General features: G+C 63.9%; 62 protein-coding genes, 1 tRNA gene and 2 pseudogenes (1 of these 65 only partly in view). 34 read left to right on the forward strand and 31 right to left on the reverse strand.

Annotated elements, in window-relative coordinates; genetic code table 11:
* Positions 1-103 precede the first annotated feature (103 nt).
* Positions 104-616 (forward strand): hypothetical protein, encoded by a 513-nt coding sequence (locus AGI3411_RS09440; protein WP_129527118.1) that lies wholly within the window; start codon positions 104-106, stop codon positions 614-616.
* A 93-nt stretch (positions 617-709) separates the two neighbouring features.
* Positions 710-1156, forward strand: coding sequence for a universal stress protein (locus AGI3411_RS09445; RefSeq protein ID WP_129527119.1), 447 nt, complete (start codon positions 710-712; stop codon positions 1154-1156).
* 34 nt (positions 1157-1190) lie between these two features.
* Here the strand turns inward: AGI3411_RS09445 and AGI3411_RS09450 are convergent, their stop codons facing one another.
* Both AGI3411_RS09450 and AGI3411_RS09455 read right to left on the reverse strand, forming a co-directional pair.
* Positions 1191-2987 carry an adenosylcobalamin-dependent ribonucleoside-diphosphate reductase gene (locus AGI3411_RS09450; RefSeq protein ID WP_341867907.1) on the reverse strand — a complete coding sequence of 599 codons (1797 nt, stop codon included), beginning with the start codon at positions 2985-2987 and terminating at the stop codon, positions 1191-1193.
* A gap of 15 nt (positions 2988-3002) precedes the next feature.
* Positions 3003-3461: a universal stress protein gene (locus AGI3411_RS09455; protein WP_129527121.1), complete on the reverse strand. Its 459-nt coding sequence runs from the start codon at positions 3459-3461 to the stop codon at positions 3003-3005.
* A 293-nt stretch (positions 3462-3754) separates the two neighbouring features.
* Here AGI3411_RS09455 and AGI3411_RS09460 point away from each other — a divergent pair, with 293 nt between their 5' ends.
* On the forward strand, positions 3755-4402 hold the full coding sequence (locus AGI3411_RS09460; RefSeq protein WP_129527122.1) for a BON domain-containing protein: 648 nt from the start codon (positions 3755-3757) through the stop codon (positions 4400-4402).
* 31 nt (positions 4403-4433) lie between these two features.
* Entirely contained in the window at positions 4434-5417 is a 984-nt protein-coding gene (locus AGI3411_RS09465; RefSeq protein WP_129527123.1) for a zinc-binding alcohol dehydrogenase family protein, read from the forward strand.
* A 92-nt stretch (positions 5418-5509) separates the two neighbouring features.
* Here the strand turns inward: AGI3411_RS09465 and AGI3411_RS09470 are convergent, their stop codons facing one another.
* A complete protein-coding gene (locus AGI3411_RS09470) occupies positions 5510-6157 on the reverse strand; it encodes a BON domain-containing protein (protein WP_129527124.1) in 648 nt (215 codons plus the stop codon).
* Positions 6158-6521: 364 nt separating this feature from the next.
* Here AGI3411_RS09470 and AGI3411_RS30075 point away from each other — a divergent pair, with 364 nt between their 5' ends.
* Positions 6522-6677, forward strand: a complete 156-nt coding sequence (locus AGI3411_RS30075; protein ID WP_165359122.1) for a hypothetical protein — start codon at positions 6522-6524, stop codon at positions 6675-6677.
* 68 nt (positions 6678-6745) lie between these two features.
* Positions 6746-7360, forward strand: coding sequence for a lipid-binding SYLF domain-containing protein (locus AGI3411_RS09475; RefSeq protein ID WP_129527125.1), 615 nt, complete (start codon positions 6746-6748; stop codon positions 7358-7360).
* A gap of 37 nt (positions 7361-7397) precedes the next feature.
* On the opposite strand, the gene AGI3411_RS09480 is transcribed toward AGI3411_RS09475, so the two are convergent.
* The 13 genes and pseudogenes from AGI3411_RS09480 to AGI3411_RS09540 all read right to left on the reverse strand — a co-directional run bounded on the left by AGI3411_RS09480 (position 7398) and on the right by AGI3411_RS09540 (position 18867).
* Entirely contained in the window at positions 7398-9143 is a 1746-nt protein-coding gene (locus AGI3411_RS09480) for a PHA/PHB synthase family protein (protein WP_129527126.1), read from the reverse strand.
* Entirely contained in the window at positions 9136-9549 is a 414-nt protein-coding gene (locus tag AGI3411_RS09485; RefSeq protein WP_129527127.1) for a hypothetical protein, read from the reverse strand. The genes AGI3411_RS09480 and AGI3411_RS09485 overlap by 8 nt, the downstream gene beginning before the upstream one ends.
* Positions 9550-9698: 149 nt before the next feature.
* Positions 9699-10433 (reverse strand): helix-turn-helix domain-containing protein, encoded by a 735-nt coding sequence (locus AGI3411_RS09490; RefSeq protein ID WP_244240304.1) that lies wholly within the window; start codon positions 10431-10433, stop codon positions 9699-9701.
* Positions 10434-10629: 196 nt separating this feature from the next.
* Positions 10630-11283, reverse strand: coding sequence for a response regulator (locus tag AGI3411_RS09495; protein WP_129527128.1), 654 nt, complete (start codon positions 11281-11283; stop codon positions 10630-10632).
* Positions 11280-12368 (reverse strand): PAS domain-containing sensor histidine kinase, encoded by a 1089-nt coding sequence (locus AGI3411_RS09500; protein WP_129527129.1) that lies wholly within the window; start codon positions 12366-12368, stop codon positions 11280-11282. The genes AGI3411_RS09495 and AGI3411_RS09500 overlap by 4 nt, the downstream gene beginning before the upstream one ends.
* Positions 12369-12493: 125 nt before the next feature.
* Complete coding sequence (locus tag AGI3411_RS09505) at positions 12494-13012, reverse strand: flavodoxin family protein (protein WP_129527130.1); 519 nt, start codon at positions 13010-13012, stop codon at positions 12494-12496.
* A gap of 19 nt (positions 13013-13031) precedes the next feature.
* Positions 13032-13469, reverse strand: a complete 438-nt coding sequence (locus AGI3411_RS09510; RefSeq protein WP_240633388.1) for a CBS domain-containing protein — start codon at positions 13467-13469, stop codon at positions 13032-13034.
* A gap of 132 nt (positions 13470-13601) precedes the next feature.
* Positions 13602-14465 (reverse strand): annotated as a pseudogene (locus tag AGI3411_RS09515) (cation transporting ATPase C-terminal domain-containing protein); the annotation flags it as partial.
* Entirely contained in the window at positions 14420-14599 is a 180-nt protein-coding gene (locus AGI3411_RS09520; RefSeq protein ID WP_129527131.1) for a hypothetical protein, read from the reverse strand. The pseudogene AGI3411_RS09515 and the gene AGI3411_RS09520, both read right to left, overlap by 46 nt.
* Positions 14600-14614: 15 nt before the next feature.
* Entirely contained in the window at positions 14615-15073 is a 459-nt protein-coding gene (locus AGI3411_RS09525) for a universal stress protein (protein WP_129527132.1), read from the reverse strand.
* Between the two features lie 70 nt (positions 15074-15143).
* On the reverse strand, positions 15144-15992 hold the full coding sequence (locus AGI3411_RS09530; RefSeq protein WP_244240306.1) for a L,D-transpeptidase: 849 nt from the start codon (positions 15990-15992) through the stop codon (positions 15144-15146).
* Positions 15965-18430 (reverse strand): cation-translocating P-type ATPase, encoded by a 2466-nt coding sequence (locus tag AGI3411_RS09535; protein ID WP_129527133.1) that lies wholly within the window; start codon positions 18428-18430, stop codon positions 15965-15967. The genes AGI3411_RS09530 and AGI3411_RS09535 overlap by 28 nt, the downstream gene beginning before the upstream one ends.
* A gap of 11 nt (positions 18431-18441) precedes the next feature.
* On the reverse strand, positions 18442-18867 hold the full coding sequence (locus AGI3411_RS09540) for a universal stress protein (protein WP_165359123.1): 426 nt from the start codon (positions 18865-18867) through the stop codon (positions 18442-18444).
* 261 nt (positions 18868-19128) lie between these two features.
* Here AGI3411_RS09540 and AGI3411_RS09545 point away from each other — a divergent pair, with 261 nt between their 5' ends.
* Positions 19129-19554 carry an Hsp20/alpha crystallin family protein gene (locus AGI3411_RS09545; RefSeq protein WP_129527135.1) on the forward strand — a complete coding sequence of 142 codons (426 nt, stop codon included), beginning with the start codon at positions 19129-19131 and terminating at the stop codon, positions 19552-19554.
* A gap of 46 nt (positions 19555-19600) precedes the next feature.
* Entirely contained in the window at positions 19601-20434 is an 834-nt protein-coding gene (locus tag AGI3411_RS09550; protein WP_129527136.1) for a universal stress protein, read from the forward strand.
* A gap of 59 nt (positions 20435-20493) precedes the next feature.
* Here AGI3411_RS09550 and AGI3411_RS09555 read toward each other — a convergent pair whose 3' ends face one another.
* Positions 20494-20739 (reverse strand): hypothetical protein, encoded by a 246-nt coding sequence (locus AGI3411_RS09555; RefSeq protein WP_129527137.1) that lies wholly within the window; start codon positions 20737-20739, stop codon positions 20494-20496.
* Positions 20740-21031: 292 nt separating this feature from the next.
* On the opposite strand from AGI3411_RS09555, the gene AGI3411_RS09560 reads away from it, so the two are divergent.
* From AGI3411_RS09560 to AGI3411_RS30570, 3 genes are read left to right on the forward strand one after another with little or no spacing between them, the layout of a single operon-like run.
* Entirely contained in the window at positions 21032-21511 is a 480-nt protein-coding gene (locus AGI3411_RS09560; protein WP_129527138.1) for a universal stress protein, read from the forward strand.
* Between the two features lie 3 nt (positions 21512-21514).
* Complete coding sequence (locus AGI3411_RS09565) at positions 21515-22609, forward strand: zinc-binding dehydrogenase (protein ID WP_129527139.1); 1095 nt, start codon at positions 21515-21517, stop codon at positions 22607-22609.
* Positions 22610-22655: 46 nt separating this feature from the next.
* The gene (locus AGI3411_RS30570) at positions 22656-23183 is read left to right on the forward strand and encodes a hypothetical protein (RefSeq protein WP_129527140.1); all 528 of its coding nucleotides are present in this window, start codon (positions 22656-22658) and stop codon (positions 23181-23183) included.
* Here the strand turns inward: AGI3411_RS30570 and AGI3411_RS30610 are convergent.
* Positions 23157-23879 (reverse strand): DUF4238 domain-containing protein, encoded by a 723-nt coding sequence (locus AGI3411_RS30610; RefSeq protein ID WP_129527141.1) that lies wholly within the window; start codon positions 23877-23879, stop codon positions 23157-23159. The genes AGI3411_RS30570 and AGI3411_RS30610 overlap by 27 nt on opposite strands.
* Positions 23880-23950: 71 nt before the next feature.
* Here AGI3411_RS30610 and AGI3411_RS09580 point away from each other — a divergent pair, with 71 nt between their 5' ends.
* The 7 genes from AGI3411_RS09580 (at position 23951) to pdxK (ending at position 29204) form a co-directional block, all read left to right on the forward strand.
* A complete protein-coding gene (locus AGI3411_RS09580) occupies positions 23951-24448 on the forward strand; it encodes a DUF5677 domain-containing protein (RefSeq protein WP_129527142.1) in 498 nt (165 codons plus the stop codon).
* A gap of 337 nt (positions 24449-24785) precedes the next feature.
* Complete coding sequence (locus AGI3411_RS09585) at positions 24786-25751, forward strand: Bug family tripartite tricarboxylate transporter substrate binding protein (protein WP_129527143.1); 966 nt, start codon at positions 24786-24788, stop codon at positions 25749-25751.
* Between the two features lie 2 nt (positions 25752-25753).
* On the forward strand, positions 25754-26395 hold the full coding sequence (locus AGI3411_RS09590) for a glutathione S-transferase family protein (protein ID WP_129527144.1): 642 nt from the start codon (positions 25754-25756) through the stop codon (positions 26393-26395).
* Positions 26396-26419: 24 nt separating this feature from the next.
* Entirely contained in the window at positions 26420-27202 is a 783-nt protein-coding gene (locus AGI3411_RS09595) for an aldolase (protein WP_129527274.1), read from the forward strand.
* A gap of 117 nt (positions 27203-27319) precedes the next feature.
* Entirely contained in the window at positions 27320-27874 is a 555-nt protein-coding gene (locus AGI3411_RS09600; protein WP_129527145.1) for a helix-turn-helix domain-containing protein, read from the forward strand.
* A 57-nt stretch (positions 27875-27931) separates the two neighbouring features.
* Positions 27932-28297, forward strand: a complete 366-nt coding sequence (locus AGI3411_RS09605; protein ID WP_129527146.1) for a cupin domain-containing protein — start codon at positions 27932-27934, stop codon at positions 28295-28297.
* Positions 28298-28340: 43 nt separating this feature from the next.
* Positions 28341-29204, forward strand: coding sequence for a pyridoxine/pyridoxal/pyridoxamine kinase (gene pdxK, locus AGI3411_RS09610; protein WP_129527147.1), 864 nt, complete (start codon positions 28341-28343; stop codon positions 29202-29204).
* Between the two features lie 20 nt (positions 29205-29224).
* Here pdxK and AGI3411_RS09615 read toward each other — a convergent pair whose 3' ends face one another.
* Positions 29225-30517 carry a phospholipase A gene (locus AGI3411_RS09615; RefSeq protein ID WP_129527148.1) on the reverse strand — a complete coding sequence of 431 codons (1293 nt, stop codon included), beginning with the start codon at positions 30515-30517 and terminating at the stop codon, positions 29225-29227.
* A gap of 148 nt (positions 30518-30665) precedes the next feature.
* The gene (gene amaB, locus AGI3411_RS09620; protein ID WP_129527149.1) at positions 30666-32168 is read right to left on the reverse strand and encodes an L-piperidine-6-carboxylate dehydrogenase; all 1503 of its coding nucleotides are present in this window, start codon (positions 32166-32168) and stop codon (positions 30666-30668) included.
* A 205-nt stretch (positions 32169-32373) separates the two neighbouring features.
* On the opposite strand from amaB, the gene AGI3411_RS09625 reads away from it, so the two are divergent.
* The 7 genes from AGI3411_RS09625 (at position 32374) to AGI3411_RS09655 (ending at position 37536) form a co-directional block, all read left to right on the forward strand.
* Positions 32374-33123 carry an amino acid ABC transporter ATP-binding protein gene (locus AGI3411_RS09625; RefSeq protein ID WP_129527150.1) on the forward strand — a complete coding sequence of 250 codons (750 nt, stop codon included), beginning with the start codon at positions 32374-32376 and terminating at the stop codon, positions 33121-33123.
* 149 nt (positions 33124-33272) lie between these two features.
* Entirely contained in the window at positions 33273-34064 is a 792-nt protein-coding gene (locus tag AGI3411_RS09630) for an ABC transporter substrate-binding protein (RefSeq protein ID WP_129527151.1), read from the forward strand.
* Positions 34065-34068: 4 nt separating this feature from the next.
* On the forward strand, positions 34069-34761 hold the full coding sequence (locus tag AGI3411_RS09635; protein WP_129527152.1) for an amino acid ABC transporter permease: 693 nt from the start codon (positions 34069-34071) through the stop codon (positions 34759-34761).
* Between the two features lie 2 nt (positions 34762-34763).
* Positions 34764-35453 carry an amino acid ABC transporter permease gene (locus AGI3411_RS09640; protein ID WP_129527153.1) on the forward strand — a complete coding sequence of 230 codons (690 nt, stop codon included), beginning with the start codon at positions 34764-34766 and terminating at the stop codon, positions 35451-35453.
* 11 nt (positions 35454-35464) lie between these two features.
* Positions 35465-36757: an NAD(P)/FAD-dependent oxidoreductase gene (locus tag AGI3411_RS09645; RefSeq protein WP_129527154.1), complete on the forward strand. Its 1293-nt coding sequence runs from the start codon at positions 35465-35467 to the stop codon at positions 36755-36757.
* A 12-nt stretch (positions 36758-36769) separates the two neighbouring features.
* Positions 36770-37354 carry a helix-turn-helix domain-containing protein gene (locus AGI3411_RS09650; protein WP_129527155.1) on the forward strand — a complete coding sequence of 195 codons (585 nt, stop codon included), beginning with the start codon at positions 36770-36772 and terminating at the stop codon, positions 37352-37354.
* Positions 37355-37459: 105 nt separating this feature from the next.
* A tRNA-Arg gene (locus AGI3411_RS09655) sits at positions 37460-37536 on the forward strand.
* Between the two features lie 139 nt (positions 37537-37675).
* On the opposite strand, the pseudogene AGI3411_RS09660 reads toward AGI3411_RS09655, so the two are convergent.
* Positions 37676-38826 (reverse strand): annotated as a pseudogene (locus AGI3411_RS09660) (BCCT family transporter); the annotation flags it as partial.
* Positions 38827-39303: 477 nt separating this feature from the next.
* On the opposite strand from AGI3411_RS09660, the gene AGI3411_RS09665 reads away from it, so the two are divergent.
* The gene (locus AGI3411_RS09665) at positions 39304-40293 is read left to right on the forward strand and encodes a tripartite tricarboxylate transporter substrate binding protein (RefSeq protein WP_129527156.1); all 990 of its coding nucleotides are present in this window, start codon (positions 39304-39306) and stop codon (positions 40291-40293) included.
* A gap of 162 nt (positions 40294-40455) precedes the next feature.
* Here the strand turns inward: AGI3411_RS09665 and AGI3411_RS09670 are convergent, their stop codons facing one another.
* Positions 40456-40872: an NUDIX domain-containing protein gene (locus AGI3411_RS09670; protein ID WP_279638347.1), complete on the reverse strand. Its 417-nt coding sequence runs from the start codon at positions 40870-40872 to the stop codon at positions 40456-40458.
* A gap of 349 nt (positions 40873-41221) precedes the next feature.
* Here AGI3411_RS09670 and AGI3411_RS09675 point away from each other — a divergent pair, with 349 nt between their 5' ends.
* Positions 41222-41611 carry a YkvA family protein gene (locus AGI3411_RS09675; RefSeq protein ID WP_129527158.1) on the forward strand — a complete coding sequence of 130 codons (390 nt, stop codon included), beginning with the start codon at positions 41222-41224 and terminating at the stop codon, positions 41609-41611.
* A gap of 32 nt (positions 41612-41643) precedes the next feature.
* On the opposite strand, the gene AGI3411_RS09680 is transcribed toward AGI3411_RS09675, so the two are convergent.
* Both AGI3411_RS09680 and AGI3411_RS09685 read right to left on the reverse strand, forming a co-directional pair.
* On the reverse strand, positions 41644-41994 hold the full coding sequence (locus AGI3411_RS09680) for a hypothetical protein (protein ID WP_129527159.1): 351 nt from the start codon (positions 41992-41994) through the stop codon (positions 41644-41646).
* A 200-nt stretch (positions 41995-42194) separates the two neighbouring features.
* Positions 42195-42728 (reverse strand): DUF421 domain-containing protein, encoded by a 534-nt coding sequence (locus AGI3411_RS09685; RefSeq protein ID WP_129527160.1) that lies wholly within the window; start codon positions 42726-42728, stop codon positions 42195-42197.
* A gap of 116 nt (positions 42729-42844) precedes the next feature.
* Here AGI3411_RS09685 and AGI3411_RS09690 point away from each other — a divergent pair, with 116 nt between their 5' ends.
* The 4 genes from AGI3411_RS09690 (at position 42845) to AGI3411_RS09705 (ending at position 44177) form a co-directional block, all read left to right on the forward strand.
* Positions 42845-43024 carry a hypothetical protein gene (locus AGI3411_RS09690; RefSeq protein WP_165359124.1) on the forward strand — a complete coding sequence of 60 codons (180 nt, stop codon included), beginning with the start codon at positions 42845-42847 and terminating at the stop codon, positions 43022-43024.
* A gap of 116 nt (positions 43025-43140) precedes the next feature.
* Positions 43141-43470 (forward strand): four-helix bundle copper-binding protein, encoded by a 330-nt coding sequence (locus tag AGI3411_RS09695; protein WP_129527161.1) that lies wholly within the window; start codon positions 43141-43143, stop codon positions 43468-43470.
* Positions 43471-43526: 56 nt separating this feature from the next.
* Entirely contained in the window at positions 43527-43925 is a 399-nt protein-coding gene (locus AGI3411_RS09700) for a PRC-barrel domain-containing protein (RefSeq protein WP_129527162.1), read from the forward strand.
* Between the two features lie 60 nt (positions 43926-43985).
* A complete protein-coding gene (locus tag AGI3411_RS09705) occupies positions 43986-44177 on the forward strand; it encodes a hypothetical protein (protein ID WP_129527163.1) in 192 nt (63 codons plus the stop codon).
* A gap of 45 nt (positions 44178-44222) precedes the next feature.
* Here AGI3411_RS09705 and AGI3411_RS09710 read toward each other — a convergent pair whose 3' ends face one another.
* Together AGI3411_RS09710 and AGI3411_RS09715 are read right to left on the reverse strand one after the other, a co-directional pair.
* Positions 44223-44456 (reverse strand): DNA-3-methyladenine glycosylase, encoded by a 234-nt coding sequence (locus tag AGI3411_RS09710; protein WP_129527164.1) that lies wholly within the window; start codon positions 44454-44456, stop codon positions 44223-44225.
* Positions 44457-44544: 88 nt separating this feature from the next.
* Entirely contained in the window at positions 44545-45105 is a 561-nt protein-coding gene (locus AGI3411_RS09715; protein WP_129527165.1) for a DUF4142 domain-containing protein, read from the reverse strand.
* A 384-nt stretch (positions 45106-45489) separates the two neighbouring features.
* Between AGI3411_RS09715 and AGI3411_RS09720 the strand changes: the two genes are divergently transcribed.
* Complete coding sequence (locus tag AGI3411_RS09720) at positions 45490-46995, forward strand: tripartite tricarboxylate transporter permease (protein ID WP_129527166.1); 1506 nt, start codon at positions 45490-45492, stop codon at positions 46993-46995.
* A gap of 22 nt (positions 46996-47017) precedes the next feature.
* On the opposite strand, the gene AGI3411_RS09725 is transcribed toward AGI3411_RS09720, so the two are convergent.
* The 4 genes from AGI3411_RS09725 to AGI3411_RS09740 all read right to left on the reverse strand — a co-directional run bounded on the left by AGI3411_RS09725 (position 47018) and on the right by AGI3411_RS09740 (position 51283).
* Entirely contained in the window at positions 47018-47710 is a 693-nt protein-coding gene (locus AGI3411_RS09725; protein WP_129527276.1) for a 2OG-Fe(II) oxygenase, read from the reverse strand.
* 64 nt (positions 47711-47774) lie between these two features.
* On the reverse strand, positions 47775-48497 hold the full coding sequence (locus AGI3411_RS09730; protein ID WP_129527167.1) for a 2OG-Fe(II) oxygenase: 723 nt from the start codon (positions 48495-48497) through the stop codon (positions 47775-47777).
* 191 nt (positions 48498-48688) lie between these two features.
* On the reverse strand, positions 48689-50284 hold the full coding sequence (gene ggt, locus AGI3411_RS09735) for a gamma-glutamyltransferase (protein WP_129527168.1): 1596 nt from the start codon (positions 50282-50284) through the stop codon (positions 48689-48691).
* Positions 50285-50308: 24 nt separating this feature from the next.
* On the reverse strand, positions 50309-51283 hold the full coding sequence (locus AGI3411_RS09740) for a Bug family tripartite tricarboxylate transporter substrate binding protein (protein WP_129527169.1): 975 nt from the start codon (positions 51281-51283) through the stop codon (positions 50309-50311).
* A 172-nt stretch (positions 51284-51455) separates the two neighbouring features.
* Here AGI3411_RS09740 and AGI3411_RS09745 point away from each other — a divergent pair, with 172 nt between their 5' ends.
* Positions 51456-52112 (forward strand): GntR family transcriptional regulator, encoded by a 657-nt coding sequence (locus tag AGI3411_RS09745; RefSeq protein WP_129527170.1) that lies wholly within the window; start codon positions 51456-51458, stop codon positions 52110-52112.
* A gap of 52 nt (positions 52113-52164) precedes the next feature.
* Positions 52165-52656: a cupin domain-containing protein gene (locus AGI3411_RS09750; RefSeq protein ID WP_129527171.1), complete on the forward strand. Its 492-nt coding sequence runs from the start codon at positions 52165-52167 to the stop codon at positions 52654-52656.
* Here AGI3411_RS09750 and AGI3411_RS09755 read toward each other — a convergent pair whose 3' ends face one another.
* Positions 52657-53547, reverse strand: the 3' portion of a protein-coding gene (locus AGI3411_RS09755; RefSeq protein WP_129527277.1) for a DMT family transporter. Its footprint extends 9 nt past the window's final position; only the last 891 of its 900 coding nucleotides appear in the window; its start codon lies beyond the right edge, outside the window; the stop codon is at positions 52657-52659. It abuts the gene before it with no gap.

The following is a 53547-nucleotide window of genomic DNA, read 5'->3' on the forward strand; positions in this document are numbered from 1 at the left end:
TTGACGATTATCAATTTGAAGGATCTGGGTAGATCTATGCTGGCCCCACATTGCCGTTCAGCCCGTTTTGAGCATTGCGACTTGAAACTTGTGGAGATTGATCATGAAGATCCGAAAGATGGGCGTAGTCGCGTTACTTGCCTTGCTGATTCCGATTATGGCACCCGCTGCTTCGCCAACCGACAAACCAGCGCTGTCGCCTGAGGCAGCACCTCTTTCTGACGATGTTGAGAAATTCGATAAGAGGGCGGCGGATGTGAGGGAAAACTTGGAAAAAATGCAGAAACAAATGGACGAGCTACAGAAGGCTAGTGACCCAGCTGAGCGACAGAAGCTCTTGCTCGAGCATCGAGAATTAATGCAGAACACGATGGGTATGATGAGGCAAATGTGGATCGACGGGATGATTGGCTGTTGTGCGCAGGAAGACGGCGGGCATCACCATAGGGGAGGGCCAATGATGGGCTGGCACGCCATGCGAGGAAACTACTTCGACCTAAATCCCGAGCAACTACGGGAACGACAGTACATGCGCGACCAATATATGGGCATGCAACAGCGGATGATGGAGCAAATGCTGCAGCAACAAGTTAACAAAGCCGTCCCGCAAGAATGACCTGAAATATGCGATCGGCAGCGTGGCGGACGAGTGCACGCAGCTGGGTGCGGTCCTGGTTTTGAACAACACGCCAACCTTACGGAAGAAACCATGTACTCGCGCATAATTGTTGCGGTTGACAGCAGCCACGCTTCGAACCGTGCATTGGACGAAGGCGTAAAGATTGCAAAGGCATCAAACGCGACGTTGCGAATTATTCATGTGTTGGATGACTTATCAATCTCGCTCGCTGCCAACCCCTATGCCGGGTACTACACAGGTGAGCTGATCGAAACCATGCGACGGGGCGGCGAGAAGCTTCTGGACCAGGCGCGCGCGCAGGCGACAGCGGCTGGAGTACCCGTTGAAACGATCCTCGTTGATGATCTGGGATTGCCAGTGGAAGAGCGGATAATCGAGGCGGCGCGAGAGTGGTGCGCCGACCTGATCGTCATGGGTACACATGGGCGGCGCGGCGTCAAACGCGCAATGCTCGGCAGTAGCGCTGAAGGGGTGTTAAGAACTTCTCCAGTTCCGGTTTTGCTGGTTCGAGCGTGACCGAGCTCGTCGTCTACGGAGTCCCGTGGCTGCGCTAGCCGCAGGTATCGGGACGACGCGTTGGACATTCAGATGCTGATACGTTGGTCGAAGAGGTCATTACCGCGGCCAAATGCGCATCTGGCCGGAACAGTGTCAGGCCCTTTAACCCCATTTTCCAAGCCAGCATGAACAATTCTTGAGCATCCTCCGTGCGATAATTGCTGGGTACAGGGACGGATTTTGAGATGGCGGCATCTACGAACGGTTGCATGCCCGCCAACATGAGCAGGTGGTCTGTCGGCGCGATATCCGCGCTTTTTCTGAAGTACTCCGGAAGTGGGGAGCCGGGAGGCTGGGAGTGCTTCCAAAGCCGCCATGCATGGTTTTCCACGACCATTTCCGCTGTGTTGTCGTCTGGCAATTGAAGGGAACGGCGATATGTCCAGTCGAAGGCGGGTTCGATGCCGCTGGAACAGCAATCCGCGAAGGCAAGGCTGACGCTGCCGGTAGGTGCGAATGAAACCAGGTGGCTGTTTCGTAAGCCATGCGAAGCAATTGCTTGCCGGACCCCCACAGGGAGTGCGCTGCCGATCGCGTCGGGGGCCAGGTAATCGTTGGGGCGATAAAGGGGGAAAGGTCCTCGTCGCGCAGCCAGCGCGGCAGATGCCGCATAGGCATTGTCGCGAATACAGCGTGCAACGGCTCTTGCCGCCAATCGCCCGGGTTCTCCGTCATAACACAGTTGCATCATGGCGAGCATGTCCGCCAGGCCTGTCACTCCTATTCCGACCCGACGCTTGGAACGCGCTTCCGCGGCTTGGGCGGGAAGCGGCCACTCAGTTAAATCAATCACATTGTCCAGCATGCGTACCTGTGTCCGAACCAATTGACCCAATCGTGTCAAATCCAACGATGGCCTTCCTCCCAGGCCGAACGGGTGTTTGACCAGGCGAGTGAGATTGATCGGACCCAGCACGCAACACCCGTACGCTGGAAGAGGCTGTTCACCACATGGGTTGGTGGCCCGTATGGTTTCGACTGCACGCAGATTGTTCGCCCGATTTATGGTATCGATGTACAGGATACCGGGCTCCGAACTGTGTACTGCCTGCTCGATGATTGCCGTCCAAAGCGCTCGGGCCGACACTTGGCCATACTGCCATAGTCCGTTGGGCCGCCTCACAGCAAACCTGGCAGTACCGCGCGAATCAGGTTGTGCAGGGTGCAGCAAAGGCCATGCGCCGTCTTGCTGGACGGAGGTGAGGAACGCGCCGGTAACCGCGACCGAAATATTGAAAGTCGTCCAGCGCGTCCGGCCATGTTTCGCACGCACGAATTCGAAGATGTCGGGGTGGTTGCAGGCGAGCACGGCCATCTGCGCGCCTCGTCTACTTCCTTGAAACGCCAGGCGGGCGCAGGCCGAATCGTACCTGTCAATGGCTGGGCAGACCGCGGGCGTGGAACCATAGGCCATGGGGTCTGCCGACGATGGCGGCAGCGCCGAAAAGTCATAGCCGACTCCGCCGCCCATGGCGAGTGTCTTGCAGGCTTCATCCAGACCCGCCTCGAAGGACAGGCCGGGTGCGCCGACGCCTACCGGTTGCACAAAACAGTTGACCATGGTCGCGTGGATGTCCCGGCCGGCGTTGGCCATAATGCGGCCGGCGCCGATCGCGCCCAGCGTCATGTTCCGCAGAAAGGCTTGCGCGATGGCGGCGCGCTGCTCTGCAGGCTCGGCCTTGGACAAGGCGCGAGCGATCCGCCAGTAGATCTGCCTCGCCGAGACCTCGTCCGGCCCGGCATAACGGTCGGCCATCACTCGCGCACAGATTTCCTGCGGAAAGCGCACAGGAGCCCCTGGGGCCTACGCGCCGCCTTCGGGGGCGCGCACCAGCAGCACAGGTACGGCGGCGCCGCGCATGATGCCCTCGGCGCTGCTTCCCAGCACCAGGCGGCTCGGTCCCCGGCGTCCATGCGTGCCGATGACGATCAAGTCCGCCTTCCACGACAAGGCTTCGTCCAGCACCCTTTGTTTAACGGTCCTGTCGAGGTTTTCATATAGCACCGTGTCTGCTTCCACCTCCGCTGCCTTGGCTTTCTCCAGCGCGGCTTCGAGCACCTTTGCGCCGTTCTTTCGAACCAGGTCCAGCAGCTCGCCCGCGCGGTAGCTGTACGCGTCGGCCGTAAAGGCGAACGAGAGTTCATCGATGACATGAATCAAGCGTAGGCGGGCGCGCGTGGCCCGCGCGATTCGTATGGCTTCCTTCAGGCCCAGCTCGGACGTCGGACCGCCGTCTATGGGCACAAGAATTTTCTGATACATGCTGGAGCTCCGCGTAGTGGGGGGGACGATACTCAGTATCGGAGGGGGCGCGCCTGGGATATTGACCGTTGTCAAGAATGGCGCGAGGCGAGGCGTCTTAAGCCGGGACGGGCAGCCGCCGCGGTTTGGCCCCCATATTTGCATGACAAAAATCAACGAGAGCCCGCGGGCAAGGATCAATATGTCCTGGAGGCCCAGGCCAAGAATGGGGAATCATCATATGGCCGCAACCGGGCTCGGCGATTCCGAATTGGGCTGGACTTGGTTCAACCGCGAGCATTCAGGAGAGCATCATGATCGATGCGGAACTGCGGGACAGGGTGCAGAGGGCGCTGGAATTCGAGCCCAGCGTCAATAATCTGCATATAGGCGTGGTGGCGGAGAACGGCGTAGTGACGTTGACGGGGCATGTCAGCACTTTCGCGCAGAAACTGGCCGCCGAGGAAGCGGTTCAACGCGTCAAGGGGGTCCGCGGAATCGCTCAGGAGATCGAGGTGCGGATGGCTGCGGACAAGCAGCTTGCGGACGACCAGATCGCCGCGCGGGCGCTCAGCATCATTGCCTGGGATTCGACGATTCCCGATGGCAAGGTCCAGGTGTCCGTGCACAAGGGCTGGGTGACGTTGAATGGCTCCGTCGAGTGGTTCTATCAACGCGAAGCGGCGGCGCATGCGGTCCACAAGCTTTCAGGCGTGACTGGCGTATCGAACCTGATCGAAGTGGCGCCCTCCGTGCACGCGGGCGACATCAAGCGGAAGATCGAGGAAGTGCTGCTGAGCAGTGCGCTGGTCGAGGCCAACCGCGTGGAAGTCAGCGTGCATGACCATAAGGTCGTACTGAGCGGCCGGGTCAATAGCTGGGTTGAACGTGGCGCCGCGGAGCGGGCGGCCTGGGCGGTGCCCGGTGTGGTCGAAGTGCAGGACAAGCTGGCGGTCGGCTAGGCCGACGCCGCGGCCGACCAGGGCGCCCGCCATGAAAAGCATGGTGCAACGGGCCGCGGGCGAGCCCCTGACCCTGGAGCACGGCGCCACGCCCGAGCCGGGCGGCGGCGAGGTGAGGCTGAGGGTCGAGGCGTGCGCCGTCTGCCGCACCGATCTGCACGTGGTGGATGGTGAGCTGCCGGGCCTGCGCTATCCGGTCACGCCGGGGCACGAGGTGATAGGCGTCATAGAGCAGGCGGGCTCTGGTGTCGACCAGGGCATGGTCGGGCTGCGCGTCGGCGCGGCGTGGTTGGGTAAGACCTGTGGCCAATGCAGCTATTGTCTGTCAGGGAAAGAAAACCTCTGCGATTTCGCGGAATTCACCGGCTATACGCGGCCTGGAGGCTTTGCCTCGCATCTAATCGCGGATGCGCGTTACATATACCCGGTGCCGCGGACCCGCAGCGCGGTGTCTATGGCGCCCTGGATGTGCGCGGGGCTGATCGGCTGGCGGGCGCTGCGTGCGGCGGGCCAGGCGCAGCTGCTCGGCGTGTACGGATTCGGGTCCGCGGGCCAGGTAGTGGCGAAAGTCTGCGCCTGGCAGGGCCGGCGCGTCTATGCCTTTACGCGCGCAGGGGATGCGGCCGCGCAGCAGCATGCCCTTGCGCTTGGCGCCGCATGGGCGGGAGACAGCGCCAGCGAACCGCCGCAGCCGCTGGATGCCGCCATCATCTTCGCGCCAGTTGGGGATCTCGTCCCTGTGGCGCTGAAAGCGGTACGCAAGGGAGGTTGCGTAGTGTGCGGCGGAATTCACATGTCGGATATTCCATCTTTTCCGTACCGACTGCTATGGGAGGAGCGCCAGCTTGTATCCGTGGCTAACCTGACCCGTGCCGATGGGCGGGAGTTCATGGATGTTGCCGTCGCCTCCGACGTGCAATGCGACGTGCGCATATATCCTCTTGAAGAAGCGAACGCGGCGTTGGATGATGTCCGCATGGGTCGTATCCAAGCAACGGCAGTCCTGATTCCTTGAAAGGCGCGCAGAAGAAGGCGCGGGCCGAACTCGGGACCGCCTGCTTCTCCGCCCCGAGATCAGGGCAGAGAAGGCTGGACTGCGCGGCGCGACTAGCTGACTACAAGCTTGTCCTCGACGCCTATCACGCTGGGCGTGCTCCAGGCCGCTTGTTCAGCCGCGTGCCGGTCCGACCAGCTCCGTACCCTGCCGGTCAACGTGACCTTTCTGTCGTGTACTGCTACCTGAATATCATGGGCTTCCAATTCAGCGCTACGTTGTAGTGCCCTTTGGATTCGTTCTTTGACGTCGTTGATCTGCACGCCGCCGTCCAGCTTGATTAGATTTGCGACCCCTTTTACCCCCGACAACCGTCGCACGGCGCTCTCAGCCGCGGCGCGTTGGAAGTTCCAGCTGACTTCTCCGCTCAAGGTCACCCAACCCTGTTGGACTTTGACCTGTACTTTATTGTCGGGAACGGAGACGTTCCAACCTATGCTGTTGAGCGCGCGCTTGGCTAGTTCGTCGTCCGAGTTCCCTTGCTCATATCCCGTTCGAACCTCGATGTCCTGAGCAATGCCCTTGACCCCTTTGACATGCGCCGCGACTTTCTCGGCATCGTATTTTTCGCTGTAGGTGCCGACGTGTCCTGTTAGGGTGACAACGCCCTGAGACGCTGCAACGCCGATGCCGGTTGCATCGATGCGGGGATCGAACTCCAGTGCGTCTAGGACGTTCCGGCGAAGTTCTTCGTCTTTCATGATTAATCTCCAAACACAATCAAGAATGGAATGCAAAGCGCCTGAGATCCGCATCGCGCCTTTTGTGCTCAGCGGCTCAGCATTTGAAGTTTCCGTCGAAACGGCGTTCGTATATTGACAAACGTCAATCGAAAAATCGGGCCCTTTCGCGCACGTTGTTCCCCGGTGCGGTCCAGCTGGTCACCACCGCGTCAGCATCGAGTTTGTGACTTTGGTCAAACGAAATGCTGGTGGAAGGCTCAAGATGGCATACATGCGCGCGGCCTGCCGACAGGGAGGGCCTAGCAGCGATGTCCGCAGTTTTCATCTACGCCTTTATCAAGGCGCCGCCTAGCTGGCGCGCCCCGATGTTCTGGAGACCAACATGCAACAGTCTGCCAAAACCCCGTTCGCCAAACAGGAAAAGGAGCGTTCGGATGCCAAGAAAAACGCCGAGCAACAGCGGCAGAAGGCCGAAACGGCCGAGTTGTTGGGGCGGCACAAGAATACCGGCCAGAAGGACCACAAGGGCGCACGCTGAAACGGCGGCCGGCGCTGTGGTGAACCGCGCAGCCGCGAGCCGGCAAACGCCGCACCCCTGGAGGAGTCATGAAGACCCGCGTCCTTGCCATATGGCTTCAACTCCTCCTGGTCATCGTGCCGGTTGAAATCGCCTTTGGACAGCCGGCGGATTCGCTTTCGTCGGTATCTCCCGCCATACTCAAGCGGGTGGACCAGGAGGCGGAGGCGGCGCTATCGCGTCTTTATCTTCAATCGCACAAAGCCCAGGCGCTGATTGCGCGTTCCTTTGGCGTGCTGGTCGTGCCTGCGCTGCATGCGGATGGCGGCATCCTGGGAATGGCCTATGGCCGGGGCGTACTGATCGACGCGGTGGGAGGGCGCAGCTATTACAACGCCATTGCCAGCCCCCCGGGTTCGGTGCTTGGGCTGGACGGAAAGGCGCTGATCCTGTTTTTCTCCACCTACGAGGCGTTGCGGGCGTTCCAGGCTTCCCCCGGATGGGTGGAGGGCGCGAGCGGAACCATCCAGGTCCTGGACGAGACCGCCATGGCTGGACGCAATCTGGTCATCGAGCCGATTGCGGGTTTTATCCTGTCGGACGCCGGGTTGGCGCGGGGGCTCGCGCTGAAGGGCATTCTTTTCATCAAGGTGCCTATCTTCATGTGCGCACAGGAGAACGGGGCTTGCGACGCGGCGCCCTGAAGATCTTGATCGTGCGCCGCGGCGGCAACCCTGCTGGTCAATTCTGAAGCACGAAGAGCCCTGGGGCAGGCGTCAAGGAGGCGCGGATGGCCCCGGGCTCGCCCAGGGGGCGCAGGCCCGGCTGCGCGGGACCGGAGTAGGCATCGAGCCAGGCATGCCAATCAGGCCACCAAGACCCGGCGCGCAGGCTGCTGCCGGCCGCCCATTCGTCCGGGCCGACGCGCAGCCTGTCCATTTCGCCTTGCCTGACGCGGTGCCAGCGCCCGGGGTGCCCGGGCTCGCTGACGACGCCTGCGTTATGGCCGCCGCTGGCGAGGACGAAGCGGATGTCGGCGTCGGTCTGGTAGTGGATCTTGTATATGGACTGCCACGGCGCGATCCGGTCGTTTTCGGTGCCCAGGGCGTAGATGGGCACGCGGATGTTGCGCAGGGCGATAATGCGGCCGTCGACCTGGTAGCGGCCGTCCGCCAGCTCGTTGTTCAGGAAGAGCTTGCGCAGATACTCGGCATGCATGCGGTAAGGCATGCGGGTGGAGTCCGCGTTCCATGCCATCAGGTCATTGGGCGCCGTATGTTCGCCCAGCAGATACCTGCGCACGGCGCGCGCGGCCGTATCGCTGACGGGCCGCAGCGACTGGAACGCGGCGGACATCTGGCCGGCTGAAAGGTAGCCCTGCGCCCACATCAGGCTTTCCAGCAAGTACACCTCGCTGGCATCGATGTACAGTCCCAGTCCGCCCGGTTCGGTGAAGTCGGTTTGCGCCGCCAGAAGTGTGAGCGTGGCCAGGCGGTCGTCCTTTTTTCCCGCCATCGCGGCGGCGGCGATGCACAGCAGGGTACCGCCCAGGCAGTAGCCCACGGCGTGCACGCGGCAGCCTGGCACGATGCGGCAGACGGCGTCCAGCGCAGCCATGAAGCCCATGTGGAGGTAATCGTCCAGGGACAGGTTCCGGTCCCGCGAATCCACATTGCGCCAGGAGATGCAGAAGACTGTGTAACCCTGCGCGACCAGATGTCGGATCAGGGAGTTTCCCGGCGACAGGTCCAGCACGTAGTACTTCATGATCCACGCAGGGGTGATGAGTATCGGCTCGGGGTGCGCTGTGGCGGTCGACGGCTCGTACTGGATCAATTCGATGAGATGATTCCTGAAGACGACCGCGCCGGGCGTGACCGCCACGTCCTTGCCTACCTGAAAGCGCTCCGTCCCTTCCTCGGGGGCGTGACTCAGCCTGCGCTGCAGATCGGCAAGAAAATTCATCTGGCCGGCAATCAGGTTGCGGCCGCCTTCAGCCAGGGAGCGTTCCAGCACGACGGGATTGGACCACGCGAAGTTGGCTGGCGAGAACATATCGCACCATTGGGCCGCGCAAAACGACACCAGATCCGCGTGGTGGGCGGCGACGCCGGGTACATCCCTGGTGGCGTCCATCCACCATAGCCGCGCCGATTGGAACGCGTGCCACCACAGGCTGAAGGGTTCGCGCTGCCAGGCCGGCGGCGCTTGCGCGCTGTCGGCCGCTGGCGTGGAAGCGCTTCGGTTCACGCCGGTCCAGGGCAGGGCGGCGTGCCGGCACAGCGCCGCGGCTTCAGTGCCGCATTTCAACCCCAGTTTGAGCTGCTTGCCGGGCGCGGTGCAAAGGTGCATCCACCAATCGGCGAGCGCGAGCGCGAACGCGGCCGGCGAGCCTCCGCCCGTGGCTTGCGCGATCAGCGCTTCTTTCCAATGGTTCAGCGCCTGGAACGGACCTTCTTCAGTTTGCCAATTCCTGACGCTACGCATTCTTGCCGCCGGCGGAACTCGTCGCGTTGCCGTTGGCGAGAAACTGGCCGACGTCGAACGCGACCTCCGAGACGCGCTCCTGCCACGGATTCTTGCTGTCTCTCAAGGTGGCGGACGCAGAGGCGGATGCCGCGCGGGCGATCTTCTCGATCTCGCGCAGGTAGTCCAGTTCACGCCCCAGCAGATCGGCGGCCAGCTTCTGCTGATAGGAGCAAATCGCGGCTACCGTGGACATGGATTCCATTTCGGCGTGCGCCTGCTGCGCGAAGGCGAGCATATCCTTGTCGGTCTTCAGCTGCAGGGCGCGTAGCTGCCGGGCGCTGTCGAAATAGTTCTCGGCCATGGCCAGCGCAGTATTCAGGCCATACTTATACAGTGCCAAATAGGGCTCGTAATCCGGTTGCATGACGAGTTCCTCCGTGAGGGTAGAGGGAGTGCGGCAACGGCGTCCGCCGGGCGCGACCTGTTCAGAGTAGGATCTCCTGCCCGGACCGGCTTGACGAAACTCAATTCGCGGCCAACTTTAGGGAGATGGTGGCGCGTCCGCCTGTGGTGTCATCCACAACTGATCTTGCGGAGCGCTTCGATGTTGCGGATTTCCAATTGCCTTCTGCGCACGCTGACCAGGGCGGCATCCTGCATGCGCGCGAAGACCCGGCATACTGTTTCCACCTTCATGCCCAGATGATTGGCGATGTCCTGGCGTGTCATCTTCAGAATGAACTCTCGGGGCGAGTACCCGTTTGCCACCATTCTCTCGGATATGCCTATCAGGAAGTGCGCGACGCGTTCCTCGGTGGTCATGCACCCCAGGGCCATAAGCAGCTCGCGGCCTTCATTGATGTCATGGGAGATCAGCCGGTTGAACTGCTGGGCGGCGATGAAGTTCTGCCGGCAGTTTCCCATCAGTTCGCAGAAGGGCAGGATGCAGACGAGGGAATCTTCCAGGGCGATCGCATCGCTGGTGTGCGTACCGGTTTCGATCGCGTCCAGCCCCAACACGGCGCCGGCGACGGGAAATGCGGTGATCTGTTCCAGGCCGGACGGATTGGTGGCCCGGATTTTCACGGACCCGGAGCGCAGCCAGTACAGATTCTGCAAAGGATCGCCTGCGCGATAGATGGACTCGCCCTGATGGACCAGCCGGCGGGCGTGGGGCGTGGCCGCAGGCGCCAGGCCTGCGTCTCTGTCGGCGTGGCAGATACGGGCGAGAGGGCAGACTTCGCAATCGCCCATCGTCTCGGCGCGTAGTGCCAATCGGTTTGCGGAAGACGGCGAGAGGGTATCCATGATGGCGCCTCACTGAGTCGGACTGCCGGGAATCCGCGTGGAGCAGGCGGGCGCCTGCCCCACGCGGATGTACGGACCCAGTATGCGTGGCCGCGGTGCTTCACGCTATCGGCGCATCCCGCCAGATTGGCGTGGTGTTTGCCTACGGCTGTAGGAATATTCCTACTTGGGTTGACTGCCGCGCCCCGGCGGCGGTTCAGGCGTCCGGGCTGTCCTTGTCGTCGATCAACCGGTGCCGGATTGCATAGCGCACCAGATCGGACTGGTTGCGCAGCTGCATTTTGACCAGGATGCGGCATTTATAGGTGCTGATGGTCTTGACGCTCAGGAACAGCAGCCGGGCGATGTCCGAGTTGTTCAGGCCCGAGGCCAGATGCCGGAACACCGACAGCTCACGGTCGGACAGCAACAGGTGGGGCAGGGCGCCAGTATCGCCGTGCCGTTCGAAAGCAATGCTCTCGGCCAGGGACTGGCTCAGGTACCGGCCTCCGCCCGCAACCTTGCGCACCGCTTCCACCAGCTCCTCGGCGGCACTGTCCTTGGTCAGATATCCCGCTGCTCCCGCCTTGATCGCGCGCACGGCATACTGCTGTTCCCCATGCATGGTCAGCACCAGTATCGGGATTTTCGGGTACTCATGCCGGATCTGGCGGATCAGGTCCACGCCGTCACGGCCGGGCATGGACATGTCCAGCACCAGCAGGTCCCACGGGCGCTGGGCCATCAGCTTCAAGGCTTCTGATCCGTTGCCGGCCTCGCCTTCCACCGAGATGTCGCCGGCATGTTCCAGCAGGCGTCGTAGTCCCGCGCGCAGCAGCGTGTGGTCATCGGCCAGAATGACGGTGATCACGCGGCCTCCCAGCTGGATTCCGGGGGTTGCGCGGGCATCTGCGCATGCAGGCGGAAGCCCCCTTTTTTCCGCGTATGTATCGTGACCTCGCCGTTGAGCAGCCGGACTCGTTCGCGTATGCCCTGCAGGCCCAGCGACAAGGGCAGTTTCTTGGCCAGGCTTTCCGGGGCGGCGCCCACGCCGTTGTCCTGGACGGTCAGCTCGCACGCCGATTCCGTGCAGCGCAGCCGCAGTTGCACCTTGGTGGCCTGGGCATGCTTGGCGATATTGGTCAGCGCCTCCTGGACCACGCGAAACAGCGTGGTGGCTACCGGCTTACCGGGCTCCGCCGGCCCGATGTCGATTTGCGCTTCCACGTCGATACCGTATCGGGAAACGAAATTCGCCACCAGCCATTCGACCGCGGCGGCAAGCCCCAGATCGTCCAGCATGACCGGGCGGAGGTCGGAAGCGATGCGCCGCAACGAAGCGAAGGTTTTCTTGATCAGGCGCCGCATGGCGCGCACGCGGGCGCGCATGTCGTGGTCGTCGGGGGCGAAGCCGGCTTCCAGCTGGGACAGTTCCATGGTCAGCGCGGTAAGGGTCTGCCCCAGATCGTCATGCAACTCCCGGGCAATATGCTTTTTCTCCTGCTCGCGCACATGCAGCAAGGCGTTCGAAAGACGGGTCAGTTCGTCGCGGGACGCGCGCAGCGCCTGATCGACGCGCTGCCGCTCGGTGATGTCCCGCAGGAAGATGGAGAGGAATATGCCTGCCTCCGTCTTTGTCTGGGAAATGGAGGCTTCCATGGGGAATTCTTCCCCGTTGGACCGCAGACCCCATAACGGTCCGCCCAGGCCCATCTGGCGTTCGGAAATTCCAGTGAGCTTGAATCGGTCGACGTGCCGGGCATGGGCGGTGCGAAACCGCGCGGGAATGAGGGTGTCGAGGTGCGCCCCTATGGTGTCGTCCGCAAGGCAAAGGAAGACACGCTCGGCGGCCGGGTTGAACATCACGATGCGCTGGCGCTCGTCTATCGTGATAATCGGCTCGGTGGCGGATTGGATGATGTCGAGCAGTGGCGGCGCGCTGAACGTGTGCTTCATTGCGGGAACGTGCGAGGAGCCAGCCCTGAGGCGGATAGAAAATTATTGCAGCACACATTCCCGCGCCGCGCTACTGGTGAGAGCGAGGTAATACGAACGCACTAGCCCTTGTAGAAGGGGAGCGATCAATCGACGGCGGGCAATACCGGGTCGTCCCATGCCGCCGGCGCCGCCGCCCGGATTTGCTCCCGGAAGCGGCAAAGGGACGCGTCGCACTCTTCGGCCAGCACGTCGTACTGTTTCAGGAGCAGGATGGAGCGCGGCTTGGACCCGACCAGGGTGGCGATGTCGTCCACGGCGCGAAAGCCGCCGAATCCGGACATTACGCAGATGACGGAGTAGACCTTGATCAGGCGTCCCTGCATTTTCAGGAAGGCCCGCATGGGCGCCGCCAGCGACCGCAGCCAAACCGGCGCAATCAGGATGACGTGGTCGAAGCTATCCAAGGCCGGGCCTTCATAGCGCACGTCCGGGCAGCGTTTGAGCAGGCTGTCGACGATGCAGCGCCAGTCGCCGCTCAGGCCGAATCTGGGGACGGCATCGCGGATCTCATAGGCCGGCCAACCGCTCAGGGAGGCCAGGCGCTCGGCCGTCGCGCGGGCGGTGCCGGTGCGCGAATAAAAGAAGATTCCGATGCGCTCCATGCTGCCTCCCTTCGGGTGCTCAGCCTTCCTGGTCCAGCAGCGCGCGCAGGATGTCCCTGCGGCTGACCACGCCGACCAGCTTGCCGCTGCGGGTAACCGGGACGCGTTTGATGCCGCGCTTGAGGATCAGGTCGGCGATCTGGGCCAGTTCAGTGTCTTCTTCCACTGTGATGACCGGGCTGCTCATGACGGAGGCGGCCGTCTGCTCGCCCAGTTGCAGGCTGTGCAGGAACTCCAGGTTCAAGGCCTCGCCTTCGGCGAGCAGGGCCAGCCAATGATCCACTTTTTTCTGATGCGTGCTGTCCTGGCGCCTGACCAGGTCGCCTTCGCTGACCAGCCCGATTAATTTGCCATCGTCGCCCAGCACCATCACCGCGCTGATGTTCTTGTCCAGCATCGCGCGCATGATCTGGGAAACCGGCGTTCTCGCCGTGACGCAATAGGGGTCTGGGGTCATAAGATTCCGCGCGCGCATGTTGCTCTCCAGGACGTCAAAGGCGCAATTCGTAGGTCGAGTCCGACGTTTCCATATTGAGCCTGCTGAGCCGGCGCTCCTTGACATTGATCAAGCATGCGCTGCGTCGCGGCGCTATTCCCGGCGCGCGAACCGCGCAAGGAAGAACCTGCGCTTGATCTCATGGACGGCGGCCAGGTAGCAGACGACCAGGGGGGCGAGCATGAGGTAGAAGAGCGGCGGAGGGGATACGGAGGAAAAGGAGCCGGCCAGCGGCCCCAATGGCAGCCAGAGCGCCGCGGCCACGACCAGGAAGCAGGCTGCCGCCAGCGCGCCCTGCGGCCGGCTGCGCAGCGGGTTGTGCCGGGTCCGGATGACAAAGATGACCAGCACCTGCGTGCAAAGCGATTCCACGAACCAGCAGATCTGAAACTCGGCTTCCGTGGCCTTGAGCACATGCAGCAGCAGATAGAAGGTGATGAAGTCGAAAGCGGAACTCACCGGCCCGATGACGAACATGAACTGGCGGATCAGGCCGATATCCAGGCGGCGCGGGGAGGAGATATCCTCCGCGTCCACGTTGTCCAGGGGAATGGGCAATTCCGGCAGGTCGTACAGCATATTGTTCAGCAGGATCTGCACCGGAAGCATGGGAAGAAAGGGCAGGAACAGCGCCGCGCCAGCCATGCTGAACATATTTCCGAAGTTTGAGCTGGTACCCAGCATGATGTACTTGAACACGTTCATGTAGGTGCGGCGGCCCTCCACATCCACGGTACGGTCCAGGCGTATCCGCGCTTCGGTGAGCGTCCCGGTCTTGTCCATGCAGAACACATCCATGGTGCCCAGATTCTGGATGACCGGAAGCCGCTTGACGATGACGTGCTTGCGCGCCAGTCTGATCGCCCCTCTGGCCAGAGTCACCGATACCACCATGGGCAGCAGTTCCGGCGTCAGTCCCACGGCCAGGGCGATGGCGAAAAGAAAGGACTCCAGCCATGGCCGGGCGCCGCCAATGCCTGCCGGCGGGATGCCTCCTGGGAGTCGAGGCCTTGGCTGGTGCAGCCCAGGCGCGCGTAGAGCGCCTGCTCGTCCTGGTTCCACCAGGGATAGACGTCAGGCCGTTCATCCATCGGACCTCCGCGAGGTCACGCGGTGTCGGCGGGGGCTCGTACCAGCAGGACGGGCACGGGGGCTCCCCGCAGGATTCCTTCCGCGCTGCTGCCCAGAACCATGCGGCGCACGCCCCGGCGGCCGTGCGTGCCGATGACGATCAGATCGGCCTTCCAGCTTTCCGCCTCAGCGATCACGCGCTGCTGCACGGTCTTGTCCAGGTTTTCATAGAGCACGCCTTCCACGATGATGCCTTGCTCCCGGACCGCAGCCATGCCTTTTTCAAGGATCTCGGCGCCGCTTTTCCGGAGCAGATCCAGCAACTCGCCGGCATAGTAGCCATAGGAGTCCACAGCCAGGGCGAACGACAGCTCATCGATTACATGAATCAGGCGCAGGCTGCCATGAGTGAGTTGAGCCAGGCGTATCGCTTCGTTCAGACCCAGGTCCGAGGTGGCGCTGCCGTCGATGGGTACCAGTATGCGTTGATACATGACTGTCTCCGGAAGAGGGGATGCGCAAAGTATCGGCCTTTGGAAGCGGCGGATCTTGACCGGAGTCAAGTCACTTTGCGACAGCGCGCCCAGGGGCGGCCCAGTCCGGCCGGTCCTCGCGTTTGGTGTCCACGATGATCAGGTAGCGCCCGGCGCCAGGGACCGGGGTTCTGTCGCGCAGCAGTACCCAGGGACGAGAGATCAGGTCCGCCGCAAGCTCATAGTCGGCGTCCAGCAGGCCGTAGCTGTCCAGCAGGCGGTTGAGGGTGGCCGGTATGCGGATGCAGCCTTTGGACTGCGGCGTTCCCAGCTTGGGTTCGAGCAGGACCGGGTCCGTCGCGTGCATTTGCAGGCACATCGTGCTGGCGCCGCTATTGCCCCATCCCCGGTTCGCCTGCTGCCAGCCGAAATCATAGATCCGCATGCCTTTCGCGCCGTAGCCCAGTATCCCGTTCGCGTTCTTCGTGCCCAGGGCGCGGAAGTCGGGGTTCGCCAATGAGTGCGCGAACACGCCGGTGGGCGTCTCGAAATGGTCGAACTGGCCGACTTTTCCGGTCGAGACGGAGGAGGCGCCCACATAGACGGGCGGACCGGCGGCGGGCAGCCAATAGAGCAGCGCGGCCTGGACCCTGGCGTTCCTGTCGACCAGCAGGACATACTGCGACCCAAGCAGACCGACGCCGGCATCGGCCAGGGCCTGCAGCGCCAGGCCGCCATAGCGCGCCTGGTCGCCGGCGGACACCTGGAGCGCGGGCATGACTTCCAGGCGAAAGGCGCGGGCCACGTCCTCGGGCGTGGGCTGGGCCGATACCTGGGATGCCGCGGCCGCGCACAGGAGCGTGGCCGCGGCGGTGCGTACCGCGCGGGCGGCAAGTCCGGATGCGCCGGGAATCATCGTGCGGTCTTGCAGTGCAGCCATTTTTGCGCCCTTAGCGGCTGGCCCAGCGGGCGTAGTCCCCGGGCGACCAGCCACACCGTTGCCGCCACGAGCCAGGCGGCTGCCCAGCCTCTGACGTCCAGGGGGCCGAATTCGAACAGACGGCGCAGGGCTGGCCATTCCAAAGTCAACACAAGCAGGGCCAGCGTTGACGCTATCGCCAGTCGGGTCGCTCCGTCCCACATGCCAGTATGGTGCCGGTGGGTCGCGCGGTTGTTGATCATCAAGGCCAGATTGCCCAGCACCAGGGCGCAGAAGGCGGTGGCTCGGGCGCTATCCGCAGGTGATTGCATTTTTTGCAGCCAGCCATAGAGCATCCCCACCGCTGCCAGCAGCGCCAGCCCTTGGGCAAAGCCGAGCAGGAACGTTCTCAATGAAAAGAGCGGCTTCGCCACGGGCAGAGGAGGGCGGCGCATGAGGTCCGGCTCTCCTGCGACCGATTCGAAGGCCAACCCGCACAGGGGACCGATCACTATCTCCAGGAATGCCACGTGGGCTGGGCGCAGCAGTTCCGGCCAGCCGAACAGCAGGGGCAGAATCACCAATCCCGCTATCGGGACATGCGCCGCGACGATATAGACGATCGCCTTGGACAGGTTGTCGAACAATCGCCGGCTCTGCCGGATCGCGTTCAAGATGTCGGAGAAATCATCGCGGGTAAGGATCAGGTCTGCGGCCTCCCGCGCGACATCGGTGCCGCGCCCGCCCATGGCGATGCCGACATGCGCCGCGCGCAGGGCGGGCGCGTCGTTGACGCCGTCCCCGGTCATTGCGACGATGGCCCCCTGCTGTTTCAGGAGCTGGACCAGGCGCAGCTTTTGCTCAGGCTTCACACGCGCGTAAACGCATACGCGCTTGACCAGTTCGGACAGGCGTTCGTTGCTTTCCCGCTCCAGGACATCGCCTTCGGCCACGAGATCGGCCGGTATGCCTGCCTGGCGGGCGATGGCTCTGGCGGTCGCCGGGTGGTCGCCCGTCAGCATGAGCACACGCACGCCCGCGTCATCGCAAGCGGCGACCGAACGGCTCACGCCTTCCTTCAGCGGATTCTCCAGCCCGACCAGACCGGCAAACTGCAGAGGTATATCTTCCGGATTATCGGGTAGCGGCGAAGCCGGCCAGCGTGCGCTGGCTGCCGCCAGGACCCGCAGGCCTTCCCCGGCCATGCGCCGGACCTCGGCCTCCAGTTCCGCCTTGCGGTCCGGCGTCAGCTGGCAAAGCTTGAACACAGCTTCCGGAGCGCCTTTGCACGCGATCAGGATGAAGTTCTCCGGCGCGGCCGTCCAGGCGTGGACGACTGCCAGTCGCGCGGAAGAGAACGGATAGGCTTTTGTCAGCTTGAGAGAGCTTGACGCGGGCGGACGGACGGCAAGTTCCGAAGCGAAGCTGCGGAAGGCGTCCTCCATCGCGTCCCCGGAATCGGGCACGCTCGCCAACGCGAGCGTTTCAGCCAGATTCCAGACCTCGGGTGCTGGATTGGCGCCGGTTGCACCCACGAGATCGGATGTGTCCAGGCTCGTGGATCCGACATGCAGCTGGCGCACGGCCATCGTGGTCGTTGTCATGGTGCCCGTCTTGTCGGCGCACAACACAGTCGTCTTGCCCAGGGTTTCGACCACGCTCAGCTTCCGGACGAGTACGCCGTCGCCCGCTATGCGCTTGGCTTCCATCGCGGAGAAGATCGTCACGATGACCGGGAAATCCTGCGGGAGCAGGCTCATCGCCAGCGCGATGCCTGCCAACAGCCCTTCGAACCATCCTCCCCGCATGTGGACATACAAGGCCCACGTGGCCAGGGAAAGGATGAAGCCCACCCACATGAACCGCAGGATGAAACGGCGGGTCTGCGATTCCAGGGGCGCGCGTTCAGGCGTCAGCTGCCGCATGGCCTGACCCAACGCTCCCAATCTGGTGTCGTCCCCGACGGCATCCACGCGCATGACGCCCGTTCCCGACAGCACCAACGCCCCGCAGAACATTTCGGCGCCGCTTCCGGGCGTGGTCTGTATGCGCTTGAATACCGGCTGGAACTCTCCGGTGAGTGCGGACTCGTCGACCAGCAGGCCTTCGCCGTCGATGAGCTGACCATCCGCCGGGACGCGGTTCCCTTCCGCCAGCAGCACAGAGTCGCCGCGCGCAAGTTCCGCCGATGCGACCCAGTACCGCTTGCCGTTGCGCAGCGCAAGGGCGCGAGGCGCCGCCAGGCGTCCCAACGCTTCCAATGCGTGCGCCGTCCGCAGGGACTGCCCGACAGTCAGCGCGAAAATGACCAGCACGAAGAGGAGCAACAACGCGGCTTCATGCCAGGCTCCCAGAATCGAATAAAGCCCTCCCCCCGCGAGCAGCAGGGCGAACATTGGATCCTTGATCAGGTCCAGGCTGACCGAGATCAGCGTGCGCTGATGATCCGGTGGGGCCATGGCTCATCGGCCTAATTGACCAGCACCACCGGGATGTGAACCGTGTGCAGCACCTTCAAGGTGGTCGAACCCAGCAACAGGCTGCCGGCAGCGCCCAGTCCGCGCGAACCCATGACGATATGGTCGCATCCCTGCTCGGTGGCATAGGCCTTGATGGACTCGGCGACGTTGCCGACCCGTGTCGCCCTTTGATAGAGGATTCCTGACCGGTCCAGCAGGACCTCTGACTCCGCCAGGGCCATCTTCGATTCGTCGTCGTAGTACTCCTGGATCGCCTCCGGCTCAAAGAAGGCCAATACCGTTCCCGAAACAATGGGCATTTGCACGTTCAGCAGGTGTATGGAGCAAGGGCCGTGTTCGCGCACATGGTCGACCATATAGCGCACGGCGCGCAGGGAGTTGCCCGATCCATCCACGGGAATAAGTACGTTTTTCACGGCGCCTCCGATAGAAGTGGATGCCCGGGCCGCATGGCCCCGCATTTACTGCCATCATCGCGCGCATCCCGCAGTTGAAATTGACGCCGGTCAAGTTGTCGCCCGATTGCTTCAGCGCAGCCGGTGAGGCTTGCGCATGGGCGGAACTCTTGTCCCCGTTTTCTGGATGACAAAGGTCAACTTGGGCGCCGCACGCTGGAGCAACATGGAAAGGCGGGTGTACCTGAGCCCGCCTCTCATCATCATGGAAAGGAGATAGCCATGTCGCGATTGACGCAATACAGCCCATTCACGAGTGAACCGTTGTCGGACGTATTCCAGGCGTTCCTGCGGCCGATTCGACAGAACCTGGATGAACAGACTCCACGGATGGACATCGACGTCACCGAGGCGGGCGACAAGTATGTCCTGAAGGCAGAGGTTCCCGGGATAGACAAGAAGGACATATCGGTGGAGATCGATGGAAACACCGTGATGATCTCGGCCAACAAGGAAAAGAGCAGTGAAACGAAAGGGGCGGGGAATGTCATACGCCAGGAGCGCTTCTGGGGACAGATCCAACGCTCGGTATCGCTGGCCAGCCCCATAGACCAGGCGGCGGCCAAGGCGGTCTGCGAGAACGGCGTGCTGATCCTGACCCTGCCCAAGGCGGCTGGAAGTCGGAACAAGACGCTGCAGATTGAATGAAGCGCATTTCGCCCGGCAAGTCCTTTCGCTTTCCGTAGAGGTAATCATGTATCGCCGAATTGCCGTTCATCTAGACCATGGATTCGATTGTTCTCGCCGGGTCGAATTCTCCCTGCAACTCGCCCGAGCCAATGACGCTCATCTGACCGGAATATTTGCCAGCTACATCTCGCCTGGCTATTTCTACGATGAGACAGGCCTGTGGGTTCGTTCGATGGATATGGCGAAGCAGATAAACGAGAAAGGGCGCACGGCTGTCGAGCTGACGTTCAGTCAGGCCGCGCGCGAGAGTGGCGTGGCGGCTTCATGGCGGCAGGGCGAGGATGCGCCGGCGGAATGTGTCGTTGCCCATGCCCGCTGTTCCGACGTCCTGGTCATCAGTCAGGAGAATCGAAACGACGTGGACGCGGCTGTCGGCAATTACTTCGTGGAGCAGGTCTTGATGTCCGCAGGGCGGCCCGTCATCGTGTTGCCCTCGGCCGGCAAGTTCAATGGGGCGGGCGCCCGGGTGCTGTATTGCTGGAACCGTAGCCGGGAGGCCGCACGTGCAATCGCCGATGCGGCTCCGCTTCTGCGCAATGCGAACGCCTTGGCCGTTCTGACGACGGACGACGTGGATGCTAGCGGGGGCGCGCAAGTGCCGTTTGAAGACCTGGCCGCGTACTGCGCTTGCCATGGCTTTCCTTTGCCGGAACACCAATCCCGCAGCACGAACGAGATAGACGTCGGTGACGTCATCCTGAGCACGGCCGCCGATTTCAACGCGAATCTGATCGTCATGGGCGCGTATGGACACAGCCGCATGCGCCAATGGGTGATGGGTGGCGCCACGCGTTCGCTGCTCGCCGCCATGACCGTTCCGGTCCTGTTCTCCCACTGAGGCTTGCGGGGAATGCATATGAGTTCCCCGGCCGCAGCCAGGGAACGAGTGGCGCTGGGCTAAATTCCATTCTCCTGGAGATCGCGGCGCCGGCGCGTTCTGACGATCGTTCCGTCGGGAAGCTGGTAGGTTCCGGATCCGATCTGGTCAACCAACTGCCCATTGGGCAGGCAGCAGTAAAAGAACGTGTTCGCAGGCGCTTCCTGCGGCCGCAGCTGACTGCGCCGTTCGATTCTGTAGGTGGTTCCGTCCGCGGCAACGGCGATGACGGCGATGGAGTTTTGGGAGCGGGTTGGCGTGATCACGGGTTCTCCTTGGAACGAGGGGGCTTCCTGGCAGAGGCGATGATAGGAAGGCCAGGATCGTGCCGTGAATGCTGCGGGCCGCCAATGACGGGACGGGGATATGAGTGTCGCCGTGCAGGGGCCATGGTCGGTGGCACAGCGCCAAGATACATGGCCCATGCGCGGGAAAATTGACCTCGGTCAAGTTTGCCCCGGTTCCACCTTTTAAGCTGAAAGCACGTCCTGCGGTCCGATAGCGGCTGGGGCGTACCCCGCCTCGGATTGTGGCGAGTCAATTTTGAATAGTGCACCCATGTATAGACGGATTCTCATACCTATCGATGGCAGCGCGGCTGCCGAACTGGGCCTGAACGAAGCAATGCGTCTGGCCTTTCTCAACGACGCCATCATTCGGTTGGTCTGTGTCGTCGGCGAGTTGCCTTTGTCCTTGGGGATAGGCGCGGGTTGTCATTCCCCGACAGAGCTGCGCAAGCTGTTGCGCGAGTTCGGCGCCGAAGTGCTGCGCAACGCTGCGCGGCGGGTGCGCGCGCGCTGCATCCCAGTGGATAGCGCGCTGTTCGAGGCCGGCGAGCAGTCGTTCGAGGAGCGCCTGGCCGCGGAGGCCGAAGCCTGGGGCGCGGATCTGATCGTCATCGGTTCGCACGGGTGGAGAGGCGTCAGCCGCATCCCGCAGAATGGCGGCGCCAGGCACCCATCACGCGCCGTCCCGATGTTGTTGGTGCGCGAAGCCGCGTCGAAAGTTGAACGATCGTCGTTTCAGAGCAGGAGATAAGCCATGACCTCCGTGATGAAAGCAGTCGTGTTTGCCCGGAAGGATCACATCGAAATACGGGAAAAGCGCATTCCAGACGTCGGCCCGAACGACGCGCTGCTGAAGATCACGACCATTTGCGGCACCGATATTCATATCGTCAAGGGCGATTATCCCGTAAAGCCCGGCCTGACCATCGGCCACGAACCGGTAGGCGTCATCGAAAAACTGGGAAGCGCCGTGACAGGCTACGCCGAGGGCCAGCGCGTGATCGCCGGCGCAATCTGTCCGAACTTCAATTCATATGCCGCCCAGGACGGCGCCCCTTCCCAGGACGGCAGCTATCTGGTGGCCAGCGGCATGTGTGGATGCCATGGATACCGCGCCACCGCGGGGTGGCGGTTCGGCAACATGATCGATGGCGCCCAGGCCGAGTACCTGCTGGTTCCCGACGCGCAGGCCAATCTGGCGCCGGTGCCGGACAGCTTGAGCGACGAGCAGGTGCTGATGTGCCCGGATATCATGTCCACCGGATTCAAAGGCGCCGAGAACGCCAACATCCGCATAGGCGACACGGTGGCCGTGTTCGCGCAAGGCCCGATCGGACTTTGCGCGGCCGCAGGCGCCCGGCTGCTGGGGGCGAGCACCGTCATCGGCGCGGACGGCAATGCGCAACGCATGGAAATATCGCGCTCGTGGGGCGCGGACATCGTCCTGAACTTCCATGACTGCGACGTCGTGGAGGAAATCTTGCGGCTGACAGACGGCAAAGAGGTGAATTCCGCCATCGAAGCGTTGGGACAGCAAAGCACCTTTGAATCCGCCTTGCGCGTATTGAAACCGGGAGGAACGCTGTCCAGCCTGGGCGTTTATTCCAGCGACCTGAAGATTCCGGTGTCCGCGTTCGCGGCTGGACTGGGCGACCACAGGATCAACACCGCGCTCTGCCCCGGCGGAAAGGAGCGTATGCGCCGCCTCATGAGCGTCCTGGAATCAGGCCGCCTGGACCTCGCAAAAATGGTCACGCGCCGCTATGCCCTCGACCAGATTGCGGACGCCTACGATCTCTTCGCAAACCAGCGCGATAACGTGTTGAAGGTCGCCATCCGGCCGTCTTGAATGCTCTTGGTTCCCGGCCCGGGTGCGAACGCCGCGGGATAACGGCATGCCGGCCCGGAATTCAGGAGTCTGCGGCGTAGGTGCTCTGAAGAATATTTTCTTTAAGAACCAGCAGGAGGCCGGCGTGTTGCTGGCGCGCCTCCTGATGCGGTACGCAGACCGTCCAGACGTGATCGTGCTGGCCTTGCCACGGGGCGGCGTTCCGGTGGGGTTCCAGGTCGCCGCGGCGCTGGACGCGCCGCTTGATGTCGTGATGGTGCGCAAGATCGGAGTGCCCGGGTATTCCGAGTATTCCATCGGCGCGACAAGTGGCGATCAGCCTCTGTTTCAATCCCGCGCTATCGAGGTTTACGGCATCTCGCGCAGCATTTCGACCGGCGACTTACTTGTCCTAGACTATGTCCGTTCTCGGCCAGCAGCGGGAATTCGCTCAGTAATTCCGATGTCCGGTAAATTATTAGGTAGCAGCCGCTCGCGAAGATGCAACCGTACCGCGTCTTTCGCCCGCCGAACTGACCGGCGAGACATCCACGGTCATCTCGCGCTTTCACGCCAGAATTCGCGATGGCTCTGAATCTCTCCGAGTGTCCACCCAGCCCTGGTCGTGCTGGATACTGTACACGTCACTGTCATATGCAATGCATAGTATCTTCGGGGTGAGCGGTAGAAGCGCCAGGGCTCCTGACGACTGGAAGCCAAACGACCGGCCCGAAGCCCTCCGGTCCTCCAAGTACCAGCGGTTTGTCAAGACTGCCGGGTCGTCTGAAGTGACGAACGGCAGGGTGGTTCGATTGCGAACTAGGCAAACCTTCAGTCCGTCTATAGCGTCCATCGCGTCGGCAAAGACTCGCATTGCAGTTTGAACGGCCTGGTTGATATCAAGTCTGAAAGACTCCGCGCCTTCCCCTGCGAAATTTTGAAGATCTGCAGCCATTTCAACGGAGCGACGCGACGCAGCCTCAGTCCGGAGACTCTGAAATAACCAGAACCTACGGAGCAACGCCTTGTGGCCTTCATGAAGCGAATATCCCGGGGCTCGAATTGCACGAATCGTTGCACCGTAGGCGCTCTCCAACGACTGTATTGCCGATTCAAGAAGTTCGTCCTTCCCGTAGAAATAATCCCGCGAACACTGATTCTTTACGGGTGCATTTGAAATCAGTTTTTTGCGGTCAAGATTGAAGACATTGATGGACGCATCGCCTTCATCCTTCGTGAACGGGCGAAGGTGGCATCTGGGTACGAAGTGTTGATTCCTATTGGTTGCCATCGGCGACTAGGGGCATAGGAAGAGACACGGCTCGCGCATCGTTGTTGATTCATCGAGTGCTCTGGATGGTCATGCCGTCCTCCGATAGATTCTTGCCGGCACACAATATAAAGGCACAGCTCGACGTCCTCCTGCTGCAGGGGCGCGTACAAGATAGTGGCGAACATCGTGTTGCTGCAACGCTGTGTCTGACGATCGCTGAACAGTTTGCTGCGACCCTGCACTTGATTGATGGCGGCTTCTCGTCCCATGCGCCGGTGATGGTGCGGTCAATGCTAGAGGGATATGCGAATCTGCTCAACGTCGTAAGTGATCCCGCATTCGTCGACCAGATCAGGTATGACAACGCGCGTGCCGATGTTGTGCTGTTCACTGAATATGCGACGGATTCAGAAATGTGGAACAACACAGAAGCGAGGGAAACGTTGGCTAGGTGGAAAGCAGATGCGGAGCCGGTACATGATGAGCTGGAAGCGAAGGGCTATGGCCGGAAGCGGCCACTGACCACAGGGCCTCCGGGCCTTCCATACAAGGCACGGCTTTCTTCTCTTACAACTCCCAACTTATAGCCGAGTGCTCGAGACGCCCGTGTCTCTTCCCGAATGCGCGTACCGGCATGCCCCAAAGCTGCCGGTTTGGACTGTCGCGCTAATTTAATCGCGTTTATTGCAAAGTTCGCCTTTCTTCAGCCTGCAGGCCGTCCATCCGCAAAGAATAAGAAAAGATGCCCGCGAAATAGCAGGTGTTGCCCGCCAAATCCAAAAGGCGAACTTCAACAAAAAAAGGCGAACTTTACTCCCGCCGCTCAGGGATTTCCCTAGAATCGTTTTCCTTGCGGAAAATCAATGCTCTATAGGACACTTTGTGTCATGGCGGAATCGATCCGCGACACAAAGGGGAAGCACGATGAAGTTCTGGGGCATGGCGGGCGCGGTGGCGCTGGTGACGGCGATAGCGGGCGGCGGGGCTCAGGCGGCGTATCCCGAGCGGCCGATCCGGCTGGTGGTGCCGTTCGGCGCGGGCGGGATCACGGATATCGTCGCGCGACAGGTGGGCAAGGGCATGGGAGATGCGCTCGGGCAGGGCATCGTGGTCGAGAACCGGCCGGGCGCGGGCGGCGTGATCGCGGCGCAATTGGCCGCCACGGCGCTGGCGGACGGCTATACGATCTTCATGGGGACGGTGGGTACGCAGGTCGTGAACCCGCTCATCTACAGCAAGCTGGCCTATGACGCGGACAAGTTCGTGCCCGTGGGTATGGTGTCCGGTTCGCCGTATTTGCTGGCGGTGCGGGCTGGCGTCCCGGCGGCCTCGTTCGGCGAATTCGTGGCCTATGCCAAGGCCCATCCGTCGAAGCTGAATTTCGGCTCGGCGGGCAATGCAAGCTCTCCTCACCTGGGCCTCGAACTGTTGAAGCTGACGGCGGGCGTGGACATCATGCACGTGCCGTTCAAGAGCGGCAGCGAGGCGGTGAACGCCGCGATCGGCGGGCAGGTGGACGTGGTGATGGACGCCAGCCCCGTGATCATGCCGCACGCGGTTTCCGGCAAACTGCGCGCGTTGGCGGTGGCGGCCGACAGGCGTTTGCCCTCCGCGCCCGACGTGCCCGCCGCCAGCGAGGTGGGCGATGCGGCGCTGCAGATCAGCTCCTGGAATGCGTTTTTCGTGCCGGCAGGCACGCCGCCCGAGGTGATGGAAAAATTGAATGCCGCTTTGCAGAAGACCTTGTCGTCGCCGGAATTGAGGGAGCGGCTGGCGTCGCAGGGGACGCAGTTGTATGACGGGACGCCCGCCGAGTACCAACGTTTCATTTCAGGCGAGAAGGCCAAATGGGCCGAGATCGTGAAGCGTGCCAACATTAAGATGGACTGACGATGCCCCCGACCTCCCATCCTCTGGCCGGCAAGCCGCTGGAGCTGGCCGATACGCTGCGTTCGGGCAATGCCTGGAAGATCCGGTTGGCCTGCGGCTACATGGGCCTTGCGCTTATACGCCGCACGTTCGATATCGTGCAGGGCGACCTGGAGACGGATGCGTTCGCGCGCATCAACCCGTGGCGGCAGGTGCCGGTTCTGCTGACCCCGGAGGGAGAATGGCTGGCGGAGTCGCAGGCGATTCTCTGGTATCTGGCGCAGGGCACGCCGTGGCTGCCCGCGGGGCGTCTGGAACAGGCTCAGGTCAGTAGCTGGTTGAGCTTCGAGCAGACCCAGCACATGCATGCATTCGCGCAGCCGCGCCTCCTGATCCATCTGCGCCGGACGGCGCAGATGGACGATCCGGCCATGAAGGCATGGCGCGAGATCGGCATGAAGGCGGCCGTCTTGATGGACGCGCACCTGGCGGGCCGGGACTATCTGGTCGGAACCGCGCCTACGATCGCGGACATCGCGCTGTTTCCGTACACAAGCATGGCGGCGGAGGGCGGATACGACCTGTCCGGCTTTGCCCATATCAACGCCTGGCTGGCGCGCATGCGCGCCTTGCCCGGTTTTACGCCGTTGTTCGAGGCGGCATGAATGACTCAATTCGATGGAGAAATGATGGCCGATACGATGCACTTGGGAAAAGAGGAGCTGATCGCGCGGGCGAAAGCCGAGATGCAGCGCCAGTTCGAGACGCCCGAATGGAGCCTGCGCGAACGCTTGGCGCTGACCTGCCGCATCCTGTTCGACGGCGGGCACGATTCGGGCCTGGCCGGACAGATCACGGCGCGCGCGCCGGAGCCTGACCGCTATTTCACGCAACGCCTGGGCTTGGGCTTTGACGAGATCACCGCCAGCAATCTGTTGCTGGTGGACGAAGATCTGCGTGTGCAGGAAGGCGCGGGCATGCCCAATCCGGCCAACCGCTTCCATTCCTGGATCTATCGCGCGCGCCCGGATGTGAACTGCATCATCCATACGCATCCGCTGCATGCGGCGTCCCTGTCCATGCTGGAGGTGCCGCTGGAGATTTCGCACATGGACAATTGTCCGCTGTATGGCGACGTGGCTTTCCTGAAGGATTGGCCCGGCGTGCCGGTGGGCAACGAGGAGGGCGAGATCATCTCGGCGGCGCTGGGCGCCAAGCGCGCCATCCTGCTGTCGCATCATGGCATGCTGGTCGCGGCCGGGTCCGTGGAAGAGACCTGCGTGCTGGCCCTGCAGTTCGAACGCGCGGCGCGCATGCAGCTGCTGGCGATGGCCGCCGGCAAGATCCAGCCGATTCCGCCGGCGCTGGGCCGCGAGGCGCATGACTGGATCCTGACTCCGAAGCGTTCGCAGGTGGGTTTTTCGTATTACGCGCGACGGGCGCTGAGGGCGCATCCGGACGTGCTGGCCTAGGGCCGGCGCGGCGTTCGCCGTGGCGTCGGCGGACACCGGAGCCAGGGGCGGGGCGGCTCGACGGCCGGGCTGGTTTAGGGCATTCTTAGCGGTTGTATTTCGCAACCCCTACCGTCCATGATCGACCTGCCGCACCGTTTGCGCGCCTTGCGCCGCCAGCAAGCCCTGTCCCTGGAGCAGCTGGCGCAGCGCACCGGACTGACCAAGAGCTACCTCTCGAAACTGGAGCGCGGCTTGAGCGAGCCGTCCATTTCCACCGTGCTGAGGCTGGCCGAGGCCTATGGCCTGGGCGTGTCGCAGCTGGTGGGGGCGGACGACGCATCGCAGGAAGAGGTGGTCAGCGTGGTCCGGGTCGCGGACCGCGAGGCCCTACAGCGCCGGGGCCTGGGCAGCGAATACCATTATGAATCGCTGGCCGGGCGCCGCAAGGTCAAGGCGATGGAGCCTTTCGTGGTGCATCCGCCGCGCGAATTCCCTGATGCCACCGCGGTATTCCCGCACCCCGGCGAGGAGTTCCTGCTGGTGCTCAAGGGCGCCATCGAGGTCCATGTGGGCGAACGCCAGTTCCGCCTGGAAACGGGCGATTCGGTCTATTTCGATTCGGAACTGCCCCACCGCATGCGCACCGTCAGCCGCGCCATGGCCGAAGTCCTGGTGGTAGCGGCGCATTGAGCCCGGCCCAGTCTGCCGCATAATGCTCATACAGATACAGAAGATACAGGAATCACCATGAAGAACGACCAATCGCGGCTCGTCCGCATCGATCCCGGCCCCATGAAGAATCCGGTGCCCGGCAAGCCCCGCCGTCCGATTTCCGGTGACGCGGCGTTTCGCACGGTAACCGCCTTCGAGGGCAATAGCGGCAAGGCCGAGGCCGGCGTATGGGAAAGCACGGCGGGCGTCTTCCAGTCCAACACCACCGGGTATATCGAATTCGGCTACATCGTGGAAGGATCGGCCCGCCTGGTCGACCCGGACGGCACCGTGCACGAATTGACCGTGGGCGAGGCGTTCGTCATGCCCGAAGGCTATACCGGCCGCTGGGAAGTGGACCAATTCGTCAAGAAGATCTATTTCATCAGCCGCATGGCGTAGCGCCAGGCGCACGCGAACCCGCCTCCTTCCAGGAGCAAGCCCTATGACCGCAATCCCCGCTGCCCCCGCGCCGGGCGCAGCGTTGCCCGCCGTTACCGCGCAGGTGGACGTCGTTTCCATCCAGTCCCAGGTCGTCTACGGCTATGTCGGCAACAATGCCGCCATGCCCATCTTCCGCAAGGCGGGCCTGCGGGCGATCGCCGTGCCTACCGTCATTCTGAGCAACACGCCGCACTATCCGACCCTGCACGGCGGCGCAACGCCGCTGGACTGGTTCGAGGGGCTGCTGCAGGGGCTGGAAGAGCGGGGCGTCACCAAGGTGGCGCGCGCGGTGGTCTGCGGTTATCTGGGCCAGCCCGGGCAAGCCGGCCTGCTGGCGGGCTGGCTGCCCGCGCTGCGCGCCGCACGGCCCGACCTGAAGGTGCATATCGACCCCGTCATGGGGGATCGCAACGACGGCCTGTACGTGGATGAAGGGCTGGTCGCGCAGTACCGCAGCCTGCTGGTGCCGCTGGCCGATGGGATGACGCCCAATCATTTCGAACTGGAACTGCTGGTCGGCCGGCCGCTGTCGTCTATCGACGAGGTGGTGGCCGCCGCGCGCGAACTGATCGCGGCCGGGCCAGGCTGGATCATCGTGACCAGCGCCGCGCCCATGGAGGCCGCGGCGGGCACCTTGCAGCTGGCGGTGGTGACGCGCGACGAGGCAACCGTCGTGACGCATCCGGAAATCGCCATTCCACCGTCGGTGCACGGCACGGGCGACGTGTTCATGGCCAGCGTCACGGCAAGGCTGCTGGACGGGATGGATCTGGTCCAGGCCGCGCGCGAGGCGGCGGCCCAGGTCACTGTAACGCTGGAGCGGACCCGCGAACTCGCCTGGGAAGAACTCGCCGTCGACGCCTAGCGGCTTGGCGGTTGAGCGGCTTACGGTACCAGCGACAGGCCGATGCGGAACTGCGATTCGTTGCGCTGGTTGTAGCCCAGCAGCGTTTCGCCGTAGCCGTTGAAGTACTGCAGGTGCAGGTAGCCGTTCATGTTCAGCCACGTGCGCTGCAGCGGCCAGGCAAAGTCCAGCTGCGTGGTGCGGCGCTTTTGGTCGCCCTGGCGGTACAGGGCCGAGACAACGGCGCCGTTGTCCTGGGCCCAGCGCAATTGCCAATCGACGTGGCCGGCATAGTCGGCGTAGTCGCTGTTCTCGCTCGCTACGCCGAAATAGGTCTTGATCCTGGGCGCGAAGGTAAGCGTGCTGCCGCCGTCGAAGCGATAGTGGAAGCGGGGTTCGATGTAGCCGTCGTTGAGCGAGCGCGAGTCGGCGCCGTCCTTGCCGTTGGAGTTGTGCTCCACGCCCGTGTTCATGCCGAACCGCCAATTCTGGCTGGCGGAAGACCACATATTGTCGGACAGCCAGAAGGCGCTGGGGTTGAACGTGGTGTCGATGAAGGGCATGGAGTCGCCCTGCAGGTCCCACAGCGAGGTCTGGGTATAGGCCAGATAGAAATTCTCGTCCCAGGTTGCCGGCCGCCCGCCCGCGGGGCTGAAGAGGCGGTACTTGGCGCTGATCTGGAACCGGGCGGTGGTCTGCCCGCGGGTGCCGATGTCGAAATACACCGGCTTGTATTCAGAAATGGAACTGCGGAAGCGGTCGAATGCCGTCTGTTGCTGCACGGTGGGCACCGCGCTGGCATCGGGCGACGGGCCGCCTTCCGGGGATGCACCGACCGCCGTGACCGCGGCCACTGGCACGGGTTGGCCGCTGCTCGCATCCACCACGGGGCCCTGAGCGGGCGTGCTGGCCAGCGTGCCGCTATCGCGGCCGGTGGCGTCCAGCGCCATCATTGCGGGCTGGCCTTCGATGGACACGGCCTGCAGGCCGTGTGCCGTGGCAGGCACGACGGCCGTCCACGCCATGCGCGCGAAGCTGTTGACCGGCACGCTGAAGCTCGCCGTGCCACCGCGCAGCCTGGCCAGACTGCGCACGATCTGGCCATCCTGGCCGCGCCATTGCAGCACCAGTTCGGGGGGCGCTTCCCACGTGACGCGGGCGGTGTCTTCGTTGAAGTACACCGCCTCGATGGTGACGGTTTCACCGGGGGCGGCCGAAGGGCGGTCCAGCCGGTACGACACGCCCGCGGCGGCGGTGCCCGCGACGCCCATGGCGAGGGCGGCGGCCAAGGCACGCAAGGACAGGGCGGGTCGGGCGGGACGGCTTATTTGCATTGGGACATAAACTGGTTTTGTGACGAGGAAATGTAGCATCGACCCCGGCAACAGTTTGTAAGGCTGGCTAATCGTATGTAGAAAGCGTAAGCCCCCGCGCATTGGCGGCAATGCGCGGGGGCTTGTGTGTTAAGGGCCTTGCGGCGCGTTATTCGCCGAACTTGATGCCCTGCGCCAGGGGCAGGTGGCGCGAATAGTTGATCGTGTTGGTGGCGCGGCGCATATAGTTGCGCCACGCGTCCGACCCCGACTCGCGGCCGCCGCCGGTTTCCTTTTCGCCGCCGAACGCGCCGCCGATCTCGGCGCCCGAGGTGCCGATGTTCACGTTGGCGATACCGCAATCCGAACCCGCGGCCGACAGGAAGGTCTCGGCTTCGCGCAGGTCATTGGTGAAGATGGCCGACGACAGGCCTTGCGGCACGCCGTTCTGCATGGCCAGCGCCTGGGCGAAGTCGGTATAGCGCATCACGTACAGGATGGGCGCGAAGGTTTCGTGGCACACCACGTCCGTCTGGCCGGGCATCTCGGCGATGGCGGGGCGCACATACCAGGCGTTGGGGTATTCGTCGGCCAGCACGCGTTCGCCGCCGGTCACCTTGCCGCCTTGTTCGCGCGCCGCGTTGAGCGCGGCCTGCATCGCGTCGAACGATGTGCGGTCGATCAGCGGGCCGACCAGCTTGGTGCCGTCCAGAGGATTGCCGATGGGCGCGCTGGCGTAGGCCTTGTGCAGGCGCTGCACCAAATCGTCGGCCACGCTTTCGTGCACGATCAGGCGGCGCGTGGAGGTGCAGCGCTGGCCGGCCGTGCCGATGGCGCCGAAGACGATGCCGCGGGCGGCCATGTCCAGATCGGCCGTCGGGCCGACGATGATGGCGTTGTTGCCGCCCAGTTCGAGCAGCACGCGGCCGAAGCGCTGGGCTACGCGCGGGCCCACCTGGCGGCCCATGCGGGTCGAACCCGTGGCGGACACCAGCGCCACGGCGTGCGAATCCACCAGCGCCTCGCCGATGTCGCGGCCGCCGATCAGCACTTCGGACAGGCCGGCGGGCGCGTCGCCGAAGCGTTGCGCGGCCTGGGTGAAGAGGGCCTGGCATGCCAGCGCGGTCAGCGGTGTTTTTTCGGACGGCTTCCATACCACGGCATTGCCGCAGACCAGCGCCAGCGCGGTGTTCCAGGACCACACGGCAACGGGGAAGTTGAATGCGCTGATCACGCCGACCACGCCCAGCGGATGCCAGGTTTCCATCATGCGGTGGCCGGGGCGTTCGGAGGCGATCGTCAGGCCATACAGCTGGCGCGACAGGCCCACGGCGAAGTCGCAAATGTCGATCATTTCCTGCACTTCGCCTTCGCCTTCCGCGACGATCTTGCCGGCTTCCAGGCTGACCAGGCGGCCCAGCTCGCGCTTGTGCTGGCGCAGGATTTCCCCGAACAGGCGCACCAGTTCGCCGCGGCGCGGCGCGGGGACATCGCGCCATGCCAGGCTGGCCTGGCGTGCGCGCGTGATGGCCGAATGGGCCTGCGCGACCGTGTGTTCGTGGACCTGGGCCAGTTCGGCGCCGTCGATCGGGCTGCGTGCGCTCAACGTTCCGCCGGTCAGCGAGTCCGGGTTCAGCCCGAGCGCGCGCAAAATGTCTTGGGGAGTATCCATGCCGGTTCCTTCGTTTAGGGGTGAACGGGCCCTAAGGGTTATGCCTAAGTGGCGATTCCGAGAAAAAAATTTACTATACGAAACTCCAGCCTGAAATGCGAAACCTTTTTGATCGCCCCTCCGGCGCGTGACTGAATGCGCGGAGGCAGCCTGGCGCCAGGCACGCACCGACGCCAGGCGCCCACACTATTCACAGGGTGAACCCGTGGCGGAACCGTTGTTGGTTGTCCAGGCAGTCACCAAGACCTATCAGCGCGACGGTCAGGCTCCGCATCGGGCATTGGACGGCATCGATTGCCAGCTCGGCCGGGGCGAAGTCATGGTGGTGGTCGGGCCGTCCGGCTCCGGCAAGAGCACCTTGCTGCGCACCCTGAACGGGCTGGAAAGCATCGACAGCGGGGCCATCCGCGTGGACGGCGTGTCGCTCACCGATCCGGCCACCGACGTCAATCGCTGGCGCACCGAGGTCGGCATGGTGTTCCAGCATTTCAACCTGTTCCAACACCGTACTGCGCTGGACAACGTCGCGCTACCCCAGCGCGTGGTGCGCGGGCGCGGCCGCGCCGAGGCCGAGCGCTACGCCCGCGATCTGCTGGGCCGCGTCGGCATGGCCGAGTACGGCGACCGCTATCCCAGCCAATTGTCCGGCGGTCAGCAGCAGCGCGTGGCGATCGCCCGCGCGCTGGCCATGGACCCCAAACTGATGTTGTTCGACGAGGCGACCTCGGCGCTCGACCCCGAGACCGTGGGCGGCATCCTCGAGCTGATGCGCAACCTGGCGCGCGACGGGATGACCATGGCCGTGGTGACCCACGAAATGGGATTCGCCCGCGACGTGGCCGACCGAGCCCTGTTCATGGATGCGGGCCGCATCGTTGAAATGGGCACGCCCGAAGACGTTTTCCGCCACCCCAAGGAAGCGCGCACGCGCGCCTTCCTGGAGAAGATTCTGTAGTCCCAGCAGCAAAGAAGCAACGAAGCGGGCCGTCCGCGCATGGCGCGGCGCCCCGGGGGTAACCAGGCCGGTCCGGCTGATCCGGGCGCTGCCGGCGCGATGTGCTTTGCCCGGAATGAGATGGGTCCATTCACCACAAGGGGTTAGACATGCTGAAAATCAAACAATGGCTGGGCGTGGCCGGCTTCGCCCTGGCTGCCGCCGCGGTTGCCGCGCCGGCGCAGGCCGACGAACTGGCGGACATCCTCAAGCGCGGCGAGCTCCGGGTCGCCGTGCAGACCTCCGGGCCGCTGATGAGCTTCATGGACAAGACCGGCAAGCGCACCGGCCTGGCCGTGGAGGTGGCCAAGCGCATGGCCGACGACCTGGGCGTGAAGCTGGTGCTGCAGGACTATGAATGGAAAGGCCTGATTCCGGCGCTGCTGTCCGGCAAGGCCGACATGGTGGCCGCCGACATGACGCCCACGCCGCAACGCGCGGCCCAGGTGTTGTTTTCGGCCCCGATGTTCTATGCCGACACCGTGGCCGTCGTGCCCAAGGATTCTCCCTACAAGGCCTACGCCGAACTCGACAAGGAAGGCGTGACGGTGGGGGTGCTGGGGGCCAGCACCTATGCCGAAGTGGGCAAGAAAATGCTGCCCAAGGCCGCCATGAAAGAGTTCTCGGGCGGCAGCGCGCCGGTGGGGCAGGCCCTGTCCAGCGGCCGGCTGGATGCCGGCATTATGTCGCTGTCCACCGCCAACCAGTTCCTGGTCGACTTCGGCAACCTGCGGGTGCTGGACGGCATCATGGTGCGTGAACCCCTGGCCTTCGCCGTCGGTCCCAACGCTTTCCGCCTGAAGTTCTGGCTGGACAACTGGCAGACGCTGAAGACCGCCGACAACACGCTGCCCGAACAGGTGAAGTACTGGTACTCCACCGACTGGAAGAAAGACCACTGAGCCCATGGACTGGCTGATCGATTTCTATAACTGGCGCATCGTCAGCCAGTACGCGGGCCAGTTTGCCACGGGGCTGGGCAACACCCTCATCGCCGCGGGCGCAAGCCTGGTGTTGTCGGTGTTGGCGGGCATCCCGATCGCGCTTGCGCATATGTCGCCACGGGGCGCCGTCTGGCGGCCCGTGGCGGCCTATGTGCAGTTCATCCGGTCCACGCCCCTGCTGGTGCAGATCTACCTGGTTTACTACGCGGTGCCCATGCTGGTCCCGGGAGCCAAAGGCTGGAGCGAGATGCTGCTGGGCATCATCGCGATGACCCTGCATCACGCCGCCTACATGAGCGAGATCATCCGCGTGGGGATCGAATCCGTGCCGCGAGGCCAGATCGAAGGCGCGAAGGCCTGCGGCATGAACTACCGCCAGCGCTTGCGCTATGTCGTGCTGCCTCAGGCTTTCGCCAACACGCTGCCGCCGCTGCTGGGCCAGACGGCCGTGCTGATCAAGGACACCTCCCTGCTGTCGCTGATCACCGTCTTCGAACTGGTCGCCGCCGGGGTGCAGATGAATAGCGACCGCATCGTGCCGAACGAGAGCTTCCTGACCATCGCCGCGGGGTATCTGCTGATCTACGGTTGCATGCTGCTGCTGTCGCGGGGCGTGAGCCACTGGCTGGCGGGTCCCGCCTGGAATGCGAGGTAAGCATGCTGGATTCCTATCTTTCCACCGCCGGCGTCGTCCTGCCCTTTCTGCTGAAGGGCTTCTGGGAAACCCTGAAGATCTCCTTCGCCGCGATCATCGCCGGGTCCCTGCTGGGCTTCGTCATCGGCGTGATCCGCAGCTACCGCATCCGCGGCGTGCACCAATTGCTCGGGCTGTACATCCACATCCTGCGCGGCACGCCGTTCCTGGTGCAGCTCTATATCTTTTATTTCGTGCTGCCCAGTTCCGGGCTCGAGATGTTGCATTGGGATTCCGGCACGGCGGCCTTCGTGTCGCTGTCGGTGTACACGTCCTGCTATGTGGCCGAGATCGTGATGGGCGCCATCCAGGCGGTGCCGCGCGGCCAGACCGAGGGCGCCATGACGCTCGGCCTGAAGCCGTTGCAGACGCTGTGGCTGGTCATCCTGCCGCAGGCCATGCGCCTGATCGTGCAGCCCATGAGCGGCGTCTACGTCATGCTGATCAAGAGCACCGCCATCCTGTCGGTGGTCGGCATCACGGAACTGACGCGGCAGGGCGAGGTGTTCATCATTACCTTCCCGGCCAAGTCGCTGTTCATCTACGGCATGATCGCCGCCATCTATTTCATCTACTGCTACCCGCTGCTGCGCCTGGCCAACTGGCTTGAAAAGCGGCTGACCGGCGGCCTGCAGGGCGCAGGCCTGCACTGACACGGAGCATCATGGCATCCGAGTACATCGATACCTACTACCGGCGCACGCTGGCCGACGCTGCCACCTACTATCCGCCGCTGGCGGGCTCGGACAGCGCCGACGTTTGCGTGGTGGGGGCAGGGCTGGCCGGCCTGTCGACCGCGCTGGAGCTGGCCCGGCGCGGCCGCGGAGTGACTTTGCTGGAAGGGCGGCGTATCGCCTGGGGGGCGTCGGGCCGCAACGGCGGCTCCGTGTCTCCGGCCTTCTCGGCCGGCGCGGACGCCATCCGCCGGCACGTAGACGAAGACCACTACCGCCAGCTTTACCGGCTTTCCATGGAAGGGGTGGAGATCATCCGCGCCAATATCCGCGACCTGGCGATCGAAGACGCGCGCAAGGTGGACGGACGCCTGCGCGTGGTGCGCTACGAAGCGACCGACGCTCTGCGGCAATGGTGCGATGACCAGCAGCGAGACTTCGGCCGCAACGTGCGCTTCCTGACTCGCAACGAGGTCCGCGAGCGCTTGCTGTCCGACGTCTACTTCCAGGGCGTCGAAGACCCCACGTCCTTTCATTTCCATCCTCTGAACTACGCTCGCGCGCTGGCGCGGGAATGCGTGCGGCTGGGCGTGCGGATCCACGAAGATTCTGCCGTGACGCATGCCGAACTCAATGGCGCGGTCAAGCGCCTGAAGACGGAACAAGGCCAGATCGACGCGCGGGCCGTGGTGCTGGCCACCGGCGGCTATACGGACGGCGTGGTGCCGGCGTTGCGCCGGGCGATGCTGCCGATCGCCACCTACATCATGCTGACCGAACCGTTGGGCGACCGGGTGCTGGAGGCTATCCGCAGCACGGCCGCTATCGGCGACGACCGCCGCGCCGGCAACTACTACCGGGTGCTCGATGGCGGCCGCATCGGCTGGGGCAGTAGAATCACCACCCGTGTCGATGACCCGCCCGATCTGGCCGAGTCGCTGCGCCGCGAACTGCTCAGCGTGTATCCCCAATTGCAGGGGCTGCGCGTCGAGGCGGCGTGGTCGGGGCGCATGGCCTACGCGCGGCACCTGATGCCGCAGATCGGCCGGCTGGCGCCCGACGTCTGGTATTGCACGGCGTTCGGCGGGCATGGCATGAACACCACCTCGATCGGCGGCCGTGTCGTCGCCGAGGGGATCACGGGCGATACCCAGCGCTACAAGCTATTCGCACCCTTCGGGCTTGCCTGGAACGGCGGCGGCTTCGGCACGGCGGCGGTTCAACTTACTTATTGGTCTTACCAGGCGCGCGACTGGTGGCGGGAGCGGCGGTCGCGGGCATGACAGGGTGTACAGATGGAAGGCAACAAACAGAGCGTGTTGGCACAACGGCTGAGAGCCCTGCGCCAGGCGCGGACCTGGACCCTGAAGCAGGCGGCCGCGGCCACCGGCGTGTCCGCGTCCACGTTGTCCAAGATCGAAAACGGATTGCTGTCACCCACCTATGACAACCTGATCAAGATCGCCGCGGGCCTGGAACTGGACGTGGCCGAGCTGTTCTCGGCGCCGGATGCCCACATGGGCACCGGCCGCCGCAGCCTGAGCCGCCAGGGGGAAGGGCGCCAGTACGAAACGCCGTACTACGACCATCGCCTGCTGTGCACCGCGCTGTCCCACAAGCGCATGATGCCGTTCCACACCCGCGTGAAGGCGCGGGCCTTCGAAGAGTTCCACGACTGGAGCCGCCATCGCGGAGAGGAGTTCGTCTATGTCCTGGAAGGCGAAGTCGAGCTTTACACAGAGTTCTACGAACCCGCCCGCCTGAAGGCCGGGGAAAGCTTCTACATCGACAGCCGCATGGGCCACCGCGTGATCAGCCTGAGCCAGGAAGACGCGGTGGTGCTGTGGGTGTCCACGCACGCGGATATCGGCGAAGAATAGGGGCCTGGCCCACGCCGATAGCCTGAATGCGGGCCGGCCGCCCAAGTCGTCCGCAACAAGGTAAAATGCGGCGCCCGGATCGATTCCGGGCCGTCACCACACCGCGCGGCAGTAGCTCAGCTGGATAGAGCACGGGCCTTCTAAGCCTGAGGTCGGGGGTTCGAGCCCCTCCTGCCGCGCCAGGATTACCCGTTAAATCAATAATTTACGAGCGGTTGGAATTCGCTGGCACGGCCGGCGTCAGAACGAAATAGCCGACGTTGGCGTTTCTCCAGACTGTTTTCAATCGGTTTGATGATAGTAATCACCCCTGCAGCCAAGTTATCGGTCCTTGCTTGGTATCGGCGGCGTGAGCACAGACGCGGTATCGGTATTCGTGGAAAAGGTCAGAAACGCCAGGTGGGCTTCGAACCGTTCCAACACGTCGTCGATCAATTGTTGTCTCGTGAGGCCCATCAAGTCATAGCCACCCGAGCCGGTCTGTGTGAACACTTCGAGCCGGTAATAGACGTCGACCTCACGCGACATCCTGCCCTGAACATGGGTATTGGCGCCTCGACTATCGCCACGTGATAGTGAAAGGCGCGAAAACTGTCCATCGATACTCGTAATAGCGGCTCCTTGATTCCACGCTCGTCAATGATGGTTTCTCTAGCGACTTCGTAGCCCTGATTGCGGAATTCGGCCGCGATATCGTCAAGCGCTGGACGCACCGTTTGTTCCAGGAACTGCGTGGTCTGCCGCAGGGATGGAAAGGTGTGCAGCTGCTCAAGACGCTGTTTCCATGATCGCTCGGGCAGGTGGCCGCCGATCGGGGCCATTGAAGGCTTGCGCAGTACCTGGCCCTCACGCTCGGCCCGCTCCATTCGCAGCACTTTGTAGAAAGACGCCATTATCGAGTAAGCAATGATCGTCACTGGCAATGCGAAGATGAGCGTCGATTCCATCGTCGTCACGCCACCGGCCAGCAGCATTGCGATGGTAAGTACGGCAGTCAGTACCGCCCAGAAGATACGCAGCCATTTCGGCCCGTCGTGTGACGGATCTGGAATCGATGCCGAAAAGTTCGACATCACCATGGCGCCTGAGTTCGCGCTGGTGAGGTAGAACAGCAGTCCGGAGAACGTCGCCAGCCCTATCAGGAACATGGCGCCAGGAAACATGGCCAGCAGCGCGTACCAGCCTTCTTCCGGACTTTGAATGGCGAGCTCGGCGAATGCCGTTTCACCTTGCAGCACATGATAGAGGGCGGAATTTCCGAACAGCGAAACGATGAGGAAATCGCACAGCACCGGCGCTGTGATCGCCGCGATGACGAATTCGCGCAGCGTTCTGCCGCGCGAAATGCGTGCCAGGAATACGCCGACGAACGGCCCCCATGCGAGCCAGAATGCCCAAAAGAACAGCGTCCATCTGCCCATCCATTCAGGTCCGTCTGGCTCATAGGCAAAGGTCTGCAGCGTGCGCGCGGGTTGATGGTGGCGGTGGGTTGATCGACGACCTCTTGCGGCCCCTTGCTGAGGTCGCTGCGCGACGCCGGCGCATCGTCGCTGATCAAATCTTCATGCCGACGCTCTGTGCCGCCGAACCTGCTGCGTTCAATTGAGGGGTGCGGCGTTGTCGTCGGCGCCGCGTTCCCTTGCATGCGGGGCCGATCAATCTTGGGTTCTTCGTCATCGGATAGCTCGATCTACATCGTTTGCTCCTTTGCCGGGACGGTCCGTCTGGGAACTGTACACGAGCCGATCAAATGGTCAGGGTGTTGTTTGCATCGGCGGGCCCGCGGGAGCCGGTCGATATGTCCGCCCATCTACGCGGCTTGCCCAGTGGCATCTTCCCGGCTTCCAATGAGGCATACTGCGCGACGCAGTCAGGCAGGCCTGGAACAGGCGCTGCCGTGGCAGCCGCATAACAGGGCCGCGCAGCGGCCGATCAAAGAGGAGAGACATATGGCGATGCTATCCGGCGCCAAGCTGGGCAGGGCGGTATTGGGGGCAATGTTGATGGCCGCGGCGTTTGCCGCATCGGTTTCCAGCGCGCACGCGGACGACTATCCCTCGCAGCCGATCAAGCTGATCGTGCCCTTTGCCGCCGGAGGCGGTAACGACGGGATCGCGCGCCTCCTTGGGCAGTTGCTGTCCGATGGCCTGAAGCAGCCCGTGGTAGTGGAGAACCGCCCCGGCGCGGGGGGCAAGCTGGGGGTAGAGCAGGGCCTGAGGTCGCCGCCCGATGGCTACACCCTGACCTTGATTTCCAATAGTTATTCGGTCAACCCCAGCTTGTACAAGCTGCCGTTCGATCCGGTGGAGGATATGACGCCGATCGGCATGATCGCGCGCGCGCCTTTCTTCGTGTCGGTCAATCCCGGCGTGCCGGTGGACAGCCTGGGCGATCTGGTGGCCCTGGCCAAGAAGAAGCCAGGCGGGCTGACCTATGCCTCGTCCGGCACGGGCGGGATTTCGCATCTGGCGATGGAGGCCTTCTTGAAGACGGCCGGTATTTCGATGGTCCACGTGCCTTATAAAGGGTCCGCGCCGGCCTTGACGGACACCGTTTCAGGCCAGGTCAATGCGATGCTGACCACGGCGGGCTCGACCCTGCCTTACCGAGAGGACAAGCGCCTGAAAGTATTGGCCGTGACCTTGCCGCAGCGGGTGTCCTCGGCGCCGGATATCCCGACGGTGCGCGAGGCAGGCGTTCCGTACGACGTGACGGTGTGGTACGGCATCATCGCGCCCAAGGGCGTTCCGCCGCAGGTGCAGGCCAAGCTCAATGCCGCGATCAATGCGGCCGTCGTGACGCCCGAGATGGCCGACCGTCTTAAGGCGACAGGCGAGGAAGCCGCGCCGGGCAGTCCGCAGGCCTTTCGCGATCAGATCGTCAAGGAGATCTCTGTGTGGGGCGATGTGGTACGCGAGGCGAGCGTAACCGTCAATTGATCGTCGCCGCCACGTCGGCCTGGGCCGAGGCGGCGGTCGCCGGCGGCCAGGCCCTGAAGGCCCACCGCGTCGGGGAGGGGCTTTTTCGGGGCATGGCAATCATCGGAAGCATTCAGCTAGCCCCGGAAAGGCGCCCAATCACAAGTCGATCCAGCAGCGGGCCTATTCCTCGCGTCGGGAGAAAGCTGATGCGCAACGATCCAGGTAGTAGCGTAGGGATGCCGAGATGGGGATGCTCTCGATTTCCTCTCGCCAAAAGAAGCCCGCGCCGGCGCCTTCTTTTACCAGGAATCTTCCCCAGTCCAACGGATGCAGGTAGTGCAGCAGCAGCGCTATCTGGGTGCTGGATTGCCGGGTACCAACATGGACGAAGTCGCCCGGGTTTGCGCTGACACCCAGTTCCTCGGCCAGCTCGCGGGCGGCGCATTCGTAAGGCCCCGCATCATCGGCGTCGATCGCTCCTCCCCACAATGACCAAACCAGAGGCGAGCTGGGGGCGTCGCCATCGCGCATTTGCAGAAGCGTTCTTCCGCATGTGTCCCGGATAAGAATGCTGACGCTGCGTAGCTGTGCTGACATAGGAATGGTAGGCGGGCAGTTGCCGATCGTTCGGGAGCGCTGGCTGTTCAAGAGGGCGGAGTCATGAAGTCAGTGACAGTTTATCTTCGCGGCTCGGCAGTGGGTCTGTCTGATTCAGAGTGTTTCCTTGCCCTGCGCAAGGCGGTGGGCACGCGGCATGCCGAGCGCGTGCAACGGGATAGGGGGCGCTACGGTGGATCGGTTGAAACCCGCTTAGAATCGTGGCGTCAGTCTCATGTTTGGTTATCGCCGGATTGGAAAAACTTCAAGTTATCAGTAGGTTACGGTGTGATGCCGCGGGCGTTTGCGCGCGTGTTTCGGGCAGGCTCCGCTTTTGCCGCCTTGTGCCATGAACTTCAATAGCACCCTGAAATCCTGGGCCAGGCGGATAAAGCGCGATGGCGTGACCCTGTGGTTCGCGGGCAAGCACCGCAGAACACCCTGGTACGCGAAGGCGTTGGGAGTTTTCGTGGTGGCCTACGCGCTCAGTCCGATCGATCTGATTCCGGATTTCATCCCAGTGCTCGGCTATATCGACGACGTCCTGCTGCTGCCCTGCCTGATCTGGCTGGCCATCAAACTGCTGCCGCCCGACGTCCTGGCGGAATGCCGCCTCCAGGCGGATGAATGGATGCGCGTCCGGGGCGCCAAGCCAAGCAGCAAAGCGGGGGCCGCCTTGATCGTGTTGCTGTGGATTGCGCTGGCGGCGGCCGCCTGGTGGTGGGTCTCGATAGGCTAGTCCCGGGCTTGCGGAACGTGCTGTGCAGCAGCCTATTTTGTGCCGCCGGTGTTCGGGTATCCGGGAGGGGGCGCGGCACCGCCGCCCGGCGTGGCCGGGACGTTGTCGTTGGCCTCCCGGTGGTGGCCGGGCTTTTCATTCATGTGCCTGTCCGACTTCGTCTGGCCGCGTGTGTCCAGATTGGGCGGGTTGGTCGGCGTGCCGGGGGCCGCGTTCGGCGCGGGCGGCTTCTGTCCGGGCGGCACAGGCTGGTTGGGCGGAACGGCGGTGCTGTCGTTCGGTGTGTTCGATGGCGAGGTCGACGGCGCGGATTGCGCAAGCGCCGTGGCTGACGCCAGCCCGGCCGACAGGGCCAATGCATAGGTGAAAGCTCGAATTTTCATGAATGCGCTCCTTTGTGGGAATGGCAGGCCTGATTCCGCAAGCCTCATGCCTGCTGCTTCCGAGTGACGCCGTATCGGTTCAGCCGGCATTGCCGTCGCGATAGCGGCGGGCCTGCCTGACGCCGCCGGGTCTCGGAAAAAAGTACCGACGGACGGAATATCTGCGCAGGGCGGCCCGGGAGCGCTCCGCGAAGCCGGCGCTAGCCGGACGGCTCGTCTTCTTCCAGCGTGGATGGGCCTTCGCCGATGCCGCGGGGGCTGCGAATCACGCTGAATTCTCCCGTTGCCTCCAGGTAGGCCCTGTCGACCTCCGCCAGGCTGGCCACACCCTTCAGCCGAAGTTGCTCCATCAGTTCGCTGCGGGTGATGTGTTCGCGCTTGAGGCCGCTGGCCAGGATGCGCCCAGACTTTACCAGGCAGACACGCTGCGGCTCGAGCACGCGGCGCAATGGGGGAATGTAGTAGCCCAGCCTGTCCAGCAGGTAACTCCAGCCGACGATGGTGGCGACGACGATGACGCCATCGCCCAGCGAATACGAATCGCCAGACATCGCGTTGCCGGCCGCGTCTGCCACCAGGACCAGCACCAGCATGTCAGCCATACCCAGGGATCCCATGTCGCGCCTGCCGGAAATCCGCAACAAGGCGTACAGCACCCAATACATGGTGGTGCCGCGGATCATCATTTCGGCGGCGCCCGCCTGCAGCGCGAAGATTTCGACGAGTTTGTCCATGGAAAACGCCAAGCAAGTGGCATGCCGTGCCCGCCCTGATTCTCCTGGGCTTTTGTGGCTGGCAGGCATGCCGCTTGCTAAGGGAAAAGCATCCGGTCCATCCAAGGATGCCTCACATGAAATCCAAAGAAAGCAAGCCGAATCCTTCCGCGGACGATACCGCCCGCGAAACCCAGACCAGTCACCGCGACGTGCAGAACCGAACCAAGAAGGAAGGTCACGTCAGCCAAATCGGCACCGGACAGGACCAGCAGAGTCAGCGCAACCGCGGCGGCGGCGCGCGCAGCAAGGGCTGAACGGGGTTCAGCTGCGCGCGGGGCCTGTCGCTGTGCGGTCTCGCTGGACCGGTTTGTCTGGGCATGGCGCTTGCTGGAAGGGGCGTTTGAATCCCATATCCGACAAGGAGCGTGTGATGCCTGAGACCGATGAAGACATGGAGGCGTGCATCAGCCAGTGCCTTGGCTGTTACCGGAATTGCTTGCAGACTGCCTCGCAACACTGCCTCGAAGCGGGAGGAAAGCACATAGAGCCGGAGCATTTCCGGCTGATGATGGCTTGCGCGGAAATCTGCAGAACGACCGCGCACACGATGCTGATCGGCGTGGCAATCCACGGCCGGGTCTGCGCAGCATGTGCCGACATGTGCCGTGCATGCGCCGAAAGCTGTACCGGCCTGCACGGCATGGCCGAGTGTGAGGAAGCTTGCCGGCGATGCGCGCAGGCATGCGAAAAGATGGCGTAGCGAAAACGCCTGAATCGCAGTTCAAGGTGGGGATCGGCCCCGCACAGGAGAAATGCATGGAGCACCAAACCAATATCGTTGGCGGCCCGAAGGCATCGGCCACCGGCCCCGGCCCCGAAATCATGGCGGCGGACACCCTGGAAGGAAACGACGTCTATAACGCGGCAGGAGAGGAGCTGGGATCCATTCAGGACATCATGATCGACGTGCCTCGCGGCCGCGTTGCCTACGCGGTGCTGTCGCGTGGCGGCATTCTGGGCATGGGAGACAAGCTGCACGCCATTCCCTGGCACGCCTTGACCCTGGACACGGATCGCAAGTGCTTCATTCTCAACGTGGACAAGGAAGCCCTGAAAAACGCGCCGGGATTCGACAAGGACGATTGGCCCAGGATGGCGGACGAAAGCTGGGCCCGGGATCTGCACAAGTACTACAACCAGGATCCGTACTGGTAAGCCACCCCGCGCCCCGCCTGGCACCATAGGGCGGGGCCCAGTTTTCGGAGGAGAGTCGTCATGGAAAAATTCAATCACAATGCGACGGTGAAGCCTGCCGGTGAATTGAGCGAGGGCGAACTCAGGGCGCGGCGCACGCTCGAGGCCGCGCGGCGGCTGATGGACCCTGAGTCGGAAGCGCCGGTTTCGTCGGTCGAGGCGGAATTGAAGCAGTATGTGAAGCAGGCATACCGCCGGCATTTTTACCTTTGAGCGGCCAGGGCCTGTGCGCACTGACTGGTGCTTCGCACAAGCCCGCTAGCGGGGAGGCTCATCCCAGATCGACGCGCGCCGGTACTGCTCGGCGCGCGCCAAGGTGCGATAGAAATCCGCACCCGCCTGGATCAGGCTCTCCATCTCCTCCTTCCGGAGTTTGGGCTCAAGCGCGGTCAGGCATTCCGCGTAGTTGGCCAGCACTTCGGGCCAATCATGAAAGCTTCGGTCGACCGCCGGCGTGGCGATCATCTGGGCCAGTAGTTCCTCTCGATCCATATGCGTGCCCCGCAATTTCCGGTTGGCTCCTGTGCGCCTGCAGCCCGCGCGTCAGTCGCTCTCCATGACATCCTCCAGGGCCTGGCGCTCATTTTTTCGCCGCGTCGGCCCGTTGTTGCAGGCCTTGCGCCATCTCGAGGTGCTGCTGAAGGACGGGTAACGTCTGTATGGCGAATTGCTTGACGTCGGGGTCCTTGACGTCGTTCGAGGCTTCCTGGAACAGCTTGACCGCGTCCTGGTGCGCGGATACGCCGATTTCATCGATGTAGGCCTTGTCGAAGCTGTCGTCCCGCAGCCCCAGCGCCTTCAACTTCGCCTGCTGCACCAAGGACGGTTCTGTCGGCGCCTCGTATCCTTTGCTTTTTGCCAGCGATGCCAGTTGCTGGCCGGCTTTTCCATGATCGTCGATGATCTTCTGGGCAAAGGCTTTCACGTCCGGGTCCCGGGCCTTTTCAAGGGCGAGCTTGCTGCCCGCGATCTCCATGTTGCCGGCTTGCGCCGCGTTTTCCACGAAATCGCGGTCGGCGCTATCCAGTTTTGCTTCGGACGCCATGGGGGGCGCGGCCGGCGCGGCCTGCGCCTGGACCGCCTGGGCCGCGGCCAGCGTCAGCGAGGCGAGAAGGATGCCGGTCAGGTGACGGGTTTTCATGGGAACCTCCTGTAAAGGGCGCAGGGCGCCGTTGAAAACGGGGTGTTCGGTCCCTGTCAGCAATCGCCGTTCCTGCCTGCCGCTCGGCGAGGCTTCGCGGCGCCCGCCGGATCGGCGTTGCGTCGGTCTAGCGGCCGTTGCGCACCGGATCGGGCCGGCCGGATTCGCCGACCCCGGCGTCGGGAAGGGGGGATGCGGATGTACGCGGCATGAAGGTCCTCCGGATGGGCGCGATGACGGGTTCCGCGCAGCAAACGGCGTGCCGCGCATCGGTGCCGCCGGGTGCCGCCATACTCGCCCGCTTGGTAAAAACCCGGGTTCCCCCGTCTTTTATGTCGCATTACGATCTATTTAAAAATGGTTCGGACAAGAAAAGGAGCGGGGATGGAACTGTTAGATAACCTCATGTTGGGGTTCTCGGTCGCGTTTACGCCGGAAAACCTGCTGTATGCGCTGCTGGGCTGCGTGCTGGGCACGCTGGTGGGCGTGCTGCCGGGTTTGGGGCCGGTGCCCACGATCGCGATGCTGCTGCCGATCACTTATGTGTTGCCGCCGGTGGCCGGCCTGATCATGCTGGCCGGTATTTACTATGGCACGCAGTACGGCGGGTCGACCACGGCCATCCTGGTCAACCTGCCAGGGGAAACGTCCGCCGTGGTTACCGTGCTGGACGGCCATCAAATGGCGCGCAACGGGCGCGGGGGCGCGGCGTTGTCGCTGGCCGCTATCGGTTCCTTCTTCGCCGGCACCGTGGCCACGATGCTCATCGCGGCGTTCGCGCCGCCGTTGGCCGAGGTTGCGTTCAAGTTCGGCCCGGCGGAGTACTTCTCGCTGATGACGCTGGGCCTGGTCGGCGCGGTGGTGCTGGCTTCGGGCTCCCTGGTCAAGGCGATCTGCATGATCCTGCTCGGACTGCTGCTGGGGCTGGTCGGCACGGACGTCAATTCCGGCGTGGCCCGCTATGACTTCGGCATTCCGGAGCTGCAGGACGGCATCAACTTCGCCATCGTCGCCATGGGGGTCTTCGGTTTCGCCGAGATCATGAGCAATCTTGAACTGAAGGACAAGCGCGTCGAGATCACGGACAAGGTGGGCTCGCTGTATCCGAACAAGCAAGAGATGCGCGAGGCGGCGCCCGCCATCGTGCGCGGCACCGCGGTTGGGTCAATGCTGGGCATCCTGCCGGGCGGCGGCTCCGTGCTCTCTGCCTTTGCCTCGTATACGCTCGAGAAGAAGATATCGAGGGAGCCGGAGCGCTTCGGCAAGGGCCATCCGGCGGGCCTGGCGGGGCCTGAATCCGCCAACAACGCGGGCGCCCAGGCCTCGTTCATTCCGCTGCTGACGCTGGGGATTCCGGGCAATGCCGTCATGGCGCTGATGGTCGGCGCCATGACCATCCACAACATCCAGCCGGGTCCGCAAGTCATGACCAGCCACCCCGACCTGTTCTGGGGCCTGGTCGCATCGATGTGGATCGGCAACCTGATGCTGGTCATACTCAACCTGCCGCTCGTCGGGCTCTGGGTCAAGCTGCTGAAGGTTCCCTACCGCATCCTGTTCCCGGCGATCCTGGTGTTCTGCACGATCGGCGTGTATTCGCTGAACTACAACACCTTCGACCTCTACATGACCGCCTTCTTCGGCGTGGTGGGCTACATCTGGAGCAAGTTGCGCTGCGAAGGCGCGCCGCTGCTGCTCGGCCTGGTCCTCGGTCCCATGATGGAAGAGAATTTTCGCCGGGCCCTGCTGCTGTCGCGCGGCGACTTCACGACCTTCGTGGAGCGGCCGCTCTCCGCCTCGCTGCTGGGCGCGGCGGTGGTGCTCGTCGTGCTGGTGGCGCTGCCGAATATCCGCAAGAAGCGCGAAGAGGCGTTCGTCGAAGAGGACTGAGGCGCGAAATTGCGCCAGCCATCTAGGGCGCGTCGTGGAAGGATAATTCCAGCCCGACGCGCTTGCCGCTGCGCACGCGGCTGATGGCGTGCTTCAGATTGGCGCGGTAATCGCCGCTGGCGCCGCGCACAGGCCGGTGCGCGGTGGCGATGAGGGCGGCGTCGCCGAGCCGCAAGGGCAGCACCATGGGCCGCGACTGCATGCGCGGGCGCTGCTCGGTCATGACGAACTCGCCGCCCGTGAAGTCCTCGCCGGGTTCGGACAGCAGGGCGATCAATTGCAGGGGAAACACGTGTTCGCCATCGTTGCGCTGGTGCAGCGCCACGTAGCCGTCTTCGTCCAGCTGATTGAGATGCGACAGCGCATGCGCCTGGCCGGCCTGTTGGCCTCGCTGCAGAAATCCGGCCAGCTCGCCGGGGTAGCGATAAGCGGAATCCAGCCGCGCGCTCCAGGCGTTGGCGATGGGAGCGAGATGGCGGTAGAGGGCCTCGCGCCACGCCGCCAGGGGCGCAGGCAGTTCGGCAGGCAGGTAATGGAGGCCGCCCTGGCCCAATCGGCCGCTTGCCAATGGCGCGCGCCGGAGACCGGTGGCCAGCCGCCCCAGCGCGCGCGCCTGTTCCGCGGCCAGCCATCGCGGCAGGAGGGCATAGCCCTCCGCGTCGAGCCGCGCGGCGATGGCGGGCCAGTCCAGGCGGTCGATGATGGGCGCGTCCATGTCCACGAGGATCGGGCTTTCGGCGCGGGAGGCGGGCTCCAGGAACAGGTCGGCCTGCATGGTGTCAGCGCGCGTCATGGAAGATCACGCCCAACGTATGCCGGTGCCCGCTGAGGAGCCGGCTGACGCCATGGCGCATTGCGACTTTGCGCATGCCGCTTCGCCTGCCCGGGGCGGGGCGTTGATTCACGGTGAACACCAGGGCGTCGCCCTGGCGCAACGGCAGCACTTGCGCTATCTGCTCGCCCGAGGAGGTTTCCGTCATGACGAATTCCCCGCCGGTAAAGTCCCTTCCCGGTTCGGACAGGAGGATGGCGGTCTGCAAGGGAAACATGTGGTCGCCGTACAAATCCTGGTGCAGGCAGTTGTAGTCGCCTTCGTGATATTCGAGGATCAGGGGCGTGGGGCGACGCTGGCCGGCGAGGTGGCAGCGCGCCAGGAACGCATCCAGCGTACCGGGGTATTGCAGGTCCATGCCCAGCTCGCGGTTCCAGCGATTGGCGAGCGGCGCGAGACGGGCATAGAGCGCGTGGCGCAGGGTGTCGATCAACGCGGGAAGCGGGTAGGAAAAATACTTGTACTCGCCGCGGCCGAAGCCGTGACGTGCCATGACGACGCGGGAACGGTAGCAATCTTCGCGCGGGTACAGCGCCGCCAGCGCGCGGCATTGCGCGGGGTTGAGCAGTTCGGGCAGCAGGGCGTTGCCATGGCGGTCGAGCGACCGGCCGATGGCTTCCCAATCCCGCTCCTCGATACTGTGCATGGCGGGAGAAACGCTGGATTTCATGGTCTTTTACCGGATACTCGTGGGTACGGATCCAGTGTAGATCGCGAACGCCCGCGTGGGACTCCGCTTCTTGCCATGGTGGATGCTCGGCACGAGCAGGGCCATCCGCATTCGCCGGGCGGCGTAAAGGACGGACAGGATCCGGCCGTCTGACGACGGTCCGGCCCGGCGCGTGCCGGACCGGCCTTGCCTCAGAAACCGACGGCTTGGCCGTCCCGGCGCGAATCCGACGCGGCCACGTAGCCGCCCTGGGGCAGGCGGCAGATCAGTTGCGCGGAGCCGAATTCCAGGCTGTCGGCGGGCGCCACCGCGACATTGTGGCCGCGGGCGCGCAAGGCATCGACCACATCCGCGGGCAAGTGCGATTCCACGTTCACGACCGGGCCCTTTTCCACGCGGAAGCGTGGGGCATCGCTCATGGCCTGCGGGTTCTGGCCGAACGCCGCAAGGCGCGTGACCATCTGCATGTGCCCTTGCGCCTGCATCGAGCCGCCCATGACGCCAAATGACATCAAGGGCTGGCCGCCGCGCGTGACGAACGCGGGGATGATGGTGTGCATCGGCTTCTTGCGCGGCGCGACCTGATTGACGTGGCCGGGCGTGAGCACGAAATTGAGGCCGCGGTTGTGCAGGCTGATGCCGGTGTCCGGCACGACGACGCCGGAGCCGAAGCCGTGGTAGTTGGACTGGATGAAAGACACCATGGTGCCATCGGCGTCGGCCGCGGTCAGGTACACCGTGCCGCCGGTGGCCGGCGTGCCCGCCACCGGCACGCTGGCGCGGTCCATGGAGATCTGGCGCGCGCGTTCGGCCAGGTAGGAACGGTCCAGCAACGCGTTGGCGTCGGTGCGCATGTGGCGCGGATCGGCGACGTGATGGTGCAGGTCGGCGAAGGCCAGCTTCATGGCTTCGATGCTGACGTGGTAGTAGTCGGCGCTGTCGCGGCCCATGCTCTCCAGGTCGAATTGCTCCAGCATGCCCAGCGCCATCAGCGCCGAAATGCCCTGGCCGTTCGGCGGGATCTCGTGCAGCTCGTAGCCGCGGAACGACTGGGAGATGGGCGTAACCCATTCGGCGCGGTGTTCCGCCAGGTCCGCGGCGCTGAGCGCGCCGCCGGTCTGGCTGGCGAAGTCCGAGATCTTGCGGGCGAGTTCGCCACGGTAGAAGCTTTCGCCGCCGCTTTCGGCGATGTCACGCAGCGTCTTGCCTTGCGCCGGGAAACGCCACCACTCGCCGGCCTGCGGGGCACGGCCCTGCGGCAGGAAGGCGGCGGAAAAGCCCGGTTCCTGCGCCAGCTTGGGCGCCTGGGTGGCCCATTGGCGGGCGATGGTGGGCGACACCGCAAAGCCCTCTTCAGCGTAGGCGATGGCGGGTTCGAACAGCTTGGCGAAAGGCAGTTTGCCGAAGCGGTCGGACAAGGCCTTCCAGCCGGCCACCTGGCCCGGCACGGTGACCGTTCCCCAGCCGGTGGCGGGCATCGCGTCGCGGCCGCCGAAGTATTCCGGGGTCCACGCGGCGGGCGCGCAGCCGCTGGAATTCAGGCCATGCAGGCGGCCGTCGTGCCAGACCAGCGCGAACATGTCGCCGCCGATGCCGTTCATGACGGGCTCGAGCACCGTCAGCGCGATCGCGGTTGCGATAGCGCTGTCGACCGCGTTGCCGCCGGCCAGCAGCATGCGCAGGCCGGCCTGCGCCGCCAGGGGCTGGCTGGTCGCGACCGCGTTGGCGGCCAGGACCGGCATTTTTTTGGAGGCGTAGGGAAAAGACCAATCGAAGGGGGAGGACATGGGTACTGGAGCTCGTCGGGAAAATTACTGCGGGGTGATGCCGGCCTGGTCGATCAGCTGCTTGGTGCGCGGGATTTCGGCCTTGATGAAGGCTGCGAATTCTTCGCGGCTGCCGCCACGGGGCTCGGCGCCGGTTTCCGCCAGCTTACTGCGCAGCGCGGGATCGGCAAGCACTTTGTTGACCGCGCGGTTGAGCTTGTCGAGCACCGGGGCGGGCGTGCCTTCGGGCGCCACCAGGCCGTACCAGGGCGCGATGTCGTAGCCGGCGTAGCCCTGTTCAGCGATCGTGGGGATGTCGGGCGCCAGCGCCGAACGTTTGGAATTGGACATGCCCAGCGCCAGCAGCGCGCCGCTCTTGGCTTGCGGCAGCCCCGTCATGATGGTGTCGAAGTACATCGACACCTGGCCGCTCAGCAGCGCGGGGATAGCCTCGCCCGCGCCCTTGTAGGGCACGTGCAGGATATCGATGCCGGCCACGGACTTGAGCATTTCGCCGGCCATGTGCGAGGTGGTGCCGGTGCCGAACGAGGCATAGGTGAGCTTGCCAGGATTGGCGCGGGCGTAGGCGACCATTTCCGGCAGTGTCTTGAAGGGTTGTGACGGATTGGCCAGCAGGATGTTGGGCGTGTAGGCCACCATCGATACCAGCTCGAAGGCGTCGGGGTCGTAGGCCAGGCGCTTTTGCAGATAGCGGTTGGTCACGATGGCGGCCGGGCCGCCCATCAGCAGCGTGTAGCCGTCCGGCGCGGAGCGCGCGACCGAGGCGCTGCCGATGGCGGCGGCGGCGCCCGGGCGCGCCTCCACGACAAAGGGCTGGCCCAGTTCCGTCGACAGCGCCGCGCCCAGCTGGCGCGAGATCAAATCGGTTGCGGAGCCGGCCTGGAAGGGCACGACGATGCGTACGGGATGCTGCGGCCAATCGGTGGCCTGGGCGCCGGCCTGGGCCGCGAAGGCCAAGGCGGCGGCGCCTGCGAGCGCCTGGATGAAACGGAACTTCATGGATTCCCCTTGATCGCGTTATGGAAAGCGTGGGGAGGATTAGACGCAAAGCGTGGCCCGGCAACCATTAGTATTTGCATTCATGGATCACTGGATCCAATTTGTGTTATTTTTACATTTATCTATCATGGCGGCTTCCTTAATGTGAGCTGGCCCTAGCGTTGGGACGACGATGCTGCAATTTCAGAAGACAGCGATGAGCGCCGAAGACGAGGCATACCTGCATCTGCAGCGGGAGATCCGGCTTGGGCGCTACGCGCCCGGCCAGCGCCTGGTGCCCGAGGTCGTGGCCGCCGAGATCGGCACCAGCCGCATGCCGGTGCGGGGCGCGCTGCGCCGTCTGGCCTCCGAAGGTCTGGTCGAAATCCGTGCCAACCGCGGCGCGGTGGTGCGGGGCCTGAACCAGCAGGAAATGCTGGAAGTGTTTGAAATGCGCTCGGTGCTGGAAGGCCTGGCCATGCGCAACGCGGTGCTGCATATGAATGCCGAGCACATCCGCCGCCTGTCGAACTCTCTGGAATTGCTGGAGCAGGGGCCAGGCGAGGACCTGGACTGGACGACCGCGCACCGCGAATTCCATGAATACCTCTGTAGTTTCTGCCAGCAGCCGCGCCTGCTGCGCCAGCTGTCCGAACTGCATTCCGTCGTCGAACCCTATATGCGCCTGTGGGCGGCCCAGCCCGGACGTGTGCTGCGCGTGCGCGAATCGCACCAGGAACTGATCGACGCTTTGCGCACGCGCGACCCGGGGCGCTGCGAAGCGGCAATGCGGCAACACGTGCTGAATACCGTGCCCGCCCTGCAGGCATTCCTGGAGCAGGCGGGCTAGGGCAGGCAGCCTTGCTTTAGACTGGGGCCATCGCATCGAGCCGAGCCCCGCCATGACCGAATCCGCCGCCACCCTGATCCGCCGCTTGGACCTGTTGCCGCACCCTGAAGGCGGCCACTACCGCGAAACTTATCGGTCAGCCGACGCCGTGGTGCGCGCCGACGGCGCACGCCGGGCGGCCAGCACCGCCATCTATTACCTGTTGTGCGACGGCGCCTGGTCCACTTGGCACCGCATCCGCGCCGACGAGCTTTGGCATTTCCATGCCGGTTCGCCGCTGCATGTCCATGTGCTGGCGCCTGGCGGCGGCTACCAGTGCCTGCGGCTGGGCAACACGCTGGAGGACGCGGGCGCCGAGTTCCAGGCCGTCGTGGCGGCCGGCAGTTGGTTCGCCGCCGAGCTGGCCGAACCGGACGGCTATGCGCTGGCCGGCTGCACCGTCGCGCCCGGCTTCGAATTCAGTGAGTTCGAGCTGGCCGACGCCAGCGAGCTTCGGCGCCAATATCCCGGGCAGGCCGACCTGATCGCGCGCCTGGCGCGCTAGTCAGCCGGCGCCTTCCGTGCCCGGCGCGGCGGTCCGCGGCTTTTTCCTGCGGGAGAACTTGGCCTCGCTGGCGAGGACGCCGGCGACGATGAGGCCGGCGCCTACCAGCGCAAGCGCCGGCAGCCGGTCGCCGGCCAGGCGTCCCACGATGCCTCCCCACACGGGTTCGCCCGCGTAGATGACGGTGGCTCGCGTGGGCGAGACGGACTTCTGCGCCCAGTTCATGGTCAGCTGGATGATGGCGCTGGCCAGCCCCAGGCCGATGGCCGCGCCGGCCCACAGCCACGAGAACGCGGGCACGGATTCCCCCATGAGCGGCATCAGGGCGAAAGAGATCAGGCCCGCCGTCAGCAGCTGCACGGCGGTGACGCGGCGGCTGTCCACCGACTTGGCGAACAGGCCGATCAGGATGATTTCAGCGGCGATGGCGGCCGCCCCGGCCAGCGTCGCGGCTTCGCCCGCGCTGAAGCTCAGGGCGCCGGCCTGCGGGCCGGCCAGCAGGATCAGGCCGGTGAAGGCCAGCGCCACGCCCACCCAGCTCATCAGGCCGGGCGGCTTCTTCAATACGGCCCATTGCAGCAACGGCACGATGGGTACGTACAGCGCGGTGATGAAGGCCGACTGGCTGCTGGAGATGGTCTGCAATCCGTAGGTCTGCAGGAAGTAGCCCAGGAACAAGGCGCTGCCGATGGCGATGCCGGCGCCGATCTCGCGGCGGGTAATCGCCGCCATGCGCTTGCGGAACAGCAGCAGCGCCATGCCGCCCGCGATGGTGAAGCGCACGCCTACGAAGAACAGCGGTCCGCTATGCTGCATGGCGATATGGATGATGAGGAAGGTGCTTCCCCACAGCATGGTGACCAGCACCAGGGCGATTTCCTGGCGCGACAG

Source organism: Achromobacter agilis (assembly GCF_900496965.1).
GTDB classification, from domain to species: Bacteria; Pseudomonadota; Gammaproteobacteria; order Burkholderiales; family Burkholderiaceae_B; genus Achromobacter; species Achromobacter agilis.

Coding starts and splice junctions, on each gene's coding strand:
- AGI3411_RS09440 (WP_129527118.1), top strand. CDS start 104: ATGAAGATCCGAAAGATGGGCGTAGTCGCGTTACTTGCCTTGCTGATT.
- AGI3411_RS09445 (WP_129527119.1), top strand. CDS start 710: ATGTACTCGCGCATAATTGTTGCGGTTGACAGCAGCCACGCTTCGAAC.
- AGI3411_RS09455 (WP_129527121.1), bottom strand. CDS start 3,461: ATGTATCAGAAAATTCTTGTGCCCATAGACGGCGGTCCGACGTCCGAG.
- AGI3411_RS09460 (WP_129527122.1), top strand. CDS start 3,755: ATGATCGATGCGGAACTGCGGGACAGGGTGCAGAGGGCGCTGGAATTC.
- AGI3411_RS09465 (WP_129527123.1), top strand. CDS start 4,434: ATGAAAAGCATGGTGCAACGGGCCGCGGGCGAGCCCCTGACCCTGGAG.
- AGI3411_RS09470 (WP_129527124.1), bottom strand. CDS start 6,157: ATGAAAGACGAAGAACTTCGCCGGAACGTCCTAGACGCACTGGAGTTC.
- AGI3411_RS30075 (WP_165359122.1), top strand. CDS start 6,522: ATGCAACAGTCTGCCAAAACCCCGTTCGCCAAACAGGAAAAGGAGCGT.
- AGI3411_RS09475 (WP_129527125.1), top strand. CDS start 6,746: ATGAAGACCCGCGTCCTTGCCATATGGCTTCAACTCCTCCTGGTCATC.
- AGI3411_RS09480 (WP_129527126.1), bottom strand. CDS start 9,143: ATGCGTAGCGTCAGGAATTGGCAAACTGAAGAAGGTCCGTTCCAGGCG.
- AGI3411_RS09485 (WP_129527127.1), bottom strand. CDS start 9,549: ATGCAACCGGATTACGAGCCCTATTTGGCACTGTATAAGTATGGCCTG.
- AGI3411_RS09490 (WP_244240304.1), bottom strand. CDS start 10,433: ATGGATACCCTCTCGCCGTCTTCCGCAAACCGATTGGCACTACGCGCC.
- AGI3411_RS09500 (WP_129527129.1), bottom strand. CDS start 12,368: ATGAAGCACACGTTCAGCGCGCCGCCACTGCTCGACATCATCCAATCC.
- AGI3411_RS09505 (WP_129527130.1), bottom strand. CDS start 13,012: ATGGAGCGCATCGGAATCTTCTTTTATTCGCGCACCGGCACCGCCCGC.
- AGI3411_RS09510 (WP_240633388.1), bottom strand. CDS start 13,469: ATGACCCCAGACCCCTATTGCGTCACGGCGAGAACGCCGGTTTCCCAG.
- AGI3411_RS09520 (WP_129527131.1), bottom strand. CDS start 14,599: ATGGATGAACGGCCTGACGTCTATCCCTGGTGGAACCAGGACGAGCAG.
- AGI3411_RS09525 (WP_129527132.1), bottom strand. CDS start 15,073: ATGTATCAACGCATACTGGTACCCATCGACGGCAGCGCCACCTCGGAC.
- AGI3411_RS09530 (WP_244240306.1), bottom strand. CDS start 15,992: ATGGCTGCACTGCAAGACCGCACGATGATTCCCGGCGCATCCGGACTT.
- AGI3411_RS09535 (WP_129527133.1), bottom strand. CDS start 18,430: ATGGCCCCACCGGATCATCAGCGCACGCTGATCTCGGTCAGCCTGGAC.
- AGI3411_RS09545 (WP_129527135.1), top strand. CDS start 19,129: ATGTCGCGATTGACGCAATACAGCCCATTCACGAGTGAACCGTTGTCG.
- AGI3411_RS09550 (WP_129527136.1), top strand. CDS start 19,601: ATGTATCGCCGAATTGCCGTTCATCTAGACCATGGATTCGATTGTTCT.
- AGI3411_RS09560 (WP_129527138.1), top strand. CDS start 21,032: ATGTATAGACGGATTCTCATACCTATCGATGGCAGCGCGGCTGCCGAA.
- AGI3411_RS09565 (WP_129527139.1), top strand. CDS start 21,515: ATGACCTCCGTGATGAAAGCAGTCGTGTTTGCCCGGAAGGATCACATC.
- AGI3411_RS30570 (WP_129527140.1), top strand. CDS start 22,656: ATGCCGGCCCGGAATTCAGGAGTCTGCGGCGTAGGTGCTCTGAAGAAT.
- AGI3411_RS30610 (WP_129527141.1), bottom strand. CDS start 23,879: ATGGCAACCAATAGGAATCAACACTTCGTACCCAGATGCCACCTTCGC.
- AGI3411_RS09580 (WP_129527142.1), top strand. CDS start 23,951: ATGCCGTCCTCCGATAGATTCTTGCCGGCACACAATATAAAGGCACAG.
- AGI3411_RS09585 (WP_129527143.1), top strand. CDS start 24,786: ATGAAGTTCTGGGGCATGGCGGGCGCGGTGGCGCTGGTGACGGCGATA.
- AGI3411_RS09590 (WP_129527144.1), top strand. CDS start 25,754: ATGCCCCCGACCTCCCATCCTCTGGCCGGCAAGCCGCTGGAGCTGGCC.
- AGI3411_RS09595 (WP_129527274.1), top strand. CDS start 26,420: ATGGCCGATACGATGCACTTGGGAAAAGAGGAGCTGATCGCGCGGGCG.
- AGI3411_RS09600 (WP_129527145.1), top strand. CDS start 27,320: ATGATCGACCTGCCGCACCGTTTGCGCGCCTTGCGCCGCCAGCAAGCC.
- AGI3411_RS09605 (WP_129527146.1), top strand. CDS start 27,932: ATGAAGAACGACCAATCGCGGCTCGTCCGCATCGATCCCGGCCCCATG.
- pdxK (WP_129527147.1), top strand. CDS start 28,341: ATGACCGCAATCCCCGCTGCCCCCGCGCCGGGCGCAGCGTTGCCCGCC.
- AGI3411_RS09615 (WP_129527148.1), bottom strand. CDS start 30,517: ATGCAAATAAGCCGTCCCGCCCGACCCGCCCTGTCCTTGCGTGCCTTG.
- amaB (WP_129527149.1), bottom strand. CDS start 32,168: ATGGATACTCCCCAAGACATTTTGCGCGCGCTCGGGCTGAACCCGGAC.
- AGI3411_RS09630 (WP_129527151.1), top strand. CDS start 33,273: ATGCTGAAAATCAAACAATGGCTGGGCGTGGCCGGCTTCGCCCTGGCT.
- AGI3411_RS09635 (WP_129527152.1), top strand. CDS start 34,069: ATGGACTGGCTGATCGATTTCTATAACTGGCGCATCGTCAGCCAGTAC.
- AGI3411_RS09640 (WP_129527153.1), top strand. CDS start 34,764: ATGCTGGATTCCTATCTTTCCACCGCCGGCGTCGTCCTGCCCTTTCTG.
- AGI3411_RS09645 (WP_129527154.1), top strand. CDS start 35,465: ATGGCATCCGAGTACATCGATACCTACTACCGGCGCACGCTGGCCGAC.
- AGI3411_RS09650 (WP_129527155.1), top strand. CDS start 36,770: ATGGAAGGCAACAAACAGAGCGTGTTGGCACAACGGCTGAGAGCCCTG.
- AGI3411_RS09665 (WP_129527156.1), top strand. CDS start 39,304: ATGGCGATGCTATCCGGCGCCAAGCTGGGCAGGGCGGTATTGGGGGCA.
- AGI3411_RS09670 (WP_279638347.1), bottom strand. CDS start 40,872: ATGTCAGCACAGCTACGCAGCGTCAGCATTCTTATCCGGGACACATGC.
- AGI3411_RS09675 (WP_129527158.1), top strand. CDS start 41,222: ATGAACTTCAATAGCACCCTGAAATCCTGGGCCAGGCGGATAAAGCGC.
- AGI3411_RS09680 (WP_129527159.1), bottom strand. CDS start 41,994: ATGAAAATTCGAGCTTTCACCTATGCATTGGCCCTGTCGGCCGGGCTG.
- AGI3411_RS09685 (WP_129527160.1), bottom strand. CDS start 42,728: ATGGACAAACTCGTCGAAATCTTCGCGCTGCAGGCGGGCGCCGCCGAA.
- AGI3411_RS09690 (WP_165359124.1), top strand. CDS start 42,845: ATGAAATCCAAAGAAAGCAAGCCGAATCCTTCCGCGGACGATACCGCC.
- AGI3411_RS09695 (WP_129527161.1), top strand. CDS start 43,141: ATGCCTGAGACCGATGAAGACATGGAGGCGTGCATCAGCCAGTGCCTT.
- AGI3411_RS09700 (WP_129527162.1), top strand. CDS start 43,527: ATGGAGCACCAAACCAATATCGTTGGCGGCCCGAAGGCATCGGCCACC.
- AGI3411_RS09705 (WP_129527163.1), top strand. CDS start 43,986: ATGGAAAAATTCAATCACAATGCGACGGTGAAGCCTGCCGGTGAATTG.
- AGI3411_RS09710 (WP_129527164.1), bottom strand. CDS start 44,456: ATGGATCGAGAGGAACTACTGGCCCAGATGATCGCCACGCCGGCGGTC.
- AGI3411_RS09715 (WP_129527165.1), bottom strand. CDS start 45,105: ATGAAAACCCGTCACCTGACCGGCATCCTTCTCGCCTCGCTGACGCTG.
- AGI3411_RS09720 (WP_129527166.1), top strand. CDS start 45,490: ATGGAACTGTTAGATAACCTCATGTTGGGGTTCTCGGTCGCGTTTACG.
- AGI3411_RS09725 (WP_129527276.1), bottom strand. CDS start 47,710: ATGGACGCGCCCATCATCGACCGCCTGGACTGGCCCGCCATCGCCGCG.
- AGI3411_RS09730 (WP_129527167.1), bottom strand. CDS start 48,497: ATGAAATCCAGCGTTTCTCCCGCCATGCACAGTATCGAGGAGCGGGAT.
- ggt (WP_129527168.1), bottom strand. CDS start 50,284: ATGTCCTCCCCCTTCGATTGGTCTTTTCCCTACGCCTCCAAAAAAATG.
- AGI3411_RS09740 (WP_129527169.1), bottom strand. CDS start 51,283: ATGAAGTTCCGTTTCATCCAGGCGCTCGCAGGCGCCGCCGCCTTGGCC.
- AGI3411_RS09745 (WP_129527170.1), top strand. CDS start 51,456: ATGCTGCAATTTCAGAAGACAGCGATGAGCGCCGAAGACGAGGCATAC.
- AGI3411_RS09750 (WP_129527171.1), top strand. CDS start 52,165: ATGACCGAATCCGCCGCCACCCTGATCCGCCGCTTGGACCTGTTGCCG.